The 57,671-nt window shown below is 42.3% G+C and carries 48 protein-coding genes (2 of these 48 only partly in view); 34 read left to right on the forward strand and 14 right to left on the reverse strand.

Features of this window, described 5'->3' with window-relative positions:
* The 15 genes from J2W55_RS06285 to J2W55_RS06355 all read left to right on the forward strand — a co-directional run.
* Positions 1 to 60 carry the final stretch of a hypothetical protein gene (locus J2W55_RS06285; RefSeq protein ID WP_310093188.1) on the forward strand. 378 nt of this gene lie to the left of the window's left edge, so only the last 60 of its 438 coding nucleotides appear in the window; the start codon falls outside the window, past its left edge; the stop codon is at positions 58 to 60.
* 7 nt (positions 61 to 67) lie between these two features.
* Positions 68 to 397 (forward strand): hypothetical protein, encoded by a 330-nt coding sequence (locus tag J2W55_RS06290; protein WP_310093190.1) that lies wholly within the window; start codon positions 68 to 70, stop codon positions 395 to 397.
* A 460-nt stretch (positions 398 to 857) separates the two neighbouring features.
* Positions 858 to 1,025 (forward strand): hypothetical protein, encoded by a 168-nt coding sequence (locus J2W55_RS06295; RefSeq protein WP_310093192.1) that lies wholly within the window; start codon positions 858 to 860, stop codon positions 1,023 to 1,025.
* Positions 1,026 to 1,027: 2 nt separating this feature from the next.
* A complete protein-coding gene (locus J2W55_RS06300; protein ID WP_310093195.1) occupies positions 1,028 to 1,216 on the forward strand; it encodes a hypothetical protein in 189 nt (62 codons plus the stop codon).
* 10 nt (positions 1,217 to 1,226) lie between these two features.
* Entirely contained in the window at positions 1,227 to 2,192 is a 966-nt protein-coding gene (locus tag J2W55_RS06305; protein ID WP_310093196.1) for a sterol desaturase family protein, read from the forward strand.
* Positions 2,193 to 2,208: 16 nt separating this feature from the next.
* Entirely contained in the window at positions 2,209 to 3,354 is a 1,146-nt protein-coding gene (locus J2W55_RS06310) for a formylglycine-generating enzyme family protein (protein ID WP_310093200.1), read from the forward strand.
* Between the two features lie 420 nt (positions 3,355 to 3,774).
* Positions 3,775 to 6,864 (forward strand): SusC/RagA family TonB-linked outer membrane protein, encoded by a 3,090-nt coding sequence (locus J2W55_RS06315; protein WP_310093203.1) that lies wholly within the window; start codon positions 3,775 to 3,777, stop codon positions 6,862 to 6,864.
* Positions 6,865 to 6,889: 25 nt separating this feature from the next.
* Positions 6,890 to 8,446, forward strand: a complete 1,557-nt coding sequence (locus tag J2W55_RS06320; protein ID WP_310093207.1) for a RagB/SusD family nutrient uptake outer membrane protein — start codon at positions 6,890 to 6,892, stop codon at positions 8,444 to 8,446.
* A gap of 541 nt (positions 8,447 to 8,987) precedes the next feature.
* Entirely contained in the window at positions 8,988 to 9,395 is a 408-nt protein-coding gene (locus tag J2W55_RS06325; RefSeq protein ID WP_310093210.1) for a rhodanese-like domain-containing protein, read from the forward strand.
* Positions 9,396 to 9,420: 25 nt separating this feature from the next.
* Positions 9,421 to 11,301: an arylsulfatase gene (locus J2W55_RS06330; RefSeq protein ID WP_310093212.1), complete on the forward strand. Its 1,881-nt coding sequence runs from the start codon at positions 9,421 to 9,423 to the stop codon at positions 11,299 to 11,301.
* Positions 11,302 to 11,893: 592 nt separating this feature from the next.
* Positions 11,894 to 13,774, forward strand: coding sequence for an arylsulfatase (locus J2W55_RS06335; RefSeq protein ID WP_310093214.1), 1,881 nt, complete (start codon positions 11,894 to 11,896; stop codon positions 13,772 to 13,774).
* A gap of 10 nt (positions 13,775 to 13,784) precedes the next feature.
* Positions 13,785 to 14,522: a rhodanese-like domain-containing protein gene (locus J2W55_RS06340; protein ID WP_310093216.1), complete on the forward strand. Its 738-nt coding sequence runs from the start codon at positions 13,785 to 13,787 to the stop codon at positions 14,520 to 14,522.
* Between the two features lie 98 nt (positions 14,523 to 14,620).
* A complete protein-coding gene (locus tag J2W55_RS06345; protein WP_310093217.1) occupies positions 14,621 to 16,258 on the forward strand; it encodes an arylsulfatase in 1,638 nt (545 codons plus the stop codon).
* A gap of 223 nt (positions 16,259 to 16,481) precedes the next feature.
* The gene (locus tag J2W55_RS06350; protein WP_310093219.1) at positions 16,482 to 17,669 is read left to right on the forward strand and encodes a DUF2264 domain-containing protein; all 1,188 of its coding nucleotides are present in this window, start codon (positions 16,482 to 16,484) and stop codon (positions 17,667 to 17,669) included.
* Positions 17,670 to 17,946: 277 nt separating this feature from the next.
* Positions 17,947 to 18,744, forward strand: coding sequence for an MBL fold metallo-hydrolase (locus tag J2W55_RS06355; protein ID WP_310093221.1), 798 nt, complete (start codon positions 17,947 to 17,949; stop codon positions 18,742 to 18,744).
* 58 nt (positions 18,745 to 18,802) lie between these two features.
* Here J2W55_RS06355 and J2W55_RS06360 read toward each other — a convergent pair whose 3' ends face one another.
* The 3 genes from J2W55_RS06360 to J2W55_RS06370 form a co-directional block, all read right to left on the reverse strand.
* Positions 18,803 to 19,978 (reverse strand): alginate lyase family protein, encoded by a 1,176-nt coding sequence (locus J2W55_RS06360; RefSeq protein WP_310093223.1) that lies wholly within the window; start codon positions 19,976 to 19,978, stop codon positions 18,803 to 18,805.
* Positions 19,975 to 22,440 (reverse strand): glycoside hydrolase family 2 TIM barrel-domain containing protein, encoded by a 2,466-nt coding sequence (locus J2W55_RS06365; protein WP_310093225.1) that lies wholly within the window; start codon positions 22,438 to 22,440, stop codon positions 19,975 to 19,977. The genes J2W55_RS06360 and J2W55_RS06365 overlap by 4 nt, the downstream gene beginning before the upstream one ends.
* A gap of 445 nt (positions 22,441 to 22,885) precedes the next feature.
* On the reverse strand, positions 22,886 to 23,923 hold the full coding sequence (locus tag J2W55_RS06370) for a LacI family DNA-binding transcriptional regulator (RefSeq protein ID WP_310093228.1): 1,038 nt from the start codon (positions 23,921 to 23,923) through the stop codon (positions 22,886 to 22,888).
* A gap of 298 nt (positions 23,924 to 24,221) precedes the next feature.
* Between J2W55_RS06370 and J2W55_RS06375 the strand changes: the two genes are divergently transcribed.
* The 6 genes from J2W55_RS06375 (at position 24,222) to J2W55_RS06400 (ending at position 29,904) form a co-directional block, all read left to right on the forward strand.
* A complete protein-coding gene (locus J2W55_RS06375; RefSeq protein ID WP_310093230.1) occupies positions 24,222 to 25,433 on the forward strand; it encodes a glycoside hydrolase family 88 protein in 1,212 nt (403 codons plus the stop codon).
* Entirely contained in the window at positions 25,433 to 26,536 is a 1,104-nt protein-coding gene (locus tag J2W55_RS06380) for an alginate lyase family protein (RefSeq protein WP_310093233.1), read from the forward strand. Before J2W55_RS06375 ends, J2W55_RS06380 begins: the two co-directional genes overlap by 1 nt.
* 289 nt (positions 26,537 to 26,825) lie before the next feature.
* Positions 26,826 to 27,377, forward strand: coding sequence for an RNA polymerase sigma factor (locus J2W55_RS06385; protein WP_310093238.1), 552 nt, complete (start codon positions 26,826 to 26,828; stop codon positions 27,375 to 27,377).
* 11 nt (positions 27,378 to 27,388) lie between these two features.
* A complete protein-coding gene (locus J2W55_RS06390) occupies positions 27,389 to 28,204 on the forward strand; it encodes a zf-HC2 domain-containing protein (protein WP_310093239.1) in 816 nt (271 codons plus the stop codon).
* 9 nt (positions 28,205 to 28,213) lie between these two features.
* On the forward strand, positions 28,214 to 29,065 hold the full coding sequence (locus J2W55_RS06395; protein WP_310093242.1) for a DUF4097 family beta strand repeat-containing protein: 852 nt from the start codon (positions 28,214 to 28,216) through the stop codon (positions 29,063 to 29,065).
* A gap of 8 nt (positions 29,066 to 29,073) precedes the next feature.
* A complete protein-coding gene (locus J2W55_RS06400; RefSeq protein WP_310093245.1) occupies positions 29,074 to 29,904 on the forward strand; it encodes a DUF4097 family beta strand repeat-containing protein in 831 nt (276 codons plus the stop codon).
* Between the two features lie 52 nt (positions 29,905 to 29,956).
* On the opposite strand, the gene J2W55_RS06405 is transcribed toward J2W55_RS06400, so the two are convergent.
* Entirely contained in the window at positions 29,957 to 30,646 is a 690-nt protein-coding gene (locus tag J2W55_RS06405; RefSeq protein WP_310093247.1) for a class I SAM-dependent methyltransferase, read from the reverse strand.
* Between the two features lie 71 nt (positions 30,647 to 30,717).
* Here J2W55_RS06405 and J2W55_RS06410 point away from each other — a divergent pair, with 71 nt between their 5' ends.
* The gene (locus tag J2W55_RS06410; RefSeq protein WP_310093249.1) at positions 30,718 to 31,428 is read left to right on the forward strand and encodes a DUF92 domain-containing protein; all 711 of its coding nucleotides are present in this window, start codon (positions 30,718 to 30,720) and stop codon (positions 31,426 to 31,428) included.
* A gap of 19 nt (positions 31,429 to 31,447) precedes the next feature.
* Positions 31,448 to 32,233: a M90 family metallopeptidase gene (locus J2W55_RS06415; RefSeq protein ID WP_310093250.1), complete on the forward strand. Its 786-nt coding sequence runs from the start codon at positions 31,448 to 31,450 to the stop codon at positions 32,231 to 32,233.
* Between the two features lie 9 nt (positions 32,234 to 32,242).
* Here the strand turns inward: J2W55_RS06415 and J2W55_RS06420 are convergent, their stop codons facing one another.
* Positions 32,243 to 33,064: an MBL fold metallo-hydrolase gene (locus tag J2W55_RS06420; RefSeq protein WP_310093252.1), complete on the reverse strand. Its 822-nt coding sequence runs from the start codon at positions 33,062 to 33,064 to the stop codon at positions 32,243 to 32,245.
* Between the two features lie 109 nt (positions 33,065 to 33,173).
* Here J2W55_RS06420 and J2W55_RS06425 point away from each other — a divergent pair, with 109 nt between their 5' ends.
* Positions 33,174 to 33,827, forward strand: a complete 654-nt coding sequence (locus tag J2W55_RS06425) for a YceH family protein (protein WP_310093253.1) — start codon at positions 33,174 to 33,176, stop codon at positions 33,825 to 33,827.
* Positions 33,828 to 33,857: 30 nt separating this feature from the next.
* Here the strand turns inward: J2W55_RS06425 and J2W55_RS06430 are convergent, their stop codons facing one another.
* The gene (locus J2W55_RS06430; protein ID WP_310093255.1) at positions 33,858 to 38,165 is read right to left on the reverse strand and encodes a hybrid sensor histidine kinase/response regulator; all 4,308 of its coding nucleotides are present in this window, start codon (positions 38,163 to 38,165) and stop codon (positions 33,858 to 33,860) included.
* Between the two features lie 233 nt (positions 38,166 to 38,398).
* On the opposite strand from J2W55_RS06430, the gene J2W55_RS06435 reads away from it, so the two are divergent.
* Positions 38,399 to 38,614 (forward strand): VF530 family protein, encoded by a 216-nt coding sequence (locus J2W55_RS06435; RefSeq protein WP_310093257.1) that lies wholly within the window; start codon positions 38,399 to 38,401, stop codon positions 38,612 to 38,614.
* Between the two features lie 4 nt (positions 38,615 to 38,618).
* Here the strand turns inward: J2W55_RS06435 and J2W55_RS06440 are convergent, their stop codons facing one another.
* The 4 genes from J2W55_RS06440 to J2W55_RS06455 all read right to left on the reverse strand — a co-directional run bounded on the left by J2W55_RS06440 (position 38,619) and on the right by J2W55_RS06455 (position 41,498).
* Positions 38,619 to 39,920: a DEAD/DEAH box helicase gene (locus J2W55_RS06440; RefSeq protein ID WP_310093259.1), complete on the reverse strand. Its 1,302-nt coding sequence runs from the start codon at positions 39,918 to 39,920 to the stop codon at positions 38,619 to 38,621.
* A 68-nt stretch (positions 39,921 to 39,988) separates the two neighbouring features.
* Positions 39,989 to 40,798 (reverse strand): tRNA pseudouridine synthase A, encoded by an 810-nt coding sequence (locus J2W55_RS06445; RefSeq protein ID WP_310093262.1) that lies wholly within the window; start codon positions 40,796 to 40,798, stop codon positions 39,989 to 39,991.
* A 104-nt stretch (positions 40,799 to 40,902) separates the two neighbouring features.
* Positions 40,903 to 41,127 carry a CDGSH iron-sulfur domain-containing protein gene (locus J2W55_RS06450; protein WP_310093265.1) on the reverse strand — a complete coding sequence of 75 codons (225 nt, stop codon included), beginning with the start codon at positions 41,125 to 41,127 and terminating at the stop codon, positions 40,903 to 40,905.
* Positions 41,128 to 41,237: 110 nt separating this feature from the next.
* Positions 41,238 to 41,498 (reverse strand): hypothetical protein, encoded by a 261-nt coding sequence (locus tag J2W55_RS06455; protein ID WP_310093267.1) that lies wholly within the window; start codon positions 41,496 to 41,498, stop codon positions 41,238 to 41,240.
* Positions 41,499 to 41,628: 130 nt separating this feature from the next.
* Here J2W55_RS06455 and J2W55_RS06460 point away from each other — a divergent pair, with 130 nt between their 5' ends.
* From J2W55_RS06460 to J2W55_RS06480, 5 genes are all read left to right on the forward strand, one after another.
* The gene (locus tag J2W55_RS06460; RefSeq protein WP_310093269.1) at positions 41,629 to 42,660 is read left to right on the forward strand and encodes an aldo/keto reductase; all 1,032 of its coding nucleotides are present in this window, start codon (positions 41,629 to 41,631) and stop codon (positions 42,658 to 42,660) included.
* Between the two features lie 82 nt (positions 42,661 to 42,742).
* Complete coding sequence (locus J2W55_RS06465; RefSeq protein WP_310093271.1) at positions 42,743 to 43,102, forward strand: MmcQ/YjbR family DNA-binding protein; 360 nt, start codon at positions 42,743 to 42,745, stop codon at positions 43,100 to 43,102.
* 206 nt (positions 43,103 to 43,308) lie between these two features.
* Positions 43,309 to 44,127, forward strand: a complete 819-nt coding sequence (locus J2W55_RS06470; RefSeq protein ID WP_310093273.1) for a peptidoglycan-binding protein — start codon at positions 43,309 to 43,311, stop codon at positions 44,125 to 44,127.
* A 217-nt stretch (positions 44,128 to 44,344) separates the two neighbouring features.
* Complete coding sequence (locus J2W55_RS06475; RefSeq protein WP_310093275.1) at positions 44,345 to 45,673, forward strand: Gfo/Idh/MocA family protein; 1,329 nt, start codon at positions 44,345 to 44,347, stop codon at positions 45,671 to 45,673.
* Positions 45,674 to 45,758: 85 nt separating this feature from the next.
* Positions 45,759 to 47,126 (forward strand): 3-keto-disaccharide hydrolase, encoded by a 1,368-nt coding sequence (locus J2W55_RS06480; RefSeq protein ID WP_310093277.1) that lies wholly within the window; start codon positions 45,759 to 45,761, stop codon positions 47,124 to 47,126.
* 69 nt (positions 47,127 to 47,195) lie between these two features.
* On the opposite strand, the gene J2W55_RS06485 is transcribed toward J2W55_RS06480, so the two are convergent.
* Positions 47,196 to 48,224, reverse strand: coding sequence for a GntR family transcriptional regulator (locus J2W55_RS06485; RefSeq protein WP_310093279.1), 1,029 nt, complete (start codon positions 48,222 to 48,224; stop codon positions 47,196 to 47,198).
* A gap of 166 nt (positions 48,225 to 48,390) precedes the next feature.
* Between J2W55_RS06485 and J2W55_RS06490 the strand changes: the two genes are divergently transcribed.
* Positions 48,391 to 50,049, forward strand: a complete 1,659-nt coding sequence (locus J2W55_RS06490) for an alpha-L-rhamnosidase-related protein (protein ID WP_310093281.1) — start codon at positions 48,391 to 48,393, stop codon at positions 50,047 to 50,049.
* A 16-nt stretch (positions 50,050 to 50,065) separates the two neighbouring features.
* On the opposite strand, the gene J2W55_RS06495 is transcribed toward J2W55_RS06490, so the two are convergent.
* The 3 genes from J2W55_RS06495 to J2W55_RS06505 form a co-directional block, all read right to left on the reverse strand.
* Complete coding sequence (locus J2W55_RS06495; RefSeq protein WP_310093283.1) at positions 50,066 to 51,094, reverse strand: cytochrome d ubiquinol oxidase subunit II; 1,029 nt, start codon at positions 51,092 to 51,094, stop codon at positions 50,066 to 50,068.
* 12 nt (positions 51,095 to 51,106) lie between these two features.
* Complete coding sequence (locus tag J2W55_RS06500; RefSeq protein WP_310093285.1) at positions 51,107 to 52,414, reverse strand: cytochrome ubiquinol oxidase subunit I; 1,308 nt, start codon at positions 52,412 to 52,414, stop codon at positions 51,107 to 51,109.
* Positions 52,415 to 52,544: 130 nt separating this feature from the next.
* Complete coding sequence (locus J2W55_RS06505) at positions 52,545 to 53,582, reverse strand: LacI family DNA-binding transcriptional regulator (protein WP_310093288.1); 1,038 nt, start codon at positions 53,580 to 53,582, stop codon at positions 52,545 to 52,547.
* Positions 53,583 to 53,712: 130 nt separating this feature from the next.
* On the opposite strand from J2W55_RS06505, the gene J2W55_RS06510 reads away from it, so the two are divergent.
* The 3 genes from J2W55_RS06510 to J2W55_RS06520 form a co-directional block, all read left to right on the forward strand.
* Complete coding sequence (locus J2W55_RS06510) at positions 53,713 to 55,197, forward strand: xylulokinase (RefSeq protein ID WP_310093290.1); 1,485 nt, start codon at positions 53,713 to 53,715, stop codon at positions 55,195 to 55,197.
* Between the two features lie 70 nt (positions 55,198 to 55,267).
* Positions 55,268 to 56,596, forward strand: coding sequence for a xylose isomerase (gene xylA, locus J2W55_RS06515; protein ID WP_310093292.1), 1,329 nt, complete (start codon positions 55,268 to 55,270; stop codon positions 56,594 to 56,596).
* 51 nt (positions 56,597 to 56,647) lie between these two features.
* Positions 56,648 to 57,671, forward strand: the 5' portion of a protein-coding gene (locus J2W55_RS06520) for a sodium/sugar symporter (protein WP_374726361.1). Its footprint extends 677 nt past the window's final position; 1,024 of the gene's 1,701 nt are visible here — the first part of the coding sequence; the start codon lies at positions 56,648 to 56,650; the stop codon falls past the right edge of the window.

Consider the following 57,671-nt stretch of genomic DNA (forward strand, 5'->3'; position numbering starts at 1 on the left):
TTTGATCAGATAGCCGAGCTGGAAAGCAAAAAGACGAAACCATCAGAGGTAACCAAATAACTGAGCCATGGCAATAGATTTTAAAAATATACTGTCGCAGCTAAAAAAGGGTATTACAAACCTGGCCGAAAGCAGTTTGAAAGAATACGTGGCCGCCGCCACAACCGATGGGCAGGCAATTCTTGCAGAACTTAAGGATGATTTAGAGACGTGGACGAAGCAATTGGCAGAAGGCGACATCAGCAAGGCCGATTTTGCCGATCTGGTGTTAGGGCAGGCAGACGAGTTAAAGTTGGTAGCCTTAAAACAGGCAGGATTAACGGAGGTACGTGCAAACCAGTTTAAAAGTGATGTGGTTAATACCATTACAACTACCGTTACAGAACTGGTACCTTAGTCTTAAACATTTACAAACACATAATTTTTGAGCGGTTTTAAGCGCCGTTTGCGCTGTTTTTTGTCTCTTTTGAACAAAAAAGGTATGAAAATAATAAAAGTTCAATTTTATATATATAAATTCTATAGAATTAGTAGTAATTATAAAAACAATTATATACATTTGCCGGAGAGATAAAAAAATACACGTAAAAACTGTTTCAAAAAGCTAAAAAAAATGCAACCCGACTTAAACTCCAATTACGGCTTTGCTGCTTATCAGATGTTAACTGATTCTTCTCTTCGTTTTTGTTGTTGCTGTTGATCCGGGCTTCGTAGGATCTACCCACACTGCAATCAATACCCGCCAGGTATTGATCTGATCATTAAAGTTTTCTTATTAAGTTTTATAGGCTTAAACCGTTGTGCACAGCGGGTTTAGTGTATTGCCTTATTGTTTAATCCACCTTATATAATTTTTTATGACCATTAACGATGTATCCCTGCTGGGGAAAAAAATATTGGTAGGTGTTATTGTCACCCTGATACCCTTTATTATCATTTTCGGCGGGCTTTGGCTCACCAAAAAGCTGCTTTCAGACAGTCATGAGGCCAAGCCTGTACCTGCAACACAAATTAAATCAACCTGATCATGAAACTGGAACAAACTACTAAAAAACGAATTATAAGAAATGCCTTGTTAAGCCTGGTATTATACTCATTGCCTATTGTGTTAATGTTTGCCACATTTTACTTTACCGGCCAGCGTCCATGGCAGAAAAAGCAACAGGAGCAAAAATTACCAAAAGCAGCCGCGAAAAGTAAAACTGTAAACCCTTAATATAAATATCATGATTGAACAGATAAAAAATATAATTGACAACCTTAATGGATACGGCTTTTCTGTTTTGGTGCTGGTACTCGGGGTGCTCGAGTTTTCATTTGGACTTTATAAAAAACGGTGGACCCGGAACGAGCGCTGGGTTGATATTGCCTGCTTTACCATCCCTAAACTAATTATTAAGCCGGTAGTTGCTTACTACGGCCTTAAAGTTTTGCCGGCCATATTGCCCGGGTTTAAAGATGCTTTTAACTGGGTGCCGTTTTTCTGGGGATTTATCATCATTGCCGTTGCCGATGATCTGACACAGTACTGGTACCACCGTTTACACCATGAAGTGCCGTGGTTATGGCGTTTTCATCGTACACACCATTCGGCATCATACATGGGCATGGCCATGGCCAGCAGGCAAAATGTGATCTATTCATTGTTTTTTTCGCAAACTTATTTAACTACCGCGCTGGTTTACCTGGGCCTGGGTATTCCTGCTATTGTTGTAAAAGGTATAAAAGGCACCATCACCACGCTTGCCCATTCCAGCATTCCGTGGGATAAGCCTTTTTATCAGTACAAGTGGCTGCATCCGCTGGCCTGGGTATTGGAGCGTACTATATCAACACCGGCAACCCATCATGCCCACCATGCGGCTACTACTGATGATGGCGTGGGTTATTACAAAGGTAACTTTGGTAATATGTTCTTTCTTTGGGATGTTATTTTCGGAACGGCGCATATCTCCCGCCAATATCCTAAAGCTTATGGCATATCGCACTATGAAGGCGACCAATGGTACGCGCAGTTATTGTGGCCCATTTTTAAATCAAAAGTAGCAGGAAGCGAACTTGCTGCCGATGGCCCAATGGTTAATAAAGATGTACCGTTGCAGGAACATCATCTTTACCGGCCCGAAAAACCCGAAAGCGTTAACGGGGAAATATCTCAGGAAACATATAACTTACAGCCGGTAAAAATATAATGGCTATAATACATATATGAACCTGAAGGAAATATACCATGTTTTGTTAATTATTGGCGCCGGCGTTACTGGGTTTTCAGCATGTAAACAAAAAGAAAAAGCGAAGGTTGCCGTTAAAGCCAATGTGGTTGCCGAAAAAAAGAAAGCGGTATGCTGCGAGTCAAATATCCCCAGCCGGTTTAAGCCCGCGCATTTAGCGGGGGCGGTTATTGCGGGGCCCGATACCAGTCATGACCAGATGGTTTGGATACCCGCCGGTACTTTCAGGATGGGGGCGGATAACAAGCAGGCCGAAAGAGATGAGTACCCAAAACACCAGGTTACCGTTGATGGTTTTTGGATGGACCGCACTGAAGTTACAAACGCGCAATTTGAAAAGTTTGTAAAGGCTACCGGGTATATTACCACAGCCGAGCAAAAGCCAGATTGGGAGGCACTCAAAAAACAACTGCCTCCCGGCGCCGAAAAACCGGCCGATAGTTTGCTGGTAGCAGCATCCCTGGTCTTTGTTCCAGCAAAACAGCCGGTGGCATTAAATGATTACAGCCAGTGGTGGGCCTGGAAAAAAGGGGCTAATTGGAAACATCCGCATGGGCCGGGAAGTGATATTAAAGGCAAAGGGAATTACCCGGTAACGCAGGTGTCTTATTATGATGCCCAGGCTTACTGTAAATGGGCAGGCAAGCGTTTGCCTACCGAAGCGGAGTGGGAACACGCCGCAAGGGGAGGCCTTACAGATAACATATATCCCTGGGGAAATGAAAAGGTGACCGACGGCAAGCCCAAAGCTAATATTTGGGAAGGCGATTTTCCGTACCGGAACACCCAGCGCGACAGGTTTTATTATACAGCGCCTGTAAGGTCATTTACAGCTAACGGGTATGGCTTGTATGACATGGCCGGAAATGTTTGGGAATGGTGTGCCGATTTTTACGATTACCGGTATTACAATACGGTTAGCAGCTCAGGAGGTGTTAAAAACCCAAAAGGGCCGGCAAAGTCATTTGATCCCGATGAGCCTTACGCTATAAAGCGGGTGGTTAGGGGCGGCTCGTTTTTGTGTAATGATAGCTACTGCTCAGGGTTTAGGGTGTCCCGGCGGATGAAGACCACCGAAGACAGCGGCATGGAGCACCTGGGCTTTCGTTGCGTGAAAAATTAAAAAAAATAATACCCTTTATTAAATAATGAACTATTCTCCGCCGGCTTTTTTAAAGGAGCGGAAAATATCAACAGGAAGGAACATGAAAAAATAATAACAGAACCAGATCAATAAAATAAGGGAAAAGCAATTGCTTTTCCCCGGATGTTAAAACAACGAAACAGGGATCGATTGGCGTTGAGCCTGTTTCAATGGTGTCATTTTAAACTATTTCAAATTTATGCAAAATATTGCAAAAGTCGGGAAAGGCTATGTGCTGCTCGTATCCCGGCTTGAACAGCCGTTCAAATCCCAGGGTAAAGCAGTTAATCTTCAATACCGGCAGCTATACATTAAAAGTGCCTTGTCAAATAACGCCGGCATAGCGTCTGCGATTCATTCGTCCAGTTTTTTAACCCATTTAATTAACCCGCCGACGACATGAAAAAACTTTTATTAATCCCGTTATTGTTCATTTTTTTTACCCCGTTTATAGCTTTGGCTCAGCAAACACAACCCACCATCAATTCTAAATTGGTAGGTAGGGTTGTTGATGGCGCCACCAAAGAACCATTGCCCGGCGCGGTTGTACGCATTGAGGGGACCACACACGTTGTCTCAACAGATATTCAGGGCAAGTTCAGTTTCGTAACGGGTCAAAAATTTCCGTATAAACTGATCATCACTTTTATAGGTTATGAAAAGCAGGAGTATATAGCCGATGGCAGTCCTGTTGAAATACTAATGAAAGATGCTCAAAGCCAGCTTAACCAGGTGGTTGTAGTAGGGTACGGTACCCAAAAACGGAAAGACATTACCGGTTCTGTGGCATCGGTTCCGGTACTGGCATTAAAACAGCCAGTACCATCGTTAGACAGGGTATTGCAGGGTACAGTGTCTGGTATACAGGTAACCCAGGCAACCGGTCAGCCGGGAGCAGGTGTTACCGTACAGATCAGGGGTGTAAACTCCATTAACGCAGTGGCAGAACCATTGTATATTATTGATGGCTTCCCAACCTCAAATAGCAACTCCCTTACCGATGCCGGGGTAACCAACGGACCAAAGATCAATCCTCTGGCCTCTATCAATACTGCCGATATTGAAAATATTGAGGTGTTGAAGGATGCGTCGGCTACGGCCATATACGGAACGCGCGGCGCCAACGGTGTAATTATCATCACCACAAAAAAAGGCAAGTCGGGTGTTTCATCAATTAACTATGATGGCAGTTACGGCAGGCAGGAAGTAATCAAAACCATACCGCTGCTTAATGCAAGTCAATGGGGCGCGCTCCGTAATGATGCATTGGTCAATTCAGGTAAAACACCCCAAACCGAGGCGCAGCTTAATCCATATAATGCCGATACCAATTGGCAGGACGCCGCCTTCAGGACGGGCAACTCGCAAAATCACAGCTTGTCCATACTTTCCGGGACTGACAGGACACGCCTTGCTTTCTCAGGTAATTACTTTAAGCAGGATGGTATTTTGCAAAACACCAATTTTGAGCGTTATGCAGGCCGTGTAAATGTGGAGCATGATTATAATGATAAATTAAAAATATCATCATTTATAACCGGCAGCCGTACCAGGGCGCAGGTAGCGCCGCAGGGCGTTGTGCCAGCCATTTTGCTGATGACGCCAACCACCCCGGTATATAACCCTGATGGGTCATTCTTCATTAAAAACGTATTTGAAGGAACATACGGTAACCCTATCAATACCCTGTATAATCAAATTAATACCACCACTACCAGCCGTATCCTGGGTAATATTTCGGCCGACTATAAGATCACCGACGACCTTACCGCACGGGTTTTGACAGGCGTTGATATTATTGACAACAAGCAGAACCGCTATTTGCCCGCTTCTGTGTACGAAGGGTCGGGTTATTCGGGCCTGGGCGAAACCGGCACGCTTAACTCCACTAACTGGCTTAATGAAAATACCCTTACTTATACAAAAAAACTGGGCAACCATAACCTGAACATACTGGCGGGTTTTACCCAGCAAGCCTTTAATGCCGAAGGCGCAGTTACCGGGTCTTCGGGTTTTGTAAGCGATTATGATACCTTTAACAACCTGGGCTCGGGCAGTATCACTTCTATTTCGGGCAGTGGTTTTGCCGTGGCGCCTTCATCGTCTACCAATACCTGGGCGCTTAAATCATATTTAGGCCGCGTTAATTATGGGTATAACGGTAAATACCTGTTAACATTAACCTTACGTGCCGATGGATCATCCAAGTTTGCGCCCGGCCATCAGTGGGCATCTTTCCCATCAGCGGCTGTAGCCTGGAATGCCTCCAGCGAAAATTTCCTGAAGAATGTAGAACAGATCAGTCAGCTTAAATTCAGGCTGAGTGCGGGCCAGACAGGTAACAGCGATATACCTCCTTATCAATCTTTTTCGCAGCTGGGTTATTATCGGTATAACTTTGGCAATACTACCCTGGCTGGTTTTGCGCCCAATAGCCTCTCAAACCCCAATCTTACCTGGGAAAAAACAACCCAGTATGATTTTGGCTTTGATCTGGGCTTGCTTAAGGACAGGATAACCCTTACAGCCGACATCTACTATAAAAAAACAACCAACCTGCTACTTTATTTGCCGCTGCCTGCAACAAGCGGACTTACCATTATCACCAATACCGCTATTACCAATCCGCAGCAGTATGAAAACGTTGGTTCGGTACAAAACAAGGGTTTTGAACTGAGTATAAATACACACAACTTTACCGGCTCTTTTGTCTGGAATACCAGTTTGGTTTTTGCGGTAAACCGTAATAAAGTACTCAGCCTGGGTGGCAATGGCGTAAACCAGTTCATTCCTGATTCATCCCTGCCGTCTATTTTAAGAGTGGGTGAGCCCATTGGGTCATTTATTGGCTACAAGACCAACGGACTGATACAGGCCGGCGGCCCCGCGCTTACCCCGGCCGCCAATACAGCTCCCGGCGGGCAGGCCTATCAGGACATTAACGGCGATGGAAAGATCACCCAATCAGCCGACAGGGTGATACTGGGCAATTCGCAGCCTAAGTTTACAGGCGGCATCACCAATACTTTCTCTTATAAGGGTATTGATTTGAATGTATCTCTGCAGGGCTCGTATGGCAATAAAATATATAACCAGCAACGGGGCGTACTGGAGCTGGGTACCGGTTATACCAATGCCACCGCAACCTTGCTTAACCGGTGGACGCCCGCTAATACCAATACCGACGTGCACAGCGCATTTCAGGATCCCGCAGCAACCATATCAGACCGTTTTGTGGAGAACGGCTCCTATTTAAGATTAAAAAACCTAAGCCTGGGGTACACCATCCCTAAATCAATTGTTTCACGGTCATTTATTAAAAAGATAAGGATATATGTTACCGCGCAAAACCTGGTTACCTGGACAAAATATACCGGATATGACCCGGAAGTAAGCAGCAACGAACAATCGGCCATCACATCGGGTGTGGATAACGGGGCTTATCCAAACAACAAATCCATTCTTGCCGGGATAGGCATAACCTTATAAGGCAGCTTTATTTTGATTTAAACACATGAAAACGAATAATATTAAATACCTGATCATACTGATTGCCTTTGGCGCGGTTTCCTGCGCCAAATTAAATGAAGACCCGCGGTCTTTTATTCCGGCAAGCCAGTTTTACAAAACACAAGCCGACGCGGTGGCAGCAGTTACCGCTGCATATTCGCTGTTAAACGGCGGGGCCAATGCAGTACAAACACCCTATAATACCTTGTTTAATACCGGGATGAATTTTATGGGCGATGATGAAGGCCCCGGTCCGGGCGCTACCAATGCTGATGTGCGTTCACAATCGGTGCTTGGTCACTCATCGGCAGGGCTCCGCATTTTGCAGATATGGCAACAGCACTATGCCGCCATTAAAAAAGCCAATATCGCTATTGATACCATACCTCATATACAATTTGACGCTACATTAAACAAAAGGCTGGTGGCCGAAGCCAAATTTTTAAGGGCCCTATATTACTTTAACCTGGTACGCCTGTATGGCGATGTGCCGCTGGTACTGCACGATCAGACATCCATTAACCTGGCCGATCTGCAGATACCCCGAACCGCGGCTGCAACTGTTTATAAACAAATTGAGACCGACCTCGCCGCGGCAGCAGTCGATTTGCCAAATGCTTATACCGGGGCCGATGTGGGTAGGGCAACCGCGGGTGCAGCCAATTCGCTGCTGGCTAAGGTTTACCTTACCGAATGCCAGTGGGGCAAGGCGGTGACCCAGGCAGAGGCAGTGATTAATGGCCCGTATGGTTATGATCTGTTTGCCAATTATGCCGATGTGTTTTTACCGGCGTCTAAGAATGGCAGGGAACATATTTTTTCGGCGCAGTTTAAATCCAATTCGCAGGGCCAGGGCAACAACCAGGCGCCCCGGTCAATATTGAATGGCATACCCGGTATGGTAGGCAGCTATGCCGATCAGGTAGTGTTTTACCCTGTTCCTGACGCCACCAAGCCCGGAGGGGTTGATAAATTTTTTAGTGTTTACAAGTTGTATTCGGCCAATGATAAAAGAAAACGGGTAAGCTTTGTTACACGATTTCAAAGCCCTTCAACCAACTTGTTTTATGGTAAGCTGAACGACGCTGCCATTCCCGGCGACTCGACCCCCTTTTTTAATAAGTACTATGATCCAAATGTGGCTTCTAATGAGTCGGAGTCTGGCGCCAACGTATCTATCATCCGCTTTTCAGACGTATTGCTGATACACGCCGAAGCTGAAAATGAGCTCAATGGACCTACCGCAAAAGCCTATGCCTCTATCAACAGGGTACGCAAGCGGGCAGGGCTCGATGAGCTTTCGGGTTTAAACCAGGCACAGTTCAGGGAAGCAGTATACCTGGAGCGCCGCCTTGAATTTGTATTTGAATACCAGCGCTGGTTTGACCTCATACGGGAACGCGACGCCGCAGGCAACGGCATTTTAGAGGCCAGTTTAACCAAGGTGGGTAAAACCAATGTAAATAAAGGTGCAAAGGGCAAATTCTATCTTTTCCCTATTCCCCAGCAGGAAATTGATAACAGTAACGGCAAGCTCACCCAAAATCCCGGATGGGAATAATGATAAACAGGTATGATAAAAAAGATAAAAAAATGAAAGCTCTTCAACCCTCTTTGCGGCAAAGCCGAAGAGAGGGTCGGCGAGCGTAGCGACGCCGGGGTGAGTCTTCTGCGCTGGGATTAGCAACTCGCATAGTCGACTCACCCGACCATCGCTACGCTTGGTCACCCCCTCTCCGCCTTCGGCGCAAAGAGGGACTGGAAATTGATGAAGGAGATAAAAAATGAAATGAAAGAAAAAACTCCTCAACCCTCTTTGCGGCAAAGCCGAAGAGAGGGTCGGCGAGCGTAGCGACGCCGGGGTGAGTCTTCTGTGCTGGAAATAACAACCCGCATAGTCGACTCACCCGACCATCGCTACGCTTGGTCACCCTCTCTTCGCCTTCGGCGCAAAGAGGGGATTGGAAATTGATAAAAAAGATAAAAAATGAAAGCTCTTCAACCCTCTTTGCGGCAAAGCCGGAGAGAGGGTCGGCGAGCGTAGCGATGCCGGGGTGATGCCGGGGTGAGTCTTCTGCAAAAACTTAACCGAATAACTATATATGAAAAAACACGTCATTATTACCTTGTTGCTGTTTTCGGCTATCGTCATATCGCATGCACAGACGACATACCTGCAAAAAAAGTCGGAGAGGGTCATTGTAACACCCGAAGTAGAACAAAAGCTGCTTATGTCAATTGAACAGGGTAAAGCCTACCTGATTGATGTGCGTACCCCTGAGGAATACAGCCAGCATCATCTTAAATATGCCGCAAATATCAATATCAAATCGGCTGATTTTACCGGCGAGATAAAAAAACTCGATAAAAGCAAACCTATATATCTGTATTGTCATTCCGGTAACCGAAGTGGCAGAGCTGCCGATTCATTGCAAACGCTGGGTTATCATTTAAGCTATAACATTGGAGCGATCGACAGCTTAACAAAGGCCGGTTTTCCCGTTCAATAATTAACATCTAAACCAATATCATATCATGATAATTTTAAAAAAACTCACACAAAAATTGCCCGCATATTTTTATGCAGGTAACCGTAAAATATGGCCGCTGGCAATGGCCATAAGCTTAATTGGCCTGCAAAATGCCAGGGCACAAAACAGTCAACCGTTTGGCGGCGTGGTAGGTAAAACGCTTAATGATTCAAAGGAGTGGTGGCCTGAGCCTCATAAAGCACCTGCCGGCGCCCCAAATGTGGTTTGGATCATTTTAGATGACGTTGGCTTTGGTGCAACAAGTACCTTTGGCGGCATTATTAAAACGCCGAATTTTGACACATTGGCCAATAACGGGCTGCGTTATACCAATTTTCATACGGCCGGCATCTGTGCGCCTACACGTTCGGCGCTCCTTACCGGTCGAAACCACCATTACGTTCATGAGGGCGGATTTTCGCACGTGGCCCTGTCGGCCGGATTCCCGGGATATGACGGCCGGATCCCCTCAGACAAAGGGACCATCGCCGAAATATTAAGGGAGAACGGATATAATACTTTTGCTGTGGGCAAGTATGGTTTAACACCAGATGAAGATGCCACCGATGCCGGTCCGTTTGACCGTTGGCCAACAGGCAAGGGCTTTGATCATTTCTTTGGTTTCCTGGGCTCGGCAACAGACCAGTATAAACCCGATTTGGTTGAAGATAATGCGCACGTAACGCCCGATGGCCGGCATCTTACCGAACAAATAACCGATAAGGCCATAAGCTACATTACCAGGCAGCATAAAGTAGCGCCCGATAAGCCGTTCTTTTTATACTACGCGCCGGGAGCAACGCATTCACCCCACCAGGTAGCAAAGGAGTGGAGCGATCTGTACAAAGGTCAGTTTGATTCAGGTTGGGACGATTTCAGGGAGAAAGTGATAGCCCGGCAAAAAAAGCTGGGTATTATACCTGCCTATGCCAAATTGCCTGAACGCAACACGCGTATACCTGCGTGGAATTCGCTGCCGCCTGCCGAGAAAAAGCTGTATGCCCGTTTTATGGAGGTTTACGCTGGTTATTTAACCTATACCGATCATGAGGTGGGCAGGCTGGTGAATTATTTAAAACAAAGCGGTCAGCTTGATAATACACTGGTTTTTGTGATCATTGGCGATAATGGCGCCAGTAAGGAAGGTACGGTTCATGGTGTTATTAACCCCAAAAAGAATTCGGCTAAACTGGTTGCAGAAGATACTTACCTGAAAACAAACATTCAGGATATTGATGATATAGGTACGTCCCAGGCCGCCACCAATTACCCCCTGGGTTGGGCTCAGGCAGCCAACACGCCGTTTAAATACTGGAAACAGGACGCCAATTCAGAAGGCGGAACCCGCAATCCATTGATCGTTTACTACCCAAAGGGAATTAAAGACAAAGGCGCTATCCGTACGCAATATGGCCATGTGATTGATGTGTTGCCAACTACGCTTGAATATTTGGAAATTAAACTACCAGAATACATACGGGGCATTAAGCAGGATACGCTGCAGGGTACCTCGCTGGTTTACTCTTTTGATCATCCCGAAGCTGCTGCAAGGCACAAATTACAACATTACTACATATTTGGTTCGCGTTCCATTTATAAAGACGGCTGGAAAGCAGAGGCAGCGCACCATCCGGATAATGTGGAAGTGGGCGATTTTACAGCAGGCAAAAACATCCCCGATAAAAGTTTTGACGATGACGTGTGGGAACTTTATAACCTAAATGATGATTTTAACGAACGTGTTGACCTGGCGAAAAAATACCCTGAAAAATTAAAAGAACTGAAAGCTGTATTTGAGGAACAGGCCAGGAGAAATAATCTGTATCCTTTTATTGACTGGTACGATGTATACCAAAAACGCATACATCAGAACTATAAAAATTAAACTCCGGATTGGAAGTGAAGAAGGATAAAGGACAAGGGGGTAAGGATAAAAAGGATCAAAATAAAAAAGAAAAAATCTCCTTAACCCTCTTTGCGGCAACGCCGGAGAGAGGGTTAAGGAGCGCAGCGACGCCGGGGTGAGTCTTCTGCGACGGAAATAGCAACCCGCACAGTCGACTCACCCGACCATCGCTACGCTTGGTCACCCTCTCTCCGCCTTCGGCGCAAAGAGGGATTGGAAAGCCGGAGAGAGGTCGGCAAGCGCAGCGACGCCGGGGTGAGTCCTCTACGCCAGAAAATAGCAACTCGCATAGTCGACTCACCCTACCATCGCTATGCTTGGTCACCCTCTCTCCGCCTTCGGCGCAAAGAGGGGATTGGAAATGTAAAGAGGGAATTGAAAATTGAAGAAAGATAAAAAATAAAAACTCCTCAATCCTCTTTGCGGCAAAGCCGGAGAGAGGGTCGGCGAGCGCAGCGACGCCGGGGTGAGTCTTCTACGCCAGAAAATAACCTGCTGCACAAACGCAAAACAGAAAGGGAAAACGCAAACCTAAAAACAAACTTATTCAATGAGATATAAACCCATCAACATGAAACACGATTATAAAAAAACTTTTATGGCAATAGCAATTGCCCTTGGTTTTGCGCTGCAGGGTGTGGCGCAAACACCAACACAAAAAATATCAGCTGCAAACATTCCGCCGTCTGATCCTTCAACCTATAAAGGAGTGGTGGGCAAAACGCTGGCCGAGTCAAAAGAGTGGTGGGCAAAGCCCCTTAAAGCGCCGCAGGGTGCACCTAACATTGTATGGATATTACTGGACGATGTTGGTTTTGGCGCTTCAGGTACCTTTGGCGGCCTCATCAGCACCCCAAACTTTGATACGCTGGCCAACAACGGTTTGCGCTATACCAACTTCCATACGGCAGGTATTTGCGCGCCTACACGCTCGTCGCTGCTAACGGGGCGAAACCATCATTATGTGCATATGGGCAATTTTGCCCATGCCTCAACGGCTGCGGGTTTCCCGGGTTACGATGGCCGTATCCCGCCGGATAAAGGTACCATTGCCGAAGCGCTGCGCGCAAACGGTTACAGCACTTTCGCGGTAGGTAAATGGGGAGTAACTCCAGATGAAGATACCACCGCCGTTGGTCCGTTTGACAGATGGCCAACCGGCAAAGGGTTTGATCATCATATAGGTTTTCTGGAGTCGGCTACTGATCAGTACAATCCGCCGCATTTGGTAGAGGATAACTTCCATATCAAATCTGATGGCCGTAACCTTAACGAGGTGATCACCGATAAGGCCATAGCGTATATCGACGCGGCACACAAGGCAGCGCCCGGTCAGCCTTTCTTTTTATACTATGCACCGGGTGCCACACACGCGCCCCACCAGGTAAGCAAGGAGTGGAGCGACCTGTACAAAGGTAAGTTTGATGAAGGCTGGGATGTGTACCGCGAAAAAGTATTTGAAAATCAGAAAAAAGCTGGTTATATACCTGCTTATGCCAAACTACCCGAACGTAATGAACGGATACAGGCCTGGAAAAACCTGCCGGCCGGTCAGCAAAAATTGTATGCCCGTTTTATGGAGGTTTATGCGGGTTACCTTACCTATATTGACCACCAGGTCGGCCGTGTTATCAGCTACCTGAAAGCCTCGGGCCAGTTTGATAACACGCTGGTGTTTGTGATGATAGGCGATAACGGCGCAAGCAAGGAGGGGACTTTCCACGGCGTTATCAACCCCAAAAATTCTGCGCTTACAACACCTGAAGCAGATTATATAAAAAATAATGAGAGCGATTATGAATCCATCGGCACGCCGGAGGCATCAACTAATTACCCGCTGGGCTGGGCGCAGGCGGCCAACACGCCGTTTAAATACTGGAAATCAGACGCGGATGCCGAAGGTGGTACGCATAACCCGCTCATCGTTTACTATCCAAAGCTGATCAAAGAGAAAGGCGGCATTCGCACGCAGTACGGTCATGTTTCAGATATTTTCCCAACTACTATTGAAGCGGCTGGTTTAAAATTGCCTGCATATGTAAAAGGTATTAAGCAGGATACGCTGCAGGGTAAGTCGTTGTTTAGCTCGTTTAATGATGCAAAAGCGCCGTCGCTGCATGCCAAGCAGTATTACTACATTTTTACTTCCCGGTCTATTTATAAAGACGGCTGGAAAGCCGAGGCCGCGCATCGTCCGGACAATATCGACCTGCTCAACTTTCCACAGGGTAAAACAATTCCGGAGCGTAATTATGATAAGGACGTTTGGAAGCTGTACAACCTTAATGAGGATTTTAACGAACGCATTGACCTGGCCAAAAAATACCCCGAAAAACTAAAAGAATTAAAGGAACTGTTTGATGCCGAGGCAAAAACAAACAATATATATCCCTTTATTGATCGCGACGACCTCAATAATAAACGGATACACCATTTAGAAAACAATAATTAAATAAATTAACATGCAAAAGGTAAAGATCATTTTATTGGCTGTAATAGTTGCAGCCGCTGGCTTTGCAAAAGCTCAAACAGCACCGGTTCAGCCACAGTTATTATCGCTGGAGACATTTGCTGCCAAGCTTAGCCATGCCAAAAACGCGCAGATCCTGGATGCACGGTCGGCCGAAGAATTTTCGCAAAACCATATCAGGGGCGCTATAAATGTAGATGCTAAATCTGCGGACTACCAGCAGCGGTTGAACAGGTTTTCAAAAGACAAGCCAACTTTTGTTTATTCCATTGCCAATGGCCGCAGTAAGGTTTTATCGGGCGAGTTACGGGCAAAGGGCTTTAAAGACGTGCAGGAGCTTCCCGGCGGCCTGGCCAACTGGATAGGTTCGGGGTATCCTATCTTTTCAACTAATAAAAAAGGTGTTTCCTTATCAAAAGCGCAGTTTACGGAGCTTACCGGCTCATCGCAACTGGTGTTGGTTGATTTTGGTTCGCGGTATTGCGGAGCCTGCAAAAAACTGGTGCCGGTACTTGACTCGCTGAAAGCCGAAACCGGCTTTACACCCAAGGTCATCAGCATTGAGGTATATGACAATACCGCGCTGGCCCGCGAGCTCAAAGTAAATGTACTGCCAACGCTGGTGCTTTATCAAAACAAAAAAGAGGTGTGGAAAAAGCAAGGGTTCTCGTCGGTTGCCCAGGTTAAAGCGGCCGTCGCCCAAACCGGGTCGGGCCTGGCAAGTAATTAATTTACGGTCTCTATCATCAAGATCGAACGGATGACAGGTCACTGAATTTACCCGGTGATACGTCGTCCGTTCTTATATTTTACACTTAAAAATTATTCATGTTAAAACGCATTGATTATTTGTTAAAACGGTTAATTTCTTCTTCATTTTTGACTGTTTTGTATTGTTTTGTGTTTGTTTTTGGCTTGTTTTATAGCTCTAAATGCATTGCGCAAACACCGCGCAGCAAACCCAACATCATCATCATTCTGGCAGATGACATGGGCTTTGCCGACATCGGTTGCTTTGGTTCCGAGATCCAAACACCTAACATTGACCGGCTGGCCAAAGAGGGTTTAAAAATGACACAGTTTTATAACGCAGGCAGGTGCTGCCCTTCGCGTACCGCACTATTAACTGGTTTATACCCACATCAGGCCGGAGTTGGTGATATGATAAAATACAAAGGATCAGTTGCTTACCAAGGATATTTGAATGACAATTGTGCCACAATCGCCGAATTACTGAAGGACAAAGCAGGTTATAATACCATAGTTTCGGGCAAATGGCATGTAGGTTTACAGCCATCAGCCTTAGCTTTTAACCGCGGCTTCGACAAGTCATTCACCATGCTGAACAATGGCAGCAGTTATTTTAACTCCAGGCCTTTGTATAACGATGGTAGTAAAATTACATTTATGATTAATAATCAGGAAGTTACAAGGAGTGATACCTCAAAGTACCTAACCCAAGCCATTACAGATTTTGCCATAAGATCATTGGAAGAGATAAAAGATAAGAAGGCCCCCTTTTTTCTTTACGTGGCTTATAATGCGCCTCATTGGCCCATACAGGCATTACCACAGGATATTGCCCGTTACAAAGGTAAGTACCTGGAAGGCTGGGACAAGTTGCGTAAACAGCGTTATGAAAAGCTGCTGGCAAGCGGTATTATCAAAAAAAGCTGGAAATTATCTGACAGAGACAGTCGAGTGCCTGATTGGGATTCATTATCGCCCGAAGAAAAAGATAAATGGGATACCCGGATGGCCATTTACGCCGCAATGATAGATAGGATGGATGCTGGTATAGGCGAGATCATGAACAAGCTAAAACAGCTTGGGAAAGACAAGAACACCATTATACTTTTTGCCTCAGACAATGGCGGCAGCGCAGATGAAGTGAAAAGCCTGCAAACCGTAATACAAAAAAATGAGATTCCCGGATCCGTAAATTCGATTGACAGTTATGAGATTCCCTGGGCCAACGTAAGCAACACGCCATTCCGGCTATTTAAACGGAATACTCATGAAGGCGGTATTTCTACGCCATTTATTGCCTGGTTTCCGTCTGTTATTAAAGCTGGAAGTACTAATACTCAACCGGCTCATTTTATTGATATTATGCCAACCTGTCTTGAACTTGCAGGCATCAGCTACCCCCAAAAGTTTAAAGGCAGAAAACTTACCCCGCTTGAAGGGTTGAGCCTTGCAAAAATTTTCAACGATAAACCCTGGAACGGCCATGACGCCATTTTTTGGGAGCATGAGGGGAGCAGGGCTATCAGGGAAGGGAATTGGAAGCTTGTAGCGGAAATTGACAAGCCCTGGGAACTATATGATCTAAACGCCGATCGATCAGAAACCAATGACCTTGCTGCCAAATATCCCGAAAAGATCAAAAAACTGGAAGTTGAATATTTGCAATGGGCCAAAAAAGTGGGTGTTGCCGACTGGAACAAGATCAAATCATTGTAACAAAAATAATAAGGAACATTGCTTGCAAAGTAAAATGGCAATCGGTTACTTTGAATACATACACAAACCCGTATGAGATTCTTTGCATTCATGTCATTTTCAACATTAATATTATTGAGGTTGATCTTAACGCCAGGACGCAGGAACAACTAAAATGTAACTACTTTTATTGCAAATAGAACATCCTGAAATGCGAAGTAAATTTCTCTGCCTGATATTTATCATGCCTTTATCGACCTTGATAAGGGCTCAAACCTCACAAAATAATGACCCTGGTCAAAAAGAACGTACTTACCTCGTTAAATCACTCGTGCGGATCGCTGATCCGGTATTAACAGCGCTGAGTAAAAATCAGCTTAAACAACAAATGCCAGTGGAAGCCAAAACCGGCGACCGTAAAAATTATACATACCTGGAAGCATTTGGCCGATTGCTGGCTGGTATGGCGCCCTGGCTTGAAATAGGCCCTGACCAAACTCCTGAGGGTATTTTAAGAAAAAAATATATAGAATTGGCCCGCACAGGGCTTCATAATGCCACAGATCCTAATAGCCCCGATTTTATGAATTTTAATAAAGGTGGGCAGCCTGTGGTTGATGCCGCTTTTTTAGCCCAGGCTTTATTGAGGGCACCTCATCAATTATGGGATCCATTGGATACAGCTACAAAAGCAAATATCCTCACAGCGTTCAAATCAACACGTGTTATTACCCCGGGGTATAATAATTGGTTGTTGTTTAGCGCTACTATTGAGGCTGCTTTGCTAAAGTTTGATAATTATGGCGACAGAATGCGAATGGATTATGCCATTAAGCAGCATCAGCTATGGTACAAAGGCGATGGTCTTTATGGCGACGGCGCAAATTTTCATTGGGACTATTATAACAGTTTTGTTATTCAACCCATGTTGTTAGAGGTATTGCAAACGCTGGAAAATGCAGACAAGAATCAAAAATCAACTTACGAGGTAGCGCTTAATCGTGCCCGGCGTTATGCTGCAATTCAGGAAAGGCTGATTTCGCCCGAGGGCACTTATCCTCCAATAGGCCGTTCATTAGCCTACCGGTTTGGTGCTTTTCAATTGTTATCAAAAATAACGTTGATAAAAGCACTACCTGACAACATAAAGCCGCAACAGGTAAGATCAGCACTTTATACTGTGATCAAGCGGCAATTAGAAGCACCCGGAACTTTTGACGACAAAGGTTGGTTACAAATTGGCCTCTATGGTCATCAGCCCGATATTGGTGAAGGATATATATCTACAGGCAGCCTTTATTTATGTTCAGAAGCATTTCTTATTTTGGGTTTGCCACCGTCAGATGAGTTATGGCAAAAAGCCGATGAAGACTGGACCGCTAAAAAAGTATGGAAAGGTCTTGATGTTGTTACTGATCATGCCGGTGACTGATCAAAATAGGCGATCATTTTAATAATCGTACAAACCAGAACTTGCCGTCCTGTAGTTATCATCTTATTGATGTTATCTTTAATTGGGTTTTTATAACTGGTTTATTTAAAGCTATTTAGATAAATATAGATATGATGTCTGACTAACGGAGTGACCGACTTTTTAGCTATTTATAAGAGAGATAATAACCAGGCTGGACTAATCATTTTGTTAATACTGGACTATATTAACCGACCAGCGAAAGCCGAAATTAGATGGTGATTTTAATCTATAAGGTATGAAACAAGACACTTGCTGCACTTGTGGCACACAATTTAACACAAACTCGCCCTCACCAGATTTTTGCCCCATTTGTAATGATGACAGACAGTATTTAAAAGAAAATGGTCAACAATGGACAAACTCAACAGAGATAAACATCAATCATAAGGTAAACATTACCCAGCTTAGCCCGTCGCTCTTTGCCCTGCAGCTGACGCCTTTATTTGCTTTAGGTCAAAGGGCATTATTAGTACTCTCACCAGGGGGGAATATTTTATGGGATTGCATCCCGCTCCTGAACCACGAAATAATTGATTTTATTCAATCAAAAGGCGGTTTAAAAGCAATTGCTTTTTCGCATCCGCATTTTTACAGCAATGTAAATCAATGGGCCAATAATTTTGATTGTCCGGTTTTTATTCATCGGTTTGATGAGCAATGGATATTTAATAAAGGACCGCATATAACATTTTGGGAAGGACAGGTACAACAATTATGGGATGGAATTTCGATCATCAATACAGGCGGGCATTTTCCGGGCAGCAGTGTGCTGAGAGTACCCCATTTGTCGGCTGAAGGAGCGTTGCTTACCGGAGACAGTGTTTATGTTTCCAGAAATAAAAAACATATAGCAATTATGTATAGTTACCCTAATTATATCCCGTTACCTGCAAATGAATTAGCCAATGTGGTGCAGCGGGTAGAAGGAATAAACTTTGATACTATATATGGTGGTTTTGAGTGGCAAAACTTAACAAACCAGGCGAAAACTGTTTTTAGATCATCAGTGGCCAGGTATGGCTTGCATCTGTAGGTTTATTTTTCAGAGGCTACGGATAAATGAAAGGAGTGATTTTTATAAAAGACGAATATTAATTTATCCAGATCAGAGGATGCCTTACCGGTAAATTTCTGATGATCTCTTCGTCAGTGGGTGAATGTTCCAGCTTTTTCCAAGTGTTTAGCCAGTTGGCATTGTTATAAGCCGCCGCTCCAAAAACCAAAGATGGCTGTGCTACCGGCCAGCTTTCCCAATGCATTACATCATGCGGGTATGACCAGGTGTTTTTATCTTTTAAAAAGGGATATAAAAATTCAATCCCCTTTTTAATGGAGCGCCCGTCAGGCGTTTGATATGACCATAAATTGTCTGTTTTGTCGCTTAACAGCTGACATATTGTAGTCATGGCATCCAGATTGAATATCGAATAACCGAATGGTTTAGTCCGTTTTAACTCTAACGGAAAGCTGCCGTCTGCGGCAATTTGTGCGGGTAATAAAACCTCCTTGAATCGTTTACGGCAAAAGTCAATGATTTCTTTGTTCCCGGTAAATTTTGCAAAGCAGGCTGTCTGCATTACCCAGCAGGTACCGTGATTGTTTTTAGCATTCATTTCGTCTTTACCATAGGGATGAGTGGTAAGCCATGTAATGTACCGGTTAAACCAGTTTTTGATGTCATTTATAGTTTGTTTATCTATCAATGGCGAGTTTTGCATGGCTTCCAGGCCCTGAACAACTTCCATTAATTGTATAGTGTCAATTATTCCAATGCCCCTGCCAGTGGCTATACCTTGTATGGCCTGAGCATATTGCAGGTTAGGGTTCATTAATGTTTCAGGATTAATGAACCAGGCTTTTAGATGCCAAAGCGCCTGCTTTACATATCTTTTATCTCCTGTAATTTTATATGCCGATGCAAGCGCACCAATAATCCGGCTAAAGCGGATCATGGCCAAACGATGGGCTACAAAATTTTGCGGATTTGTAAGTCCATCCTTTTGTATATATGGGTCGCCGGGGTTTTGCGGATTTGGCCACCAATAATCGCCTTCGGAATAAAAATCATGTTTATTACCGGCACTTCGGGCACAGCTTTCCGCTGTAACGGTTACAGGAGCTTGTTTCAATGCCCAGGCAGCTTCTTTCAATATATCGGTTTTCAATGTTGCTATTACCTCTTGTTTAACCTGAACCTGTACATCCGTTTGCCAGCAGGGTATAATCAAAGGAAGAAAAATTGATAGAAATAGCGTTTTAAACATCATTGCTCCAAGTTTAAAAATACTGTTGATAATCCCGGCGATTGTACGCCGACTACGCTCTTGCCGTTATTCGTTTTTACACTGATGAGCGCGCGGCCATTATAGGCCTGTACTTTACGCGAACCGCGTGAAGTGCCCAGATCATCCATCAGTGTGCCGTCCCCTGTTAATGAGAAAGCTACCTGATTAACGGCGTCAAGACATTGAACACCTTTGCTGTCTACCAGCTTTATCTGTATGGTAGCCACTCCATTCTCGTCACTGATCTTCTCTATTAGTAATTTGGCAGGTTTATCCCATTTTTCGGTTTGGTATTGCTGACTAATATGGTCACTAACAGTTTGTTTGCCTTTGTGGCCTACTACTTTAATGTCATTATTTCCGTTTTGCAGAGCCACCATCCATCGTAAACCTGCCGCGGGAAAATCCTGACTGTTACGTTTTTTAGTGCCATAACTTTTACCATTTACAAAAAGCTCTGCATTATCACAATTTGAATATACTTTAATCATTTTTTCTTCACCGGCATCGCCCCACCGAACGGGCCAGCTATGCCCATAAATGTGTGCCATTGGTTTATTAGTCCAGTATGATTGAAATACATAATAGGATTCTTTAGGGGTTAGGTCACGCTCAACCACACCTTTCTGATTCATGTAAGGTATAGGGTTGTCCGGACGGATAGGCGTTGAAAAATCTTTAAAGACCCAAAATGCCGAACCTGTAAGCCAGGGCATGGTTTCCTGTTCCTTTAAATGCCAGTCAAACAAATTGCAGATATAACTTTCACTCCAATCGCCATCTTTTGATGCGCGGGCTGCTCCGCCATATAGCGAGGCATCGCCCAACCGTTCGTCAGTGCCCGTCCCGGCTTTAATATTACTTAATGCCTTGTCCGGGTTTTCGGAATGACGCAGCGCATGACTATCGCCACCCCATTCTGCATGGAAAAAGTGCTTTACTTTTTTAAATTCTTCCTCAGATGTCTTTTTATATTCAGTAAACAGGCCCCGGTACCAACCCGCCCAAATAGATGGCGAATACACATCCGGAATATCCTTGCAAAAATCGCAACGCCTGATGGTTGTTTTGCGCGATGGATCAAGTCTGTGAGCCAGCTCATTTTGAGCTTTCATGAACGTTCTGATCTTTTCTTTGTCATATACCTGAAAATCACCCTCCCAATCGTTCTCATTCCCCAAACCCCATAAAATAATAGCCGGGTGGTTGTAATGCTGTTCAATCATATTGGTCATCATTTCCTTAGCCTCATCCTGGTAAACTTTACCACCCAGGCCTCCGCGGCACCAGGGTTCTTCCTCCCAAACTAAAATACCGAGGCTGTCGCATAAATTAAGTATGGTTCTTGATTGCTGATAATGGCCAAGCCTGATAAAATTGACACCCATATCTTTCATCATTTGCATTTCCTGGTGCATCATGCTATCTGTCATGGCTTCTGCTACGCCGGCATGGTCTTCATGGCGGTGGGTACCGCGCAGCAGCAGGCGTTTGCCGTTCAGATGGAAGGGGCCATTATCCACAAATTCAAAATTACGGAAGCCGACCTTTTCACGCTGAACATCAACCTCGCCGCCATATTTAACTGATACCTCCACTGTGTATAAAGCAGGCGCGTCCGGCGACCATAATTGAGGCTTTTTAACCCGAAAGCTGCCAATTTCTGCGTCGTCCGCGAGATTGTTTAACTTATAAGATTTTTGAACAACAAGTTTGCCTTTTGGGTCGATAAGTTTAATTAAGCCTTCAGCTGTACTGACATGATCAGGATTATAAAGCCTGGTTTTAATTTGTAGCTCGCCTTGTTTCCCGGCATCATCAATTTTTGCGGAAGCAAATATTTTATCTATTGAAAGTGACGGCTCATAAACAAGGTTCAGATATCTGTATAAGCCGCCATAAACATTAAAATCTGATAATTGCGATGGGATGGTTTCAAGATCCCGGGAATTATCACATCTGATCTCGATGGGGATGTGTCCCTTAAACCGCTTTTGGCATACATCGGTCTTTTTAAAATCTTCAATTGCCTGGGTAATATCAACCGTCCATTCATCATATCCGCCAAGATGGGCGCCTACTTTAGTAGTATACACATATACTTCTGTTTTTTGACCCGCTCCTTCAAAGTGGAGCAAAGTTTTTCCGTTAGGATAGGGGTTTTTGATTTCCAGCTGAGTACGGTACCAGCCAGGTCCCTGGTAATAGTTTATATCAGGATCAACCGCGTCCCGGGCATTAAAACAGTGAGGGAGTTTTATTTTTTGCCATACCGGTACACTTTCCGGGTTGCCGGGAGTAACCGGACGTACAGCTTCCCATACGCCGCCAATATCCTGTTTTAAAAATTCCCAGTTATCATTGAGCCTTATTTTTTGCTGTGCATGGCTAACTGTTCCAAAAGCACAAATGAAGATTAAAAAGAGTAAAACTGATCCTTTCATAAATATATCAAAATCCGCTATCTATGTTTGGTAATTGATTTTTTAGCGGATACTGTCCTTAATTGCTTTGAGAAAATGTATGGATAGTAAAATATCATGGTTACTGCTGAGTGCTCACTGGCATGGCGCAAAAAAATTTACCAGCTTTGCGTTGGGCAAAGCCGGTAAAATCATAAAGAATATTAGGGATAATAATAAGACATATTTGTAATAACATACCTGTTGTTAATGGCCCGAATTTGTGTTTATAATTGGAAATCGCCAGGTTTAGGCGAAATACGCTGGATCAAATGTAATTACATTTGATCCAGCGTATTTCATTTGACTCGGGTTTATTTACGCAATCGTTGTAGGAGAAGGAGGAATGTCTGTGCCTTTTAAATGGGGTGCCTTTTGGATTACAGGGTGTTATGGCTGACGAGTCTGTGTGAATGTATTAATTGTTTTATAAAACAGGTTTTACCGAAGAGTTACGAATAAGCAATTCTGTTGGTAATATGATTGTTTCAAATTCAGTCACAGGACGTTTACTGTTAATTAAACTTAAAAGCATTTCAGTAGCTTTTCTGCCAATTTCAAACGCAGGTTGATGTACAGAGCTTAATGATGGATTTAAAATATCGGCCAGCAATGTGTTAGTAAAGCCTATCAAGGCTATCTCTTCCGGAATTTTTACGTCTAACTTATGCAACGTGGATAAAGTTGAGGTGGTAATCCTATCCCAGGCAGTAAATATAGCATCTGGTTTTATGGCCAAGGCAAGCAGTTCGTCCACGGCCTGTTCAATTTCATTCAAATTGAGCGCACCCTGCTGGCAATATTTAATATAGTTTTCATCCATTGCTAAACCACTTTCGCTAAGCGCTTGTTGATATCCTGCAAGCCTTTCGTTGGTAACGGAAGTGGTTGCTGAGCTTGTAATATGGGCAATATGCCGGTAACCTGAATCTAACAAATGCCGTGTAGCGTCATAAGCTCCCTTGAAATTATCTACTATTACCTTATGCGTGTCGATAACATTGCTTATACGATCAAAAAAAACAATGTGTAAACCCTGATCCTGCAGTTTTTTTAAATGTTCTACATTGTTGGTTTCGGTTGACAATGATATTAAAAGACCATCAATTGCCCATTGCGTGAGGTGGTTTACATTTTGCACTTCCAAATCGTACGACTCATGGCTTTGGGTAATAATCACATTATAGCCCTGGCTATATGCCTGCGACTCAATACCGTTTATAACCTGCGAAAAAAATTGATTATCAATACTTGAAACTACAATGCCAATTGATTTGCTATGCCCTTTTTTAAGGCTTTGGGCCATTGGATTGGGCCGGTAGTTGTTTTCTCGGGCATATTCGAGCACCAGTTTTTTGGTTTTTTCGCTGATCTCATAACTATCCCGCAATGCTTTAGATACTGTAGATACGGATAGATTTAGTTCACGAGCAATGTCTCTTATGGTAATGGCATCAAAATTCATAATTGGCTCTTCAACGGCAAATCAACAAAAAATACAGCACAGCCTGTTTTTCATAAAAGTAGATAAAAAACTTCAAAGCATGATTGCTATTCAACCCGATTTTGATACAGGCACGTCAGTTGGATACTATAAATCGAACAAAAATAGACCACTTGAGCATTAAACCACTCAAACGTTTGCGTAAAAAATAACCTGCTATACTTTTAATTTAGCAGTTATACATCGTAATATTGATTCGCCCCAACGCTTTAGAATCCTTTATTTAAAGCGTTGCCACCAGTTTATAAACCCTTAACCAATGAGAATCAAACATCTTCTTATCTTTTTTGCACTGAATTTATTAACTGTTAAAGTTTTTTCCCAGGCAGAAGTTGACAAGGCTTTTTCGTTTGCAGAAAAACAAACCACGCAAATGCTTAAGGAAGTCGACAGTATTAAAACCGATGCCGGCAACGCTGCACAGGTATCCCCCCGCGCTTTAAATGCGGATGGCAAATTAGTAATGGTTCAGTCAAAAGACTGGTGCAGCGGATTTTTTCCTGGTGAACTATGGTTTTTGTATGAGTATTCAAAAAACAAAACATGGATGGATCTGGCCCGAAAATATACAGCCAATATTGAGGTGGAGAAAACAAATGGCGTTACACATGACATGGGTTTTAAAATATATAACAGTGTGGGTAACGGTTATCGTTTAACAAAAGATCCGCATTATAAAGACGTTATAATTGAAGCAGCCAAAACATTGTCGACCCGCTTTAACCCGGTAGTGGGCTCTATAAAATCATGGGATAACAGATCGCAGTGGAAATTCCCTGTTATTATTGACAATATGCTAAACCTGGAACTGCTGTTTGAAGCTACCCGGTTAACCGGTGATTCCACCTATTATAAAATTGCGGTGACTCATGCTAACACGGCTATGAAAAATCATTTCAGGGCCAATTACAGTTCCTATCATGTTGTTGACTATGATCCTGAAACCGGCAGGGTTTTACATAAACAAACACACCAGGGCTTTGCTGATGAATCGGCCTGGGCGCGTGGTCAGGCCTGGGGCTTGTATGGTTATACAATGTGTTATCGCGAAACTCATAATAAAGCTTATTTACAACAGGCCGAAAATATTGCCAGATTTATTTTTAACAATCCTAACATGCCAGCTGACCTGGTGCCGTATTGGGATTATAACGATCCGGCTATACCCAACGCACCTCGTGATGTTTCGGCGGCGGCTGTTGCTGCATCGGCTTTGTATGAATTGAGTACCTATAGTAAAAATGGGAAAAACTACCGTTCAACAGCCGATAAGATCATTAATACACTGAGCACAAATTATAGGGCGAAGGAAGGAGATAGCAAGGGGTTTTTATTATTACACAGTACCGGGCATAAACCGGGAGGTACTGAAATTGACGTACCTATAATTTATGCAGATTACTATTATTTGGAAGCCTTACTTCGTAAACAACATCTGTATAAAGGCCAGCCGGCAGTTAACCGCTTTTGATGAGGAAAATAATTTTATTAACAGCATTCATTGCATCTGTTGCATGCGCTAAGGCCCAATATGTGAGTTTAAGTGAAACCGAAATTCAAACTTTAAGAAAAAGTATTGAAAGTAGCGATAGGGTAGGCAAAGCTTTTGAACCTTACCAACAGGCGGCAGCGAAAGCCTTGACTGACCAACCAGCTCCTATTGAAACAATTGTGTCACAAGGTGTGCTTGCAGGAAACCCGGCAAAGACCGCCAGTTTAAAAGCTCTTCAGGACGGTAATAAAGTTTATGCATTGGCTTTGAACTACAGGTTATATAAACAAAAGTCGTATTTGCAAAAGGCCGTATATTTTTTGCGGGCCTGGGCCCAAACCAACAAACCTACCGGCGACCCAATCAATGAAACTAAGCTGGAGGATATGATAACTGCTTATGACCTGATCAGGAACGATGTACCGTTTGATGCCAAAAAGCAAATTGACGAGTGGACAAACAGCGTTTATCAGGCTGAACTCCATAGCGCATCTGCCCGGCCCGGTAAAACAACAGGTTTTAATAACTGGAACTCACACCGTATCAAGATCATGACACTTACCGCTTTTACACTGAATAATGCTGATTACATGCAGTCTGTTTATCCTTTACTGGAAAAACAGATATCGGATGACTTATACACTGATGGATCAAGTTTCGATTTTACGGAGCGTGACGCCCTTCATTATCATACTTATACACTTGAACCCCTGCTAAGAGCAAGTATGGTTATTTACAGAGCCACGGGTAAAAATTATTTTACTTATGAGTCGCCCAGGAAATCATCCATCAGCAAATCTGTCGATTTTTTAGTGCCTTATGTAACCGGAGCTAAAACTCATCCGGAATTTGTAAACAGTAAGGTAAACTTTGATAAAGCAAGAGCCGCCAATAATGAAAAAGGTTATGCGGCAGGTACTCTTTTCGAACCTATAAATGGTTTATATACCCTTTCACTTGCTGCATATTTTAATGTAGCTTATTTAAAAGCGATTCCGCAGAACGGCAATTCCAAACAACAAAGATTTAACTGGCAGTTGGTTCTTGACCAGGTTATGGTACCTGTGGCAGGTAGTAATTAAAAAAGCCGCGCTAACCAATAAATTAAAGTTCACCGACAGTTCTGGCGCATGTCACTTCAACGCTGTTATTATGGTTATTTAAGCAAACGCGAATCAGAACTGGTTTAGCTAGTTTACTGCACACAAAAAAGCCAATATTTAATAAATGAAGGTTATTTTTCCCTTGGTGCAAAACATGAATATTGATTGGATTTGTGCTGCAATTGAATAAATTGAAATATTTATCAGATTTCCTGTAACCATTTTATTTTGCTGAAGTCTTCAATGTAAATTAAAAGACCAAACCTGTTTGAATACGCTAAGTGATAACATCATCATGCTCCGGGTAAAAAACGGGGACCTGGAAAAAATGGGCTTGCTTTTTGAAAGGCACCATCGTTCTTTATATGGTTTTTTGTTTCATATGACGTATAACCGCGAGGGTAGCGAAGACATGGTGCAGACTGTTTTTTACAAAATGCTGAAATACCGAAATACATTTACAGGTGATGGCGAGTTTACCGCCTGGATGTATCAGATTGCGCGTAATGTACTAAAGGATAGCTATAAAAAGAAAAATCAGCAAGTATCGCACTATAGCGTAGAGGAATTTGCTGACCATATTGAAAGCGGAACATCGGCCGACGAGAAATTGGAAATAGCACAAACACGCACCGAGCTTCACGGGGTACTGAGAAACTTAAGTGATGATTATCGTGAAGTTTTGGTGATGAGCAGGCTGCAGGAGCTAAAATATCAGGAAATAGCTCAAATACTTCAAATTACTGAAGGAGCGGTGAAGGTAAGGGCCCACCGGGCTATGCAGGAGTTAAAGGTTATTTATTTAAAAATGAAACGTTAAACAGAAATAAGATGAAATGTGAGCAATACCAGGAGCTGTTTACAGATTATTTAAATAAACAGTTAACGGTTGAGGAACAGGGGGCGTTAGAGCGTCATGTTGCCGGTTGCGATAGCTGCCGGCACGAGTTAGCCGCGATGAAACACCTGTGGGATCAATTTGCGGAAATAAAAACCCCTGAACCGTCAGTAAATGTAAAAGTGAAGTTTTATGCCATGCTGGATACATTTACCGCATCTGTTAATGAGAGAAAAAATTTTCGGGACAACATAACGGATAGCTGGAATAAACTGTGGCAATTACAGCCCAGGTGGCCTTTGGCTTATAGTATCATCGTTATACTGATAAGTTTTAGCTGTGGATATCTGATTTTTCGTAATGCCGAGAGCAGTAAACAGAAACAGCAATTACAGGAGCTTACCACACAAGTGCATGAGCTAAGGCAAACCATGATGCTGGCTCTGCTCGAAAATCCATCGGCATCAGAGCGGATACGTGGCGTGAGCTATACAAGTGAAATAAAACAAGCGGATAAACAGGTTATTGACGCATTGCTGGCCACATTGAATAATGATCCAAATGTTAATGTACGCCTGAGCACACTTGATGCCCTGGCACACCTGGCTAACCATGCAGAGGTTAGGGAAGGGCTTATACAGGCTATTATACAACAGGATTCGCCCTTATTGCAATCGGCTATAGCTGATGTAATGCTGAAGTTGCAGGAAAAACGTTCTGTTGGCTCATTTAAAGAATTATTAAAACAAAAAAACCTTGATCATAGTGTACGTGAAAAGATCAGAGAAACCATAACACAACTCATTTAAGAACAAATTATGAAAAAATTATTGATCCCCGTTTTGGCGGGAATGGGGCTTTGTTTTGCCCAAATTTCTGCATCGGCACAGGAATTTAAACAACATGTAAGCAAGCAGTTTACAGCTTCAACAGGTGCGGTTGTTATTTATAACATCTTCGGCTCTGTTAATGTAGAAGGTTACTCGGGCGACAAAGTGATCATGGAAATAGACGAAACCATATCGGCCGATGATCAGGCGACATTAGAGCAGGGCAAAAAAGAATTTAAGCTTGCCTTTGATCAGAAACAGGATACCGTGATGGCGTACATTGCCGAACCTTATGATTCCAGGCCGCACCACTGGACAAACAGAGATGATAACAGGCACATTCATTATGTGTATAACCTTGAGTTTACGGTGAAAGTACCTTTCAATATGAATCTTAAGGTTTCAACCGTTAATAATGGCCATATTACTGTTAAAAATGTGTACGGTTCATTAAAAGTAAATAATGTAAACGGGCCTATTGACATTGTTAACGCCAAGGGCACCACAGAGGCGCATACGGTTAATGGTGCCGTAACAGCAAACTACCTCAGTATCCCGGCAGAAGCTTCGTCCTATAAAACTATCAATGGCGAGGTTAAAATCACTTATCCCGCAAACTCAGCAGCCGACCTGGAATTTAAGAGCATGAACGGTCAGTTTTATACCGATTTTCCAAATGCAGAAGTGATGCCAGGCAAAGTGATCAAAACCCAAACAAAAAATAATAATGGCACTGTATATAAACTCAGTAAAAATTCAGATGTACGCATTGGCGCCGGAGGCAAATTATTCAAGTTTGAAACCCTAAACGGTAATATTTATATTAAAAAACAACAATAAAATTAAATATGAAAAAGATAAAAATTATAAAGGTTACGGGTGTAATGATAGTAGCCTTGTTGCTCACCGCACGAGTTTGGGCGCAAAGCGGATCGTCTGAACAATTGGTTGTACCGTTAAGTGATGCAGGCAAACCTTATAAGCTTAATGCCCGTTTGATAAGCGGGTCAATTACCGTTGTTGGTTATGAAGGGAAGGATATTGTTATAGATGCCCAATCGGGCGAAGAAAGGAAAGGCCGTGTTAAAGAAGGCCCTAACGGCATGAAGCGCCTGATAGGCAATTCCAATCTGGATATAACAGCCGAAGAAAACAACAATCAGATTAATATTCACAGCGGCGTTGGTAAAACAATCCATTTAAACATTAAAGTACCTCAAAATGAAGCTATGTTAAAGCTTTCAACTGTGAATGACGGAAACATTATAGCGAGTAATGTAAAAGGGACATTGGAGATAACTAACGTAAATGGTTTTATAAAGCTCAATAATGTTTCGGGCTCTGTAGTGGCAAATACAGTTAATGGTGATGTTACCGTAGTGTTTAAAAGCATAGACCCTAAGGCCGCCATGGGATTCTCAACATTGAATGGCAATGTAGATGTAACCTTCCCGGCCACGTTGAAAGCAAATGTGAAACTAAAATCAGACCGGGGCGATATTTATACCGATTTTGATGTAATTACCAGTCAGCAAAAAAACGCCGTTACCCGCAGCAACAAGGCAGGCATGTACAGTTTAAAAATTGACGATTGGGTATACGGTAAAATTGATGGCGGCGGCCCCGAAATGTTAATGAAAAACATGAATGGCAATATTTATATCCGTAAGGCAAAATAAGGTGGATAATTGATAGATCAATTTGATCATCTTAATGCTATTATGGCTGTGGCTACTTAAGGGTTAAGCGTACCAGGTACTGCTTAAATTCATCCTCCAGTAAAACCTCCAGGTTATAGCCAGCTTCGGTGGCTATTCCTGTAAGCGTTTTTTCGTCTATATATAACCAGGGAAACCAATCTGTTTTTTGCCAGTTATATTGATACCGGTATTGAATTTCGCCATAATACTTGCCGTTATCCGGTAGTTTGCCCTCGTATAAATAGGCTATGTCTGATGAATCAAACAGCAGTTGCCCGCCTTCCTTAAGCAGCTGTTTTGCGTGTTGAAGAAATGACTGTAAGCTAAGCAAGGAACCGGTGAGGCCTATGCCATTCATAAGCATTAATAAGGTATCGTATTTTTGTTCCTGATATTTAAATATATCCGCGGTTATCACTTTATTTACCCCGCGGGCTGTCATTACACCGGCAGCCAGGGCTGATATGTCCAGCGCCGATGTATCAAAGCCACGTTCCTGCAATAGCAAAGCATGGCCGCCGGCACCTGCGCCAATATCCAGTACCTCGCCGCGGCACTCATTTAAAGCCAGCCATTCTATATCAGGCATATCATCTTCCCCGCGGAAGTAAATATCAACAGGCATTTCTTCCTTTGGGCCATACTGATTATTGATCCAAAGCTTATGCCCGGGCTTTTTATAATAATGGTCATGTATTGCCTGGCCTAAAATATCTTTCATACGGTTCAAAAGTATGAATTGATGATGACTTAATTCACTTAATATGGGCGTAATAAATACCTTTGATCGTTATGCTGTCACAATATGGTTTATTAGCTCTTATTTTAATTTCAGGTATAGCATACAGCGTATCTGCCCGAAAACTTACCCCTGTTGCCGCTATAACCGGTGCTGTGGTTGCCTGCTTTGTTTTTGCAGGAGCTGGTTATACCGGGATAGCTATGATGACCACTTTTTTTATTTTGGGCTCAGGGGCAACGTCATGGCAGCGCCACAAAAAACAAGGCTTTACTAATCCCGAAGAACATAAAAAGGGCCGCACAGCCAGCCAGGTTTTGGCCAATGCAGGCGTTGGCGCCATAGCGGGACTATTGAGCCAATTACTTCCTTTATACACACATTTATTTGTGCTGATGATGGCTGCCAGCTTTGCCTCGGCCACGGCTGATACACTATCGTCAGAACTGGGCACAGTTTACGGCAGGCGGTTTTTTAACATCATCACATGGAGACCTGATGCGTGCGGACTTGACGGGGTAATTAGCCTGGAAGGTACATTAATTGGCGTTGTCGGTTGCGTGATCATTGCAATAGTTTATACTATGGGCTTTGGATGGAATATCTGGTCGATTAGTATAATTATTGCAGGAACAATAGGTAATTTATTCGACTCGATATTAGGTGCAACACTTGAACGCCGAAATTATATTGGCAATAACATGGTGAATTTTTTAAACACCCTGACAGCGGCTTTGGTCATGTTGATGATTTACTTTATTTAATTGTGATATTTGTGTTATCATGACTTTAATCATCATCTTGTTAATTATAGCATTTTTTGGATATTATATTTGGAGCAAGAGGCATAAAAAAAAGGCGAATATTGATGCGTTAACTTCAGTTTATAAGCCACTTTTAGAACAATATATCCCATTTTATCAATCATTAAATGATCAGTTTAAGGCGTTATTTGAACAAAAGATTGCTGAGTTTTTATCGGGTATCACCATAGAGGGTGTTGGTACAACTGTTGAAGATACCGACCGGGTTATGATAGCATCAAGCGCTATTATTCCGGTATTTGGATTTAAAGATTGGAGATACCGAAATTTAACTAATGTGATATTGTATCCCGATACTTTTGATAGCGAGTTTCAGTTTGTGGGAGAAAGCAGGAATATCCTGGGCATGGTAGGTAGCGGCTACATGAATGGGCAAATGATATTATCACGCGCGGCCCTTATTAAAGGCTTTTCGAGATCTGCCGGCAAAGAAAACACTGCCATACATGAGTTTGTTCACCTGCTTGATAAATCGGATGGTGCTACTGATGGTATTCCCGAAAACCTGCTTGCGCATGATTATGTAATGCCGTGGTTAAAGATGATACATCAGGAAATTCATCAAATTGAAGAAGGCAGATCAGATATCAACCCATATGCCATTACCAACGAAGCTGAATTTTTTGCCGTGGCGGCGGAGTATTTTTTTCAAAAGCCCGACGAACTCAAGCACAAACATGCTGAATTGTATGCTATGCTCAGCAAAATATTTATGCAGGATATTGCAAAAAACAATATCATTTAACGGGTTTAACTATAACAGATTAAAGCCAAGATCCAATTGTCCGGAGTAAGCAAGTGTGTTAGTATTATGCCCAATATGATAAACGGGCGTTTCCTCAAACCGCGATGCTACAATAATGTTAATGCCATCGGCGCAGGCAGTAAACAACTCTTTAACAAGTTGAGGGTTATTGTTGTTGTGCGATAGGTGCGAGAGCAGCAGGTGTGTCATGTGCGAAGGCCGGTGGGTAGTAAATAGCGCCAATGCTTGTTTGTTTGAAAGGTGGCCTTTACCACCACGGATCCGCCTTTTCAAATGGTAAGGATATCCGCCGTTATCCAGCATTTCATCATCATAATTAGCTTCCAGAAATGCGGCATGACACTGGCTGAAATATCGGATAAGCCTGTCGCATACAACGCCAATGTCAGTGAAAACCCCCACGTTAATATCATTGTAGTTTATTATAAAACTGTGTGGCTCGGATGCGTCATGCTCTTTTGGGAATGAGGTAATTTGCAGATCGCCAACGCTTACAGTTTCAAATTCCTTTAAATGGTGCACAAGTTCAATATCCAGGCTGCCATTTAAGTGGAGTAACGTCCCCGGGGTGATATATACGGGCAGCTTGAACTTTTTGGCCAGTACTGGTATGCCACGTATGTGGTCAGAATGTTCATGTGACACAAATATTGCCTTTACTTTTTGCATAGATAAGCCAAGCCTGGCCATACGCTTTTCAGTTTCACGGCATGATATGCCGGCATCAACCAATATAGCTTCCCGCTCGTTCCCAATGTAATAGCAATTGCCATTACTCCCCGAATTTAGTGATGTAATGAATAAAGACATGTAAATACAAAATAACGGATTTAAGCTAAGTTTTACCATTCATTAACACGAAATGTTTAAAAATAACCGCTAATATTTTGCGGCTATAAAAAGCTGCTTATATTTAGCCATGGATTCACCACAAACTTTACCTGTACTTAATGCTATTGAACTTCGCGTATTAGGATCCCTAATGGAAAAAAGCAAAACTACGCCCGACTATTATCCTATGACCCTGAATGGCTTAACAGCTGCATGTAACCAAAAAACATCACGCAAGCCTGTAGTTAATTATGATGAAGGCACTGTAACCGAAGCGTTGAATACATTGAAAAGGCGCGGTCTGATCTCGACCGTCACTGGGGGCTCTATCCGTAATATCAAGTATAAACATAATTTTGCTATTGTTTTCCCGGTGATCCCCGCCGAAGTAGCTTTAATTTGCCTGCTGATATTGCGGGGGCCACAAACACCCGGCGAACTCAATACCAACTCGGGCAGGTTATACGAATTTGAGTCGATAGAAGAAGTTCAGGAAATGATAGAGAAATTAGCTGATCCGGCTCTGCCCTATGTAGTTCAATTGCCTAAGCGGCCAGGTCAAAAGGAAGTAAGATATGCTCATTTATTAGGCGGTACCCCTGAAATTGATGAAAATGATGATATAGAAGAATCCAACACCAGATCAGGCAGTGGCCTTGAAGCCCGTGTAATAAAACTGGAACAAGACCTTGCCGAAATGAAGGAGGCATTTGATAAACTGATGAAAGAATTGATGGGGTAGGGCTGTCAATAGGAATAAACCTATTATAGCCTAATAACTCTTGTTTAAATTTTTCTTTGTTACGCCCTCATGAGCTTTTTTTAGCATATCTATCAAACCTTCGGTTTTCATGGGCTTGGCTATATAATCGTCCATACCCTCACTTAAACAAAGCTCGCGGTCGTCAGGGCCGGCGTTGGCAGTCATTGCAATAATATAGGGTTGTTTAAAGGCATATTTGCGTATGTAGCGGGTTGTTTCAAAGCCATCCATTTCGGGCATTTGCACGTCCATAAATACTACATCAAACGGTGTTGATTTTAGTTTATCCAGTGCCTCGTTACCGTTTTGCGTCATTTCAAAATGATATCCAAGTTTGCTCAGCATACGGTCAATCAATTTTTGATTCACGGTATTGTCTTCTGCAATTAAAATGCGCAATGGGAACCGCAATGCAAAATTTTCATCGAGCAGTTTTAATGGTTTATCTTCGGTAAATGACACCTGTTTAAGATTTTGCAATTCCGCCTGGATACTTTTGCCCAACTGACTTTGCTTAACAGGTTTAGTTAAAATGGCCGAAAACAACCCCGGATATTTTTTCTTTGAACCATCGCCTATTGAACTTAACATTATAACAGGCACGTTTTTATAATTTGTTTTAATAGCGCGCGCAAGTTCAATGCCATCCATGTCAGGCATCTCCATATCGGTTATCACCAAATTAAAGTTTGAATCAACTGATAGCAGTTCAAGCGCTTCAATAGCCGATGATGCAGCTACCGTTAACAAGCCCCACAGCTCAAGCTGAGTTCTTAAAATGAACCTGTTTGTTTGATTATCATCTACAACCAGTATTTTTTTGCCTTCCAGATCAGTGGGATTAAACACTATAGGGACGTGCTTTGACTGTTTTTTACTGGTGGCAGCCCTGATAGTAAACACAAAAACAGATCCTTCGGTAAAAACACTTTCAACCCAAATATCACCTCCCATTAATTTAACCAGCCGCTGGCTGATCACCAGGCCTAAGCCGGTGCCGCCATATTTGCGGGTTGTTGATGAGTCTACCTGTGTAAAAGCATTGAACAGGTCAGGAACCTTTTCTTTGGGGATGCCTATGCCGGTATCCATAACGCTAAAGCCTATTTCAATTTCACCGTTCCCAAACTTTTTGGACAGAAACACTTTTATGAATACCTCGCCTTTGTGAGTGAACTTCAGGGCATTACCGGTTAAATTGGTTATTACCTGTTTAAGGCGTAAGCTATCACCAACAATTTGCTGAGGTAGTTCCGGGTCGATCTGGTAAATCAGCTCAAGTCCCTGTTGTGCTGCTTTTGCCGAAAAGAGGTCCATCACCTCTTCAATACAATGTCGTAGGTCGAAATCTTCCTGCTCCATCTCCATTTTCCCGGATTCTATTTTTGAAAAATCAAGAATATCGTTAATCACATTTACCAAACTATCACCACAGGAAATAATGGTATCGGTATATTCGCGCTGTTCGCTATTAAGGTCCGTTTCGCCTAAAAGGGAGGCCATACCTATTACTCCGTTCATTGGCGTCCGTATTTCGTGGCTCATTGTAGCTAGGAATATACTCTTTGCCTGATTGGCCTTATCGGCCTCTTCACGTGCCTGCTGTTCTTGTAAACGCTGTAATTCTAATTCTTCTGATTGAGACAGCAGCTCTTCGTTCAATGCCTGTAACTCTTCTGACTGAGCTTGCAACTCCGCATTCAGTTCCTGGAGATCATCAGCCTGTTTTTTTAACTCTTCAGATTTGAGTAAAACCTCCTCGGTACGTTCAGCTACCTGTTGCTCTAATAACGCTTTTTGCCTGATGATGGAGTTTACCTTTAAGCGGTATAAAAAATAAATAATACCAAATAAAAGTAGTGCCATGATTGTAATAAACCACCATGTAAGCCAAAATGGTGGCAAAACAGTTAGTTCAACACTTAATTCATGTGATGACCAGTTGCCGTCGCTATTTTGGCTTTTTACCTTAAATATATAATTGCCCGCGGGCAGGTTGGTATAGGTTGCTGTGTTTTTACGGCCTATATAATTCCAGTTTTTGTCAAAACCTTCTAATTGGTAGGCATAAACTGTTCGGTTTGATAAGGCATAATCTAAAGAGACAAATTCAAATGAAATTACCGATTGCTCATGCGTTATGGTAATTGCTTTGGTAACGGTGATGTCTGCTTTTAAAGGTGAAGAATCCCCATTATTTTTAGCTGGCGTAATGCTCTTATTTAAAATTTGAAAGTCGGTTAAAATTAAAGGCGGATTATAAACGGTTTGTATAATCTTATCCGGATCAAATACGTTAAAGCCATTAACCCCTCCAAAATAGAGGGTGCCGTTATTGCTTTTTAAAGCGGAGTGCGGCTTAAATTCGTCTGCCTGTAAGCCGTCATCAACGGTGAAGTTTTTAAATGTTTTGGTTACCGGATTAAACTTTGATATGCCTGTGTTTGTGCTTACCCACAAGTTACCTTTATTATCTTCTTTAACTGCGTAGGTATAGTTATTGGGCAAACCATCTTTTACTTTAAAACTGGTGAATTTGCCTGTTTTTGGATCAAAACGGTTTAATCCATCAAAAGTGCATATCCAAATATTGCCGGCATGGTCTTCAAGCAAATCAAGCGCGGTATTATTGCTGATGCTGTTTTTAGATCCGTCGTATTTATAGCTGGTGAATTTATTGGTTTGTTTATTAAAAAGATTAAGGCCGCCATCATTGGTGCCCACCCAAAGGTTGCCTTTTGAATCCTCTAACAATGAATTGATGTTATCACTGCTCAGGCTTCCTGCATCATTAGCATTATGCCTGTAGTGTGTGAATTTATTTGTTCTCGGATCATAAAGATCAAGACCCTGACCAAGGGTGCCAATCCAAACTTTATGGTCGGCCGAGGAAGTTGTTATTGCATAAATATTATTACCGCTTAAGCTGGTACTGTCATCAGGATTATGCTTATATGATTTAAACTTACGGGTTTTGCCATCCATAACACTAAGGCCATCACCCCAGGTACCTATCCATAAATTGCCTTTATCATCTTCTTTTGTTGTTAAAATATAGTTTCCTGCTATACTGTTTTTATTATGCTCATCGTGTTTGTATGCTTTAAAATCTCCCTTTTCTGAATTAAAAAGATTTAAGCCCCCGCCGTCGGTACCTACCCATATATTGTTTTTTTTGTCCTGATAAATACTTAAAATATAGTTGTTAGAGAGACTGTTGGGTTGCAAACTGTGCTTATAATGAACAAAATTTTCCTTTATTTTTTTATAAAGGTTAATGCCTGATGCAAAAGTGCCTATCCACATATTGCCCACTCCATCTTTAAATATTACATCAACAGAATTACTGGCTATACTGCTGGCATCAACATCGTCCTGATAATAATTACTGAATTTATCTGTGTTTGGGTTTAATATGCTTAAACCACCATTTTCGGTACCTATCCACAGGCTGCCATTACTATCTTCTGTAATACACTGTATGTTGTTGTATGAAAGCGAATTGCTGTTTTTGGGATCGTTTTTATAATGTTTAAAAGTATTGGTATTTGGATTGTATAAATTCACACCGCCATTTTCAGTGCCTATCCATATGCGATGGCGGCTATCTTCAATAACACTGTTGATTTTATCAGATGAAATTGAACCTTCGGCCTTTTCATCATGCCTGAATATTGTAAATGTTTTACTCTTATTATTGAACAAATTTAAACCACCCTGGGTGGTGCCTATCCATAAATTGCCGTAGCTGTCTATACATAAAGCCCTTAAATAATTATCGCTGATGCTTTGTGTATTACCTGGACTGTATTTGTAATGTTTAAATTTATTTTTACTTATGATGAATTCGTCAAGTCCTTCTTTTTGATTAGCGATCCATAAATTGCCGCTTTTATCAAAAGCGAGTCTCGTTAAAAAATTACTCGAGATGCTGTTTTGTTTTTTCGCATTATTAAGATATTTATAAAAGCGGTTTTTTTTGCGGTCATATTTATTAAGCCCGCCGCCTATGGTGGCTATCCATAAATCTCCATTTTTATCTTCGGCAATGTGATTAATGTAATTGTTGCTAATGCTCGTGCTATCAGAAGGGTCGTTTCTGAAAACCTTGAACCTGTTACCATCAAACCGGTTTAAACCATCGCGGGTACCAACCCATATAAAACCATAACTATCCTGAATAATAGTATTGATGTTCAGTTCCGATAAATTTGATCTGCTTCCAATTCGTTGAAAATGAATGGGTTGTTCTTGCGCAAAAACCGAGAATGAAATGGCCTGTAGAAACAATACAAAATAAAACTTAAAGCCAGTCATTATATAAAATAAATTATCAGGTATGTTATAGAGATATGTAAATAAAGCAATATCTAATTAGTAAATTTTCGGGAAAAGACAACTTGATCATGCTTTAATCTTTAAACGGATTAGCACCAAATTTGGTTATAGATATGCTCAACAGAATTTAGTTGATTGTAAAATAATTTATTTAACAAACCACGATATATGGATCAGTTGGATATAAATATCTTTATAGTTTACCTTTGCATATGCAGCAACAAAGCAATAACCCACTTCATGGCAAAACCTTGGAGATGATCCTGAATGAACTTGTAACCCGCTTTGGTTGGGACGAACTGGGTTCCCGCATCCACATCAATTGCTTTACCGACAATCCCAGTATACAATCAAGCCTTAAGTTTTTACGAAAAACGCCCTGGGCCCGCAAAAAAGTGGAAGATCTGTATATAACTTATTGCGTATAATTGATTAGTGTTTGCGTTTGTTGTTCATTTTTGCCTTTTGGCCCGAACTATAGTTGTAAGTTTTTGCATTAGCTGCCTTTTTTTCATGGAAGGCGGCGCCAGGGGCACTATCACTTGATTTAGCGGGTTGCTTTTCTTCTGTTTTTTTAGCCTTTATTTCATTTTCAATAACGAGTTCATCAGGCAGGGAGGCTACAGGAATTTTTTTACCGATGGCTTGTTCAATTTTTTTTACCTGGCTTAATTCCAGATCGGTAGCAAAAGTAATAGCCAGGCTTTCGTCCTTACTGTCTGGCTGATGGTCAATGATATGCTCAATAAATGTTTCTTTTTCGGCAGGCAAGTCAAAATGGATAAGGAAAGGGATGCCATTGAGGTTAACAGACTCATTTCTTTCCTTGGCAACTATTAAAACCCTGCAATTTTCAGCAGCTTTAAAATCTTCTGTATTTTTAAAACCATTGGTGTCAAAAAACTGTGGATTTAAAAAGGCTACAGCATCACGCAAACGGCTATGGAGATTTTTATATAATTTGTCGGCAGTAGCCTGGGTGTTTACAAAAACAACTGTTTTGGTAAACAGCTCATCGTCATACATAAACAAATTCAGCAGGTTTAGTTTGGTGCCAAAGTTTGGTACATTATATAACAATTGCGGATGTGTTTGCAGTGGCGTTTCTTCCAGCTCTTCTACTTCAACAATAGCAGGCTGGTTCATGAAAGGCATAATTAATTTTTCAAGCTTTCCATGCATCACTTCGGTAAATATCAAATGCTGACATTTTCCAATACTTATGGCGAGTTCTGTAACTGGCAGTTGCATGCCTGCTTTGATCATCTGGTCTGCATCGTCAACTATAAACAGGTCAACTTTATTAAGGTTGAGGCCAAGTTTCAGGTAAATAGCTCTCGCCCTGTCAGGGGTAGCCACCACTATATCGGCTCCGTCAGCAAGCGCGTCCATTTGTGCCTCAATACCGGGCGTAACATACAAACTAACAATGGAGATCGATTTATTTTTATTCAGTCGTTCAAACTGTTCCAATACAGCCATCACCTGTTCCTTGTCGGGCACCAGGATCAATACACGCGGAACGCCTTCAGGTGCATAATTAAAACGGTTTAAAACACCTAAAACGTAGGCTGTGGTTTTTCCGCTGCCTTCGGGGCCTATTGCAATAATATCCTGACCGCCAACTATCCTTGTCAGGGTTTTCAACTGCAATTCTGTTGGGTTTGTAAAACCAGCCTCATCTACTGATCTAACCAATTGTTTATTCAGCTTTAATTTTTCAAACCACACCATCAGGAATCTTATTAATTATTTAAGATGGCGAAATTACCAATTTAAGCGTTCATATCCATAAGATTAAATTATAAGGCGTGCCAGGTAGTGTTGCTATCATTTTGAAGCATACCCGAAAAGGCGGTTCGCGGTGCCAGGTCAAGATAGGGATAAGTGACTTTTGAAAGATATAAACCCTGTGGATATGCAGGGATAATGACCTTTGGTGTTTGCTTGCTGATTAGGTGATATTCAAATTCATCAACGCTTAAATCACCGCGACCAATCTCAAGCAAACGGCCAATGATTATCCTGATCATTTTACTTAGAAAACGATTAGCCGATATGTGAAATCTTAATCTGTCGCCACTTTTATCTGTAAATAAGGCAGCCGATGTTACATTACAAATCGTATGATCAATTCGGCCTGGCATTTTGCAAAACGCCCGGTAATCACTATACAACGGTAGCAGGGCGGTCGCTCTTTTCATGGCATCGGTATTTAAACCCGTTTCGGGATACAGCGAGCTGAACCCGCTCAAGAAAGGATCTTTATAGGTATGTATAAAATAATCATAGGCGCGTTGTACAGCGTCAAACCGCGCGTGGGGCAAGCCCTCCATCGGGATAATATCAAACACCGCTATATCATCAGGTAATATCTTATTGAGCCTGAAAAATAGGTCAAAATCCCATGTCCGTTCAATATCTATATGAAAAAAAAACTGGCTTGCATGCACATGGGCATCTGTACGGCCGCAACCAACAATAGCTACCGGATATTTAAAGAGTTTAGTTAATGCTGTTTCTAAAACAAGCTGAACACTAACAACGCCCTTGTGTTTTTGCCAGCCGCTATACTTAGTACCATGATAACCTATATGAAAAAAATAGCGCATAAAATGTGGCTCAAAAATCCACAAAAAAATCCATAAATACAGGTAAAAGCAAAAGCCTCCGGCATACTATGGAGGCTTTTGGATAAGAGCTGTATGTGAACGAATTAAGCCTTTTTAGGAGGAAGATCAAATGCAACAGCATTATGTTCAAAATGTCCTTTGTGTGAGCCGTCACAAAACGGTTTGTTTGCAGATAAGCCGCAACGGCAAATTGATAATACTGTTCGGCCTTGCAAACCATACTGATTGCCTTGCGCATCTACAATTTCAAATTCGCCTTCAATTTTTACAGAGCCGTTATTATTGATAACAAGTTTAGTTTTTTCCATGTAATAATATTTTTGGCAAAGGTAACTTATACCTGTATTTTCGGCTGGTGAATTTGTAATTTAGACCTGTTCCTGATTAAGCCCCGTTTTTGTTGACAGACCTTCAATGCTCAGTTAAACGATTGGCTAAAAGCAACCAAAACCTGTAAGAATACGTGTCTGTCGAGCCCGAAAGAGGTGGGTTGTTCAGGCTTTACAGGGACCCCGTGTTTATATTTTAATGGAAACAACGCAATAAAATCGCGAATGCTGATCTCATATCGAAGTAAAGGGTCGCGCCTGTGGATTTCTTCCAACCTCATCTCAAAAAGAGACATGCGTAATGGATCTGCTATCATTGTTTCAAACTTACTAATTAATTGCTTTGCCATACTGGCATTGTTTTTATAAATGACAAACTTATGATAGCTAAAACAATTGGCTTAAACCCATAAGCTTTAGCTTTGTTAAGTATGAGTCATAATAAAACTATGATTTTATTTTACATCAAAAATACCACAAATGGAATACAGACAATTAGGAGCATCGGGATTAAAAGTTCCGGTATTGAGTTTTGGAACCGCAACCTTTGGAGGCGGCAATGAATTCTTTAAGGCCTGGGGAAATACTCAGGTAGATGAGGCAAAAAAATTAATCAATCTTTGTTTAGATGCAGGTGTTAACTTTTTTGATACGGCCAATGTTTACTCAAGGGGGTTATCTGAAGAGATATTGGGTAAGGCATTGGAAGGACTGCGTAACCGGGTGCTTATTTCATCAAAAGCTACGTTTACCATGGGCGATGGCGCAAATGATTATGGATCATCACGTTATCATCTCATTCAACAATGTGAAGCAAGTTTGCGCCGCCTAAATACCGACCATATTGATGTTTATCACATGCATGGATTTGATGGCACTACACCGGTTGAAGAAACATTGCGGGCATTGGATGACCTGGTAACCAGCGGAAAGATCCTTTACATCGCTGCCTCAAACTTTTCGGGCTGGCATTTGATGAAATCATTATCCGTATCTGAGCGCTACGGCTGGAGCAGGTATATCGCCCATCAGGCATATTATTCGTTATTGAACCGTGAGTTTGAGTGGGAACTAATGCCTTTAGGTATCGATCAAAAAGTAAGCACCATAGTTTGGAGCCCGCTGGCATCGGGCCAGTTAAGCGGCAAGTTCAGGAGAGGGCAGCCAATTCCGGCAGATTCAAGAACGGTACAGGGTGGCAGCCACGGGCCTGCAACTAATTTTGAGCATTTATATACCATTGTTGACGCATTGGACGAAGTGGCCGAAGAAACGGGCAAATCTGTCGCCCAGGTTTCATTGAACTGGCTTTTGCAAAGGCCAACCATTACCAACCTGGTGATAGGTGCCCGAAATGAGGATCAATTAAAACAAAACCTGGCAGCCATCGGCTGGAACCTGACTACAAAACAGGTTAAAAAACTTGATGCTGCCAGTGAAGTTGACCCAATTTATCCGTATTGGCACCAACGCCAGAATACCAGGCTTAACCCGCCGCCTATAGTTTATTAAAGTGTGTTTGAGCCGAAAATTGTTGTATTTTGGACTAGTTTGACAGCAAAAAATCATAAATTTAACAATTTTCGGTTCAAATATGGCTACAAATATGCTTGTTTTCATGCAGTTTATGCGCAATATCTTGCTGCCATTGCCAGGTGTAACTGAGAAAATGCATTTTGACTCTCCTGCCTTTTATGTGAATAAAAAGATATTCGCTAATGTGAAATTAAATGATCAATTACTGGCTGTGTATACTCTTGAACGGGATAAATGGATAACCGCTGATCCTGATACATTTTTTATAACTAATCACTATCTCAACTACAAATTCATGTTGGTGCGGCTTGAAACCGTATCTCCCGAGGATCTTAAATCTCTCCTTATGACAGCATGGTACAATCGTGCAACCAAAACGCTGATCAGAAAACACGAAGAAGATGTGCAGAACGGCTAATTAACCGTCGCGTGTCTGATTATACACTTCTTTGCGTACGTAAAAGTACGTGTGGGATATCGTACAAATTCAGTACAAATACTGATGTATCAATTGAAGTTTTTTGCTTAATTTATGCTTTAAATAATTGACGCATAGCATTAAAGAAAACCATAGTTTACGTGTTAACCCAAATCTAAACCTTATCACTTTTAGCCTAACTGGTCATGATCAAGAAACAATACCTTAAAGAAATTGTAATAGCCGCAACACAACAGCGAAATGGAACTTCAAACACATCAAAAGATGTGATGAAAGTACAAAGCTGGCTCAATTTGTATGCAATAACCCACCCAACGGCCGGTACAGCAACCGGCATTGACGGAGATTTTGGTTCGGCGACGGAACAAGCGGTAAAAAACTTTCAAATTGCAAAAGGTCTGCCTCAAACCGGTATAGTTGATAGCGCACTTTTTACTGTATTATCACAGCCTATGCAAAACGCTTTTACAATTGATGTTGCCGGTAACGATCTGCGTACAATCATAGTGAATACGGCCGCGCAGCATCTTAGCAATAACCCTTTTGAACTTACCATTAAGGGGCAAACTAACAGCGGCCCATGGGTACGTAGTTATATGGATGGAAATGAAGGCAAGGATTGGCTTTGGTGTATGGGTTTTGTACAAACCATTTTAGACCAGTCTGCCAGTAAAATAGGTAAAGATTTTCGAACACTTATACCTCTGTCCTATAGTTGTGATACCGTAGCAACTACAGGTATTCATAAAAACATCCTTAGTCGTTTCAATGTTGTGCGTAGCAATCCGTCTGTGGTAAAACCCGGGGATATTTTTCTGCTTCAAAAAACAACTTTTGATTGGGAACATACAGGTATTATCACCGCTGTTAACGGCGATTTGTTTGAAACCATTGAGGGCAATACCAATGATAATGGCAGCAGCAACGGTATTGGAGTATATAAAAGGCTTCGTAATTTTCAAAAAACAAAGCTCGACGTATTATCCATACAAGGTTTAGTTTAAAACAGATTATCTTCAAATTTTAACAAGCCCCATAATCGGGGTTTGTTTTTTTTTGATCTTTCTTGGCCAAATATTTGATGGGTAAGTTTAAGTAACAGTTAATTTACAATTGCTTAGGAAAAAAAACCACTGTTTTCTTTAATGCTTTGCAAAACTTAGCTAATTTGCCATATGCTCAAAGAAGCATTTGGACGTAAACCAATTAACCGATTCAGATATGATTAGCCGCAGAAAGTTCATTCAAACAACTTCCTTAGCCGGTACTTGTTTCCTGCTAACGCCCGAAATATCAAAAGCCGGATTTTTTAAAGGGAAACCAAATAATAAAGTAGTGTTGGGCATGATGGGGACTAACAGCAGGGGGCTGTATCTCGCTCAGAGTTTTGCAAAAATACCTAACGTTGAAATAGGATACATATGCGATGTAGATTCCAAAGTGGTTGACAAAACCATTAATGAAATATTCAAGATCACAGGGAAAAAACCTAAAGGCATTACGGATATACGCAAAATGCTGGAGATAAAGGATATTGACGCGGTTGTTATTGCAACTCCCGATCACTGGCACGCCCCAGCCACCATTATGGCCTGCCAGGCCGGCAAACATGTATATGTTGAAAAACCATGCAGTCATAATCCCCATGAGGGTGAAATGGCTGTTGAAGCAGCAAAAAAATACAACCGGCTGGTGCAAATGGGAAGCCAGCGCCGTTCATTTTCTAATGTGCAGGCCATGGTGAAAGAATTGCATAATGGTGTGATTGGCCGTACCTATTATGCCAAAGGCTGGTACACCAATCACCGGGCAAGCATTGGGCACGGTAAGGAAGTGCCTGTACCCCAAAATCTGAACTATGAATTATGGCAGGGGCCCGCGCCCAGAAAACCATACCGGGATAATCTGATCCATTACAACTGGCATTGGTTCTGGAACTGGGGAACAGGCGAGGCCCTGAACAACGGCACACATGAACTTGATGTTATCCGCTGGGGACTGGGCGTTGATTTTCCAAGTAAGGTAGTTTCAACGGGAGGTCGTTTTCATTTTAGCGATGATTGGCAAACCCCCGATACACAAAATATTTTGTATAATTTCCCTAACAATACCGCGGCTGAATGGGAAAGCCGCAGCAGCAATGGCTTTGATATTGAAAAATTGGGCCGGGGTGTAATATTTTACGGCGATAAAGGCACCTTGTTTTATGGCAGCGGCAACGGCTACCAGGTTTACGATGGCGACAACAAACTGATAAAGGATGTTAAGGACGATACCAAGGTAGATGCCACCAATAAAGTGAGCCCGACTGAATCATTGGATGGCTTTCACTTTAAGAATTTTATTGATGGCGTAAGAGGCGACGCGCCTTTAAACTGCCCTATCGAAACAGGATTTAAGTCAACTTTATTACCGCAATTAGGCAATATATCTTACCGGGTAGACAGGGTGCTGCATATTGACCCATCAAACGGACATATTTTAAATGACCCCGAAGCCGCCAAATTATGGAGCAGGGAATATGAAAAGGGCTGGGAAGTTAAAGTATGATCTGCCGAGTTAGGTTATTGAGGGAAGGAATACCAACCAATTAAACCACATTTTTTTTGACACAATTAAACAACCAATATACTATATGAAGAAAATCATCTATCCTGCCATCGTCCTGTTTGCTGCAGCTGCTTTAATACCAGCAAAAGCTCATGCACAAAATGCCTTATTTGACGGCAAAACACTCAACGGCTGGAAACGCCTTGCAGGTACTGCCGACTATAAAGTTGAAGACGGACAAATTGTAGGCACTACTGTTTTAAACTCAGGTAACTCGTTTTTAGCTACTGAAAAAGAATACGGCGATTTTATACTGGAACTTGATGCAAAAATTGAAAGCAACTTAAGCAACTCCGGCGTGCAAACCCGCAGCCATTATGATCCGGCAGGGCACGAAGGGAAGGGAAAAGTTTATGGCCGTCAGCTTGAAATTGACCCATCCAGCCGTAGTTGGACTGGCGGTATCTATGATGAAGGCAGGCGCGACTGGCTTTATCCGCTTGATTTGAATGCCAAAGCCAAAGATGCCTTTAAAGTAGGCGTGTTTAACCACATCAGGATAGAATGTATTGGCAATGAAATGAAAACCTGGATTAACGGCGTTCCCGCTGCCGATGTAGTTGATACTATTGACAGCAAAGGGTTTATAGCCTTACAAGTTCACGCGGTAAGCAAGCCGGAGCAGGCCGGGAAAAAGGTTTATTTTAAAAACTTTAAGCTGCAAACCACCAATTTAAAGCCAAAGCCATTTCCAAAGGATGTATATGTAGTGAACTTGCAACCCAACAGCATTACTGCGGCAGAGAAGGCGGCAGGATGGAAGCTGTTATATGATGGAAAAACCAATACAGGCTGGCACGGAGCTACGCTTACAACTTTTCCAGCCAAGGGGTGGGAATATGCTAACGGAACTATGCATGTGTTACCGTCAACCGGTAAAGAAGAATCAGGTGGCGGCGATATTGTTACCAATGATAATTACAGCGCCTTTGACCTGTCTTTTGAGTTTAAACTTACGCCAGGCGCCAATAGCGGCATAAAATATTTTGTAACCCTGTCTGAGGCAACCAAAGGATCGGCTATAGGGCTGGAGTACCAGGTACTGGACGATAAGCTTCACCCTGATGCCAAACTTGGACGTGACGGCGACCGCACCCTGGCATCACTTTATGACCTGATTAAAGCCAACAAGCAGGACCGTTTTGTACGCCCCATTGGCAGCTGGAACATTGGCCGTGTAGTGGTATATCCCAACAACCATGTTGAACATTACCTTAACGGGGTTAAGGTGCTTGAATATGAACGCGGCTCAAAAGCTTTTAAAGACCTGGTAGCTATTAGTAAATATACCATCTGGAAAAACTTTGGCGAAGCGCCCGAAGGCCACCTGTTGATCCAGGATCATGGAAATGAGGTGTTTTTTAGAAATTTAAAGGTAAGAAACCTGAAATAACCACCATCTTTTACAAAAGAACGCGTTATTGCTTTTTGCAGTAACGCGTTCTTTTTTTGGTATTGTTTTTTACAAGGAGCTCCGCACCGTAACATTAAACGGTATCGCAAAATGTTCGTGGCAATTATTGAGGGCAAATTCCGCGGCTTTGCTGCCCATAAGTTTAAAATCTGTTGATATGGTGGTAATGCCGTCTAATATGATCTCTTTAAGCGCCGTTTCGTTATACGAGATCACACCAACATCCCGGGCTACCTCCAGACCGGATGCAATGATCTTTTTAATAAGGTCAACCAGGTCATCTTCTGTAAGGCTGATGTAAACCGTTTGTGGATGGATCACTTCTTTGGTTAAAGAATCAACAACTGCATATTCAAAAGCATACTGCCTGCAAAAATTCAGGAAACCTTTCATGATCTCTTTAGAATGATAGGTTTTGCCCGGAAATACCAGTTTAATGGTATTGTATTTACTTAATTTATCCAATAGTTTTTTCAGCGCCTCATATACATCAAATGCAAAGTTTTCATAAATAGCAGCGAATTTGCCACTAACACCTGGCACCAGATTATCTAACAGGATCAGCTTATCCTTGGGTATGGTGTTGATGATCTCATGCGCCTTGGTCTCATTATCTAAAAAATGCGGAATAATGATATATTTTGCATAATCGCTTTGAAAACTTTCGGTTATTATCTTTTTAAAGAAATAAAAATCATTGTTGTAGATATAAAAATCAATAGTGGCCTGTTCGCCAATAGTGGTTACAAAAGCATCGTAAATTATCTTTTTGTGCGCGCTAAGCTTGTTGAACAGCAGGAATATTTTGAGTGGTTTCTTAAAGTCGGTATTTGAAATAAAGAAGCCTTTGCCCGGTACCGAGCTTACAATGCCTTTGTCTTTCAATTCCTTATAAACCCGCTCAATTGTATTTCGTGAAGTATCCAGTGCGAAGCTCAGGTCATTGATGGAAGGGAGCATATCGTCCTTAACAATATCGCCGCTTTCAATACCCCTGATAATGGCGTTGGATAGCTGCAGGTATTTTGGGGTAATGGAATACTCATCAATTGACAATATTTTAAGGTAGTTCTTCACGTGTTATAATTGTAATATCACAAATGTAATATTACATAATTGTATTTATTCTGTGAAAAAGATAGTAGGGGATGGTTTGAAAAATGCATATATTTATCTTCATTAACCAATTATATATCTTTATTTCAGGTCATTACCCATTAGTTAAAACTTAAACTATTCCCCTATGGTATTAAATTTACTCAGCCCCAAGTTTATCCTGTTTTTTGTATTGCTTCCCGCCGTTTTCGCAGGCGGCGTAAAAGCACAGGATGTTTTTCAGCCTTACCGGCAAGACTGGTTAAAAAAAGCTGAAGACAATAAGCCCAAACTAACCGAAACAGAGAAACATCCATTAAACATCGTAAAGCTTGAACAGGATGCTGCCGCTTTTCAGGGGTGGAAAGCGGTAAATACCGATAGTGTTGGAAAGCTATACAATAACTCGTTTAAAACGCAAAGCGGCGTAGTAGTTGATTTTGGCGAGCACCTTACCGGGTATTTCACCTTCAACATAAAATCATTAAAAGGAACACCGGATGCACCCGTCAGGCTTAAATTTACGTTTGGCGAAGTACCGTCTGAATTGTCGGTACCGTTCGACCCATATAAAGGCACCATAAGCCGTGCATGGCTGCAGGATGAAACTGTAACTGTTACAGAAATGCCGGCCACCATCACCATTCCCCGCAGGTTGGCATTTCGTTACGTAAAGGTTGAGTTGCTGGGAGCTTCGCCTTATTTTGATTTTCATATCACCGATATGCAGCTTAAAGCAACCACCGCGGTAACGTTTAAACCGCCGCTTTTAGCACCAACAACATCGCCGCTTATTGCCGATATTGACAGGGTTGGCCTTAATACTTTAAAGGAATGTATGCAAACCGTATATGAGGACGGACCCAAACGTGATCGCAGGCTGTGGATAGGCGACCTTTACCTTGAATCATTGGCAAACCAATACTCGTATCAGAAAAACGACCTCACTAAACGCTGTTTTTATCTGTTGGCGGGTTTGTCTGGCGACGATGGTATTCTTATTTCAAATGTATTTGAAACGCCCGAGCCGCATGCGCAGGTGGGCAACAGGTTGTTAGATTATTGCTTTTTATTTAATGTAGCGTTAAAGGAATATGTAGCTGCTACGGATGACAAGCAAACCGGTATTGACTTGTGGCCTGTTGCTAAAAAGCAACTCGATATAGCCCGTAAATACGCAGGTAAGGATGGCATGATGGATTATATAAAAGCCGGAAAAGAATGGTGGGTGTTTTTTGACTGGAAAGATGACCTGGACAAGCAAGCATGTTTGCAGGGATTAACAATTTATACACTAAACCAAACCTATGCGCTGGCAAAAATTTTAGGCAAAGAAGACGAAGTAGCTGATATTCCGGCATTGGCCAGGAAACTAAAAAACGCGGCATATAAAAATCTTTATAATCCAAAATCGGGTTTATTTGTGAGCGGGATAAATAAACAGGTCTCATACGGAGCACAGGCCTGGATGGTATTGAGCGGCGTTGTCTCAAAAACCGAAGGTCAGGCCGCTTTGAAAGCTCTTGTCTCAACGAAAGACGCGGTACGCCCGGGGGCGCCCTATATGTTTCATTATTATGTAGCTGCGTTGATAGAAAGCGGGTTAAAAGCCGAAGCTAAAGAAGCCGTTGAAACTTACTGGGGAGGCATGATAAAAAAAGGAGCTGATACTTTTTGGGAAGTTTATGACCCTAAGGACGAGCTGAAATCACCTTACAATTTTTACCCGGTAAATAGCTATTGTCATGCCTGGAGCTGTACACCCGTTTACTTTATCAGGAAATATCCTGAGATATTTCAGCGGTAAACCGTTGATCTTAAAGTCAATGTTCAGCAGGTTTTCCCGGAACTTTCTTTTTAAAACTATAATATAAATAGCCTAATGCAGGGAGTATAAACAAACTGCCCACCAATAAACCTATGCCCAGATCATCAATGGTTTTGGAAGTGGCATGGTCTGTAAGCAGCGACATGGAGCTTCCGTCTTTAAATATCACAAAGCGCGGAAAACGGGTATGTCCAACCGATATCAGGATCATGCTTACCTGAAATGCTGCCAGCACCCTTATCCATTGCCTGTTCTTTTTGTCGGAGATGATAAACCATAATAATATTAAAGACAAAGTAGCTGCAATAACCGCTATTAAGCTTAGCGGGTTTCCAAATATCCAGTTAGCAAGATGAACATGTTCAAAATGTGAGGCCAAAAAAACCAGTGAGCCACATATAACAGCAACTATATTCATAACCTTAGCCTTTTTTATAAAGCGTTTTATATCAAATAGTTCGGTAGATTCTCCAACCAGGTAAATGGCGGCAAGGAAGCCGCAAAGGGCAACGGTAAAAAAGCCTACCGCAACAGAAAACCAATTGAGCCAGCTGAAAATGTAAGCGCCGGCAAAGGTTTTTGCCGTAGGATCTATCTGACCTGATAAGGCGCTGCCCGCGATAATGCCTAAAAATAAAGGTGTAACAAAGCTGGAGTAAACAAACATGTGGTTATAAAAGCCTTGTGTTTTTTCGTCCTTTATGGCATCATAATTACGGAACGAGAATGCTGTTCCGCGGGCAATGATACCCATTAGCATAATCAATAACGGAATATGCAGGTAAATGCACATTTGGCTATAAATAGTCGGGAAGCCCACAAATAAAATAACAACAGTAATAATAAGCCACATGTGATTGGCCTCCCATATTGGTCCTATGGCCTGATACATGGTTTTGCGTGTGCGGTGTTTATTATCGGTTGATGTGAAAAGTTCAATAATGCCTGCGCCAAAATCGGCCCCGCCCAACAAAAAGTAAAGCGTAATAGCAGCAAATAAAAACAGGATAACAACGTATAACATAATTTTACGGGGTTAACGGTCGTACAATTCGGGTACCATTTGGATTTGCCTTTTAAGCAGGAAAATGACAAATACACTCAGGGTAAAATAAATAAAGGTAAACAAGTAAAAAGAGTACTGTATACCCGGCATTGGAGTTACCGCTTCGCTGGTACGCATAACGCCCTGAATTATCCACGGCTGGCGGCCAACTTCAGTAACTGTCCAGCCGGCTTCTAAAGCAATAAAGCCAGTCGGTGTTGCCCAGATAAACATTTTTAAAAACCACGGTTTAGTAAACCAGTTCTTTCGCCACCATAACGCAATAAAGTATAAAACACCAATAAATAACATCAGCACACCAAAGCCAACCATGATTTGAAAGGCGTAATGGGTAACTGCCACGGGTGGCTGGTCCTTAACCGGTATTTTATCCAAACCATTAACTTCCTGCTTAAAATTATCATGTACCAAAAAGCTCAGCAGGCCCGGTATCTCAATGCCATAGTTTACTTTTTTGGCGGCAGTATCCGGTATACCGCCAATAACCAAAGGAGCATAAGTTTGAGTATGAAAATATGCTTCCATCGCTGCTAACTTGGCAGGCTGCCTTTTGGCTGCACCTTTAGCCGATATATCGCCGCTTAACGGTTGTAAAATAGCCGCAGCAGCGCCAAATATAATAGCGATCTTGAACGCCTTGCTATGAAAACGAACATTACGGTTTCTGTAGATCATTAAAGCGTGGATACCCGCTACGGCGAAGCCAGTGGCCGAAAATGCCGCTATGGTCATATGCAGCGATTCTGAAAACCAGGCTTCATTGAACATGGCTTTCAGCGGGTCGATATTAAGATATTTTCCGTTTACAAAATCAAATCCCGAAGGACTGTTCATCCATGAATTTGCTGATACCACCAGTATTCCCGATGCTATACCGCTGATACCCACCACAACACCCGTGGCCCAGTGAAACCAGGTGTTAAGTTTGTTCCAGCCATACAGGAAAAAGCCTAAAGCTATAGCTTCAATAAAAAAAGCCACACCTTCCAGCGAAAAAGGCATTCCGAATATCGGGCCGGCATGTTTCATAAATCCGGGCCATAATAAACCAAGTTCAAACGAAAGCATAGTGCCCGAAACTGCTCCTGTGGCAAAAAATATGGCTACGCCTTTACTCCAGGCTATGGTGATGTTTTTATATACCTGGTCTTTGGTTTTTATCCATTTATAATGTGATATGGCCATAAAAACAGGCATCACCATACCTATGCATGAATATATGATATGAAAACCTAATGATAAGGCCATTTGCGACCTTGCTGCAATAAAATCATCCATATTTTAACTATATAAATAATGGTTGAAAGTTAAAGCTATAATGTAACAAATGTGTTAAGATTTGTTTATTGATATTAATTATAAAATGTAATTTTCTACTGTAACATGTTGTATTAGTGTGCAAAATTTATTAATGCACGCCGTTTTTTAATGTAGAACCCCTGATGATCAGTTCGGGTTTTATGCTGATGGTCTTTGGCTTGGCTGTTGTGTCCGTATTCCCAATCTCCTGAAAAAATAAATTAGCTACGGTATTACCCATGTAAACGCTAAACTGGTCAATTGTGGTAATAGACGGGTTAGTGATCTCAGAAAAGCTCTCATTTGCATAACCGCAAATGCCAAGTTCTGATGGTACTTTGATACCCATGGCATTGGCCACATCCAGCACACCCAGGGCCGAAAAATCAGATGTGGATGCAAATATAGCATCAGGAGGGTGGGGCAGGCTTAGTAGTTTTCGGGTACCCTGGGCTCCAAGCTCCTTTGTCCAGGCGTTTTCTACTATCAGTTCTTCAATTACCGGGATATTATACAGTTGTAAGGCTTTTAAATATCCTTCTTTACGTTGTTTGAAAATACTGAGATTCTGAGGTCCCTCAAGCAAGCCTATCCGTTTGTAGCCACCTTCAATTAAATGCGACATAGCCTCAAATGATGCCTGAACATTATCATTGATCACCTTTAAAGTTTCCAGCTCCTCGGCAACCCGGTCAAATTGTATCAATTGAATGCCATGATCAAGCACATTTTGCAAATGCTGATAATCATAGCTATCCGCAGATACGGATATCACAATACAATCCACATGCTGATTTATGAGTGTGTTTACACATTGTATCTCTTTATCATGCTGTTCGCCCGATTGGCAGATTATCAGATTGTATCCTTTTTGATAGGTGATTTCTTCAATGCCCGCAATTACGTTCGAAAAAAAGTTCTGGTTAATTCGGGGCACAACAACACCAATAGTTTTTGATTGTCCCTTACGAAGGTTTGACGCCAGTATGTTCCGTTTATAATTAAGTTCATCAGCGGTTTTCATGATGAGCTCCTTCGTTTTTTCGTTCACCTGGCTGCTGTTGTTCAATGCCCGTGACACGGAAGATGCCGTTATGCCCAACTTGTCGGCAATATCATAAATGGTGGTACGTTTTACTTTCTTCATTATAAAGTGCAAGTTGGAAAAAATATTTTACGCAATCGATTGCAATTTCAAATATTTATTTAATTTCGTCTCGTTAAGTTACCAAAATATAAACACACTTTAATTGTTCACGCCATAACCTCATAAAAATATGCTGCTATTAGGTATCGATATAGGTACTTCATCTGTTAAAATAGGCATTGTTGATAGTGCTACTCAACAAATAGTCGCCTCAGCACAATACCCCGACGAGGAATCGCCGATCAAGGCGTTGCATCCGGGCTGGGCCGAGCAATCGCCGCAAATGTGGTGGGAGCAGGCACAACTGGCATTGGAACGCTGTCATGCTAAAAAGGTTTATAATCCTGCGGATATTGCCGCTATAGGCATTGCCTACCAGATGCACGGTTTGGTTTTGGTTGATAAAGACCAGAACGTATTGCGCGATAGCATTATATGGTGCGATAGCCGTGCCGTTGAAATAGGCGATAAGGCCTTCAGTGCCATAGGCGAAGAAAAATGCTTGTCGCATCTGCTTAACTCGCCGGGCAACTTTACAGCTTCTAAACTGGCCTGGGTAAAAGAGAACGAACCTGAAATATACACCAAAATAGATAAGGTAATGCTCCCGGGCGATTATATCGCCATGAAACTTACAGGTGATATCACTACATCGGTATCCGCTTTATCTGAGGGGGTGTTCTTTGATTTTGAAACCAACAGCATTTCTAAAGATATCATCAATTATTTTGGATTTGACCAAAGCCTGTTTCCGGTTGTTAAGCCTGTGTTTTCATCACATGGCACCTTATTGGCATCCGTAGCACAGAAACTGAACTTAAAAGCCGGTATCCCGGTTACTTATAAATCGGGCGACCAGCCTAACAACGCGCTTTCCTTAAATGTACTAAATCCCGGGGAGGTGGCTGCAACAGCAGGAACTTCAGGAGTGATCTATGGAGTTAGCGATCAGCTTACTTATGATCAGCAATCGCGCATTAATACTTTTGCGCATGTTAATTACACCGAACAGCAAAAGCATTTAGGGGTACTATTATGTATTAACGGTACAGGTAGCTTATATCGCTGGGCCAAAAACAATTTTGGAAATGGACTAAGTTACACCCAATTAAATAACGAGGCGAAAAAAGCTCCGATAGGCAGCGAAGGTTTACAAGTTTTGCCATTTGGCAATGGAGCCGAGCGCATGCTTAATAATAAGCAGGTAGGGGCACATTTTCAAAACATCGATCTGAATTTACATACGCCTGCTCATATCTTCAGGGCCGTTCAGGAAGGAATTGCGAGCGCTTTCCGCTACGGGTTGGATATTATGCGCAGCAACGGCATGAATCCAACGGTGATCCGCGCCGGGAAAAGCAACTTGTTTTTAAGCGAACTATTTGCCGAAACCTTTGTAAATGCCACCGGCGTTCCGGTTGAGCTATATAACAACGATGGCAGCGTAGGGGCAGCTTTAGGGGCGGGGATTGGTGCCGGGATATTTACATCGCCTGCCCAGGCTTTCAGCAACATTGCGCCTATTCAATTAATTGAACCATCAAGCCAGCAATTTGAACCTGTTTACCAGGAATGGAAGGAGCTTTTAGACGAACGGTTAAAAGCAAAAGGTTAAAGAAAAAACACAACTAAAAATTAAAATAACTCAACAATTCATTAAATAACTAATTCAACAATTAAGCATTATGAGCATAATAACAGGAGAAAAAGAATTTTTTAAAGAAATAGGTCAGGTTAAATACGAAGGACCGCAATCTGATAATCCACTGGCTTTTCGCTGGTACGACGCGGATAGGGTAGTGGCCGGCAAAACCATGAAAGATCATTTACGCTTTGCCTGTGCTTACTGGCACTCGTTCTGCGGTAACGGTGCCGATCCGTTTGGCGGCGCTACCCACGTATTTCCATGGGATGAAAAAGCAGATGCTGTTGAACGGGCCAAAGATAAAATGGACGCAGCATTTGAGTTTATTACCAAAATGAACCTGCCATACTATTGCTTCCATGATGTGGATGTGGTTGATTATGGTAATGATGTGAATGAGAACGACAGGCGTTTACAGGCTTTGGTTGATTATGCCAAGCAAAAACAAGCGGCAAGCGGTGTTAAATTGCTTTGGGGTACTTCAAACCTGTTTAGCCACAAAAGGTATATGAACGGTGCATCAACCAATCCTGATTTTCATGTACTGGCCCATGCAGGCGCGCAGGTTAAGGCTGCCATTGACGCAACCATTGCTTTAGGCGGCGAAAATTATGTGTTCTGGGGTGGCCGTGAAGGGTACATGAGCCTGCTGAACACTAATATGAAACGCGAGCAGGAGCACCTGGCCCAATTTTTACATACCGCTAAAGATTACGCCCGCAAGCACGGTTTTAAAGGCAACTTCTTTATTGAGCCAAAACCATGCGAGCCTACCAAACACCAGTATGATTATGATGCGGCTACCGTATTGGGCTTCTTGCAGAAATACGATCTGATGAACGATTTTAAACTGAATCTTGAGGTTAACCACGCTACACTGGCCGGGCATACTTTTCAGCATGAACTGCAGGTGGCTGCTGATTCTGGCTTGTTAGGATCTATTGACGCCAACCGCGGTGATGTGCAAAATGGCTGGGACACAGACCAGTTCCCGAATGATATCAATGAAATAACTGAATCAATGCTCATTATTTTGGAAGCAGGTGGTTTACAGGGAGGCGGCATTAACTTTGATGCCAAGATACGCCGTAACTCAACCGATCCGGCTGATCTTTTTTATGCCCACATTGGGGGCATGGATATTTTTGCCCGTGCCCTGGTAATTGCTGATAATATATTGCAAAAATCAGAATACAAAAAAATACGTGCAGACAGGTATGCTTCATTTGACTCAGGAGCGGGTAACGATTTTGAAACAGGCAAACTTTCGTTAGAAGATTTACGTAACTATGCAATTGCCAACGGCGAACCTAAAGCCACAAGCGGCAAACAAGAATATTTAGAAAACTTGATAAATCGGTATATATAGTTTATAATTGTCAATCTAACATATTAAAACCAACAGAACCAAACAATGAACCTGAAAACCCTTTCTAATGGCGATTATGCTGTATTTTTGATCTATTTTGTATTAGTTGCCAGCTATGGTTGGTGGGTATATAAACGTAAACACAACGCCGATGCTACCTCAAAAGACTACTTTTTGGCCGAAGGGTCATTAACCTGGTGGGCCATCGGTGCATCGCTTATCGCTTCCAACATTTCTGCAGAACAATTTATCGGAACCAGCGGATCGGCATTTAAGATGGGGTTGGCCATATCAACTTACGAGTGGATGGCCGCCATTACACTGATCATAGTAGCGGTATTTTTTATACCTGTATATCTTAAAAACAAGATATTCACTATGCCTCAGTTTTTGCATCAACGGTATAATGGAACGGTTGCCATGATCATGGCTGTATTTTGGCTTTTATTGTACATTGTGGTTAACCTGATGTCTATCTTATACCTTGGCGCTTTGGCTATCAGTGGTATTTCAGGCCTTGATATTCACCTGTGTATCTGGCTATTGGCTATATTCGCAGTAATAATTACCCTGGGTGGTATGAAGGTAATTGGCTATACCGATGTTATACAGGTTGCTGTATTAATATTAGGCGGTTTGGTTGCCACTTATCTGGCGCTTAACAAGCTGAGTACCTTTACAGATACGCCTGGTATCATGAGCGGCTTTAAATCAATGTATAATGAAGCTAATGACCATTTCCACATGATCTTTAAAAAGGACAACGCCAATTATATGGATTTGCCTGGTTTAACGGTTTTAATAGGCGGTATGTGGATTACCAACCTAAACTATTGGGGATGTAATCAGTATATTACGCAAAGGGCATTAGGTGCAAATCTGAAAACCGCGCGCGGAGGCATCCTGTTTGCGGCATTCCTGAAATTATTGATGCCTGTTATTGTGGTACTGCCAGGTATTGCTGCTTATGTACTTTATCAAAAAGGTATGTTCCATCAGGAAATGATGAGCGCATCTGGCATAACTGATCCTAATAAAGCTTACCCATCGTTGTTGAATTTGTTGCCCGGAGGTT

It is taken from the genome of Mucilaginibacter pocheonensis, from assembly GCF_031456535.1.
Classification (GTDB): Bacteria; Bacteroidota; Bacteroidia; order Sphingobacteriales; family Sphingobacteriaceae; genus Mucilaginibacter; species Mucilaginibacter pocheonensis.

Bases quoted from the DNA above. Each gene is read 5' to 3' on its own strand.
- J2W55_RS06395 (WP_310093242.1), top strand. From the start codon at position 28,214: ATGAAAAAATTATTGATCCCCGTTTTGGCGGGAATGGGGCTTTGTTTT.
- J2W55_RS06325 (WP_310093210.1), top strand. From the start codon at position 8,988: ATGAAAAAACACGTCATTATTACCTTGTTGCTGTTTTCGGCTATCGTC.
- J2W55_RS06400 (WP_310093245.1), top strand. From the start codon at position 29,074: ATGAAAAAGATAAAAATTATAAAGGTTACGGGTGTAATGATAGTAGCC.
- J2W55_RS06490 (WP_310093281.1), top strand. From the start codon at position 48,391: ATGGTATTAAATTTACTCAGCCCCAAGTTTATCCTGTTTTTTGTATTG.
- J2W55_RS06305 (WP_310093196.1), top strand. From the start codon at position 1,227: ATGATTGAACAGATAAAAAATATAATTGACAACCTTAATGGATACGGC.
- J2W55_RS06335 (WP_310093214.1), top strand. From the start codon at position 11,894: ATGAAACACGATTATAAAAAAACTTTTATGGCAATAGCAATTGCCCTT.
- J2W55_RS06505 (WP_310093288.1), bottom strand. From the start codon at position 53,582: ATGAAGAAAGTAAAACGTACCACCATTTATGATATTGCCGACAAGTTG.
- J2W55_RS06315 (WP_310093203.1), top strand. From the start codon at position 3,775: ATGAAAAAACTTTTATTAATCCCGTTATTGTTCATTTTTTTTACCCCG.
- J2W55_RS06425 (WP_310093253.1), top strand. From the start codon at position 33,174: ATGGATTCACCACAAACTTTACCTGTACTTAATGCTATTGAACTTCGC.
- J2W55_RS06380 (WP_310093233.1), top strand. From the start codon at position 25,433: ATGAGGAAAATAATTTTATTAACAGCATTCATTGCATCTGTTGCATGC.
- J2W55_RS06445 (WP_310093262.1), bottom strand. From the start codon at position 40,798: ATGCGCTATTTTTTTCATATAGGTTATCATGGTACTAAGTATAGCGGC.
- J2W55_RS06345 (WP_310093217.1), top strand. From the start codon at position 14,621: ATGTTAAAACGCATTGATTATTTGTTAAAACGGTTAATTTCTTCTTCA.
- J2W55_RS06290 (WP_310093190.1), top strand. From the start codon at position 68: ATGGCAATAGATTTTAAAAATATACTGTCGCAGCTAAAAAAGGGTATT.
- J2W55_RS06360 (WP_310093223.1), bottom strand. From the start codon at position 19,978: ATGATGTTTAAAACGCTATTTCTATCAATTTTTCTTCCTTTGATTATA.
- J2W55_RS06355 (WP_310093221.1), top strand. From the start codon at position 17,947: ATGAAACAAGACACTTGCTGCACTTGTGGCACACAATTTAACACAAAC.
- J2W55_RS06460 (WP_310093269.1), top strand. From the start codon at position 41,629: ATGGAATACAGACAATTAGGAGCATCGGGATTAAAAGTTCCGGTATTG.
- J2W55_RS06495 (WP_310093283.1), bottom strand. From the start codon at position 51,094: ATGTTATACGTTGTTATCCTGTTTTTATTTGCTGCTATTACGCTTTAC.
- J2W55_RS06455 (WP_310093267.1), bottom strand. From the start codon at position 41,498: ATGGCAAAGCAATTAATTAGTAAGTTTGAAACAATGATAGCAGATCCA.
- J2W55_RS06330 (WP_310093212.1), top strand. From the start codon at position 9,421: ATGATAATTTTAAAAAAACTCACACAAAAATTGCCCGCATATTTTTAT.
- J2W55_RS06470 (WP_310093273.1), top strand. From the start codon at position 43,309: ATGATCAAGAAACAATACCTTAAAGAAATTGTAATAGCCGCAACACAA.
- J2W55_RS06375 (WP_310093230.1), top strand. From the start codon at position 24,222: ATGAGAATCAAACATCTTCTTATCTTTTTTGCACTGAATTTATTAACT.
- J2W55_RS06420 (WP_310093252.1), bottom strand. From the start codon at position 33,064: ATGTCTTTATTCATTACATCACTAAATTCGGGGAGTAATGGCAATTGC.
- J2W55_RS06300 (WP_310093195.1), top strand. From the start codon at position 1,028: ATGAAACTGGAACAAACTACTAAAAAACGAATTATAAGAAATGCCTTG.
- J2W55_RS06340 (WP_310093216.1), top strand. From the start codon at position 13,785: ATGCAAAAGGTAAAGATCATTTTATTGGCTGTAATAGTTGCAGCCGCT.
- J2W55_RS06475 (WP_310093275.1), top strand. From the start codon at position 44,345: ATGATTAGCCGCAGAAAGTTCATTCAAACAACTTCCTTAGCCGGTACT.
- J2W55_RS06430 (WP_310093255.1), bottom strand. From the start codon at position 38,165: ATGACTGGCTTTAAGTTTTATTTTGTATTGTTTCTACAGGCCATTTCA.
- J2W55_RS06410 (WP_310093249.1), top strand. From the start codon at position 30,718: ATGCTGTCACAATATGGTTTATTAGCTCTTATTTTAATTTCAGGTATA.
- J2W55_RS06500 (WP_310093285.1), bottom strand. From the start codon at position 52,414: ATGGATGATTTTATTGCAGCAAGGTCGCAAATGGCCTTATCATTAGGT.
- J2W55_RS06350 (WP_310093219.1), top strand. From the start codon at position 16,482: ATGCCTTTATCGACCTTGATAAGGGCTCAAACCTCACAAAATAATGAC.
- J2W55_RS06320 (WP_310093207.1), top strand. From the start codon at position 6,890: ATGAAAACGAATAATATTAAATACCTGATCATACTGATTGCCTTTGGC.
- J2W55_RS06365 (WP_310093225.1), bottom strand. From the start codon at position 22,440: ATGAAAGGATCAGTTTTACTCTTTTTAATCTTCATTTGTGCTTTTGGA.
- J2W55_RS06415 (WP_310093250.1), top strand. From the start codon at position 31,448: ATGACTTTAATCATCATCTTGTTAATTATAGCATTTTTTGGATATTAT.
- xylA (WP_310093292.1), top strand. From the start codon at position 55,268: ATGAGCATAATAACAGGAGAAAAAGAATTTTTTAAAGAAATAGGTCAG.
- J2W55_RS06435 (WP_310093257.1), top strand. From the start codon at position 38,399: ATGCAGCAACAAAGCAATAACCCACTTCATGGCAAAACCTTGGAGATG.
- J2W55_RS06465 (WP_310093271.1), top strand. From the start codon at position 42,743: ATGGCTACAAATATGCTTGTTTTCATGCAGTTTATGCGCAATATCTTG.
- J2W55_RS06390 (WP_310093239.1), top strand. From the start codon at position 27,389: ATGAAATGTGAGCAATACCAGGAGCTGTTTACAGATTATTTAAATAAA.
- J2W55_RS06450 (WP_310093265.1), bottom strand. From the start codon at position 41,127: ATGGAAAAAACTAAACTTGTTATCAATAATAACGGCTCTGTAAAAATT.
- J2W55_RS06440 (WP_310093259.1), bottom strand. From the start codon at position 39,920: ATGGTGTGGTTTGAAAAATTAAAGCTGAATAAACAATTGGTTAGATCA.
- J2W55_RS06480 (WP_310093277.1), top strand. From the start codon at position 45,759: ATGAAGAAAATCATCTATCCTGCCATCGTCCTGTTTGCTGCAGCTGCT.
- J2W55_RS06310 (WP_310093200.1), top strand. From the start codon at position 2,209: ATGAACCTGAAGGAAATATACCATGTTTTGTTAATTATTGGCGCCGGC.
- J2W55_RS06510 (WP_310093290.1), top strand. From the start codon at position 53,713: ATGCTGCTATTAGGTATCGATATAGGTACTTCATCTGTTAAAATAGGC.
- J2W55_RS06370 (WP_310093228.1), bottom strand. From the start codon at position 23,923: ATGAATTTTGATGCCATTACCATAAGAGACATTGCTCGTGAACTAAAT.
- J2W55_RS06405 (WP_310093247.1), bottom strand. From the start codon at position 30,646: ATGAAAGATATTTTAGGCCAGGCAATACATGACCATTATTATAAAAAG.
- J2W55_RS06295 (WP_310093192.1), top strand. From the start codon at position 858: ATGACCATTAACGATGTATCCCTGCTGGGGAAAAAAATATTGGTAGGT.